48 protein-coding genes (1 of these 48 running past the window's edge) are annotated in these 57,671 nt (G+C 40.8%); 30 read left to right on the forward strand and 18 right to left on the reverse strand.

The window, feature by feature from the left end:
* The first annotated feature begins 418 nt into the window (after positions 1-418).
* Positions 419-814 carry a disulfide bond formation protein B gene (locus tag KO534_RS11305; protein ID WP_215929765.1) on the forward strand — a complete coding sequence of 132 codons (396 nt, stop codon included), beginning with the start codon at positions 419-421 and terminating at the stop codon, positions 812-814.
* A 118-nt stretch (positions 815-932) separates the two neighbouring features.
* Here KO534_RS11305 and KO534_RS11310 read toward each other — a convergent pair whose 3' ends face one another.
* On the reverse strand, positions 933-1,397 hold the full coding sequence (locus tag KO534_RS11310) for a nuclear transport factor 2 family protein (protein WP_215929766.1): 465 nt from the start codon (positions 1,395-1,397) through the stop codon (positions 933-935).
* A gap of 337 nt (positions 1,398-1,734) precedes the next feature.
* On the opposite strand from KO534_RS11310, the gene lepB reads away from it, so the two are divergent.
* Positions 1,735-2,385: a signal peptidase I gene (gene lepB / locus KO534_RS11315; protein ID WP_215929767.1), complete on the forward strand. Its 651-nt coding sequence runs from the start codon at positions 1,735-1,737 to the stop codon at positions 2,383-2,385.
* A gap of 38 nt (positions 2,386-2,423) precedes the next feature.
* Here lepB and KO534_RS11320 read toward each other — a convergent pair whose 3' ends face one another.
* The gene (locus tag KO534_RS11320; protein ID WP_215929768.1) at positions 2,424-2,843 is read right to left on the reverse strand and encodes a PACE efflux transporter; all 420 of its coding nucleotides are present in this window, start codon (positions 2,841-2,843) and stop codon (positions 2,424-2,426) included.
* Between the two features lie 86 nt (positions 2,844-2,929).
* Here KO534_RS11320 and KO534_RS11325 point away from each other — a divergent pair, with 86 nt between their 5' ends.
* Together KO534_RS11325 and KO534_RS11330 are read left to right on the forward strand one after the other, a co-directional pair.
* Positions 2,930-3,805 (forward strand): LysR family transcriptional regulator, encoded by an 876-nt coding sequence (locus tag KO534_RS11325; RefSeq protein ID WP_215929769.1) that lies wholly within the window; start codon positions 2,930-2,932, stop codon positions 3,803-3,805.
* 238 nt (positions 3,806-4,043) lie between these two features.
* Positions 4,044-5,024 carry an SDR family NAD(P)-dependent oxidoreductase gene (locus KO534_RS11330; RefSeq protein WP_215929770.1) on the forward strand — a complete coding sequence of 327 codons (981 nt, stop codon included), beginning with the start codon at positions 4,044-4,046 and terminating at the stop codon, positions 5,022-5,024.
* A 74-nt stretch (positions 5,025-5,098) separates the two neighbouring features.
* Here KO534_RS11330 and KO534_RS11335 read toward each other — a convergent pair whose 3' ends face one another.
* On the reverse strand, positions 5,099-5,935 hold the full coding sequence (locus KO534_RS11335; protein ID WP_215929771.1) for a DUF2797 domain-containing protein: 837 nt from the start codon (positions 5,933-5,935) through the stop codon (positions 5,099-5,101).
* A gap of 186 nt (positions 5,936-6,121) precedes the next feature.
* On the opposite strand from KO534_RS11335, the gene hpf reads away from it, so the two are divergent.
* The 4 genes from hpf to KO534_RS11355 all read left to right on the forward strand — a co-directional run bounded on the left by hpf (position 6,122) and on the right by KO534_RS11355 (position 8,878).
* Positions 6,122-6,478: a ribosome hibernation-promoting factor, HPF/YfiA family gene (gene hpf, locus KO534_RS11340; protein WP_215929772.1), complete on the forward strand. Its 357-nt coding sequence runs from the start codon at positions 6,122-6,124 to the stop codon at positions 6,476-6,478.
* A gap of 243 nt (positions 6,479-6,721) precedes the next feature.
* Entirely contained in the window at positions 6,722-7,036 is a 315-nt protein-coding gene (locus KO534_RS11345) for an EF-hand domain-containing protein (protein ID WP_215929773.1), read from the forward strand.
* A 188-nt stretch (positions 7,037-7,224) separates the two neighbouring features.
* Positions 7,225-8,145, forward strand: a complete 921-nt coding sequence (locus KO534_RS11350) for an ecdysteroid 22-kinase family protein (protein WP_252732098.1) — start codon at positions 7,225-7,227, stop codon at positions 8,143-8,145.
* Positions 8,146-8,197: 52 nt separating this feature from the next.
* Positions 8,198-8,878 carry a hypothetical protein gene (locus KO534_RS11355; RefSeq protein WP_215929774.1) on the forward strand — a complete coding sequence of 227 codons (681 nt, stop codon included), beginning with the start codon at positions 8,198-8,200 and terminating at the stop codon, positions 8,876-8,878.
* 30 nt (positions 8,879-8,908) lie between these two features.
* Here the strand turns inward: KO534_RS11355 and KO534_RS11360 are convergent, their stop codons facing one another.
* Positions 8,909-9,754, reverse strand: a complete 846-nt coding sequence (locus tag KO534_RS11360) for a DUF1353 domain-containing protein (RefSeq protein WP_215929775.1) — start codon at positions 9,752-9,754, stop codon at positions 8,909-8,911.
* 187 nt (positions 9,755-9,941) lie between these two features.
* On the opposite strand from KO534_RS11360, the gene KO534_RS11365 reads away from it, so the two are divergent.
* From KO534_RS11365 to KO534_RS11375, 3 genes are all read left to right on the forward strand, one after another.
* Positions 9,942-11,663 (forward strand): ABC transporter transmembrane domain-containing protein, encoded by a 1,722-nt coding sequence (locus KO534_RS11365; protein ID WP_436836584.1) that lies wholly within the window; start codon positions 9,942-9,944, stop codon positions 11,661-11,663.
* Positions 11,664-11,732: 69 nt separating this feature from the next.
* On the forward strand, positions 11,733-12,251 hold the full coding sequence (gene def / locus KO534_RS11370) for a peptide deformylase (RefSeq protein WP_215929777.1): 519 nt from the start codon (positions 11,733-11,735) through the stop codon (positions 12,249-12,251).
* A 70-nt stretch (positions 12,252-12,321) separates the two neighbouring features.
* Positions 12,322-13,569: a lytic murein transglycosylase gene (locus KO534_RS11375; RefSeq protein WP_215929778.1), complete on the forward strand. Its 1,248-nt coding sequence runs from the start codon at positions 12,322-12,324 to the stop codon at positions 13,567-13,569.
* Positions 13,570-13,939: 370 nt separating this feature from the next.
* Here the strand turns inward: KO534_RS11375 and KO534_RS11380 are convergent, their stop codons facing one another.
* The 5 genes from KO534_RS11380 to KO534_RS11400 all read right to left on the reverse strand — a co-directional run bounded on the left by KO534_RS11380 (position 13,940) and on the right by KO534_RS11400 (position 20,128).
* Positions 13,940-16,036: an ATP-dependent helicase gene (locus KO534_RS11380; RefSeq protein ID WP_215929779.1), complete on the reverse strand. Its 2,097-nt coding sequence runs from the start codon at positions 16,034-16,036 to the stop codon at positions 13,940-13,942.
* A 90-nt stretch (positions 16,037-16,126) separates the two neighbouring features.
* On the reverse strand, positions 16,127-17,068 hold the full coding sequence (locus tag KO534_RS11385) for an alpha/beta hydrolase (RefSeq protein ID WP_215929780.1): 942 nt from the start codon (positions 17,066-17,068) through the stop codon (positions 16,127-16,129).
* A 1-nt stretch (position 17,069) separates the two neighbouring features.
* Positions 17,070-18,050: a hypothetical protein gene (locus KO534_RS11390; protein ID WP_215929781.1), complete on the reverse strand. Its 981-nt coding sequence runs from the start codon at positions 18,048-18,050 to the stop codon at positions 17,070-17,072.
* Between the two features lie 100 nt (positions 18,051-18,150).
* Complete coding sequence (locus KO534_RS11395) at positions 18,151-19,731, reverse strand: M56 family metallopeptidase (protein WP_215929782.1); 1,581 nt, start codon at positions 19,729-19,731, stop codon at positions 18,151-18,153.
* A 7-nt stretch (positions 19,732-19,738) separates the two neighbouring features.
* Positions 19,739-20,128, reverse strand: a complete 390-nt coding sequence (locus KO534_RS11400; RefSeq protein WP_215929783.1) for a BlaI/MecI/CopY family transcriptional regulator — start codon at positions 20,126-20,128, stop codon at positions 19,739-19,741.
* Between the two features lie 409 nt (positions 20,129-20,537).
* On the opposite strand from KO534_RS11400, the gene KO534_RS11405 reads away from it, so the two are divergent.
* From KO534_RS11405 to KO534_RS11420, 4 genes are all read left to right on the forward strand, one after another.
* On the forward strand, positions 20,538-21,275 hold the full coding sequence (locus KO534_RS11405) for a hypothetical protein (protein WP_215929784.1): 738 nt from the start codon (positions 20,538-20,540) through the stop codon (positions 21,273-21,275).
* Positions 21,276-21,421: 146 nt separating this feature from the next.
* Positions 21,422-21,700 (forward strand): type II toxin-antitoxin system RelE/ParE family toxin, encoded by a 279-nt coding sequence (locus KO534_RS11410; RefSeq protein ID WP_215929785.1) that lies wholly within the window; start codon positions 21,422-21,424, stop codon positions 21,698-21,700.
* Entirely contained in the window at positions 21,700-21,993 is a 294-nt protein-coding gene (locus tag KO534_RS11415) for a HigA family addiction module antitoxin (protein WP_215929786.1), read from the forward strand. The genes KO534_RS11410 and KO534_RS11415 overlap by 1 nt, the downstream gene beginning before the upstream one ends.
* Before the next feature lie 520 nt (positions 21,994-22,513).
* The gene (locus KO534_RS11420; RefSeq protein WP_215929787.1) at positions 22,514-24,829 is read left to right on the forward strand and encodes a YgiQ family radical SAM protein; all 2,316 of its coding nucleotides are present in this window, start codon (positions 22,514-22,516) and stop codon (positions 24,827-24,829) included.
* 48 nt (positions 24,830-24,877) lie between these two features.
* Here the strand turns inward: KO534_RS11420 and KO534_RS11425 are convergent, their stop codons facing one another.
* Positions 24,878-25,789, reverse strand: a complete 912-nt coding sequence (locus tag KO534_RS11425) for a LysR family transcriptional regulator (protein ID WP_215929788.1) — start codon at positions 25,787-25,789, stop codon at positions 24,878-24,880.
* 107 nt (positions 25,790-25,896) lie between these two features.
* Between KO534_RS11425 and KO534_RS11430 the strand changes: the two genes are divergently transcribed.
* The 3 genes from KO534_RS11430 (at position 25,897) to KO534_RS11440 (ending at position 29,449) form a co-directional block, all read left to right on the forward strand.
* Positions 25,897-27,078 carry an MFS transporter gene (locus KO534_RS11430; RefSeq protein WP_252732099.1) on the forward strand — a complete coding sequence of 394 codons (1,182 nt, stop codon included), beginning with the start codon at positions 25,897-25,899 and terminating at the stop codon, positions 27,076-27,078.
* A gap of 31 nt (positions 27,079-27,109) precedes the next feature.
* Positions 27,110-28,261, forward strand: a complete 1,152-nt coding sequence (locus KO534_RS11435) for an MFS transporter (RefSeq protein WP_215929789.1) — start codon at positions 27,110-27,112, stop codon at positions 28,259-28,261.
* 126 nt (positions 28,262-28,387) lie between these two features.
* Complete coding sequence (locus KO534_RS11440) at positions 28,388-29,449, forward strand: ChaN family lipoprotein (protein WP_215929790.1); 1,062 nt, start codon at positions 28,388-28,390, stop codon at positions 29,447-29,449.
* A gap of 56 nt (positions 29,450-29,505) precedes the next feature.
* Here KO534_RS11440 and pckA read toward each other — a convergent pair whose 3' ends face one another.
* A complete protein-coding gene (gene pckA / locus KO534_RS11445; protein ID WP_215929791.1) occupies positions 29,506-31,146 on the reverse strand; it encodes a phosphoenolpyruvate carboxykinase (ATP) in 1,641 nt (546 codons plus the stop codon).
* Positions 31,147-31,495: 349 nt separating this feature from the next.
* Positions 31,496-31,888 carry a phasin-related domain-containing protein gene (locus tag KO534_RS11450; protein ID WP_215929792.1) on the reverse strand — a complete coding sequence of 131 codons (393 nt, stop codon included), beginning with the start codon at positions 31,886-31,888 and terminating at the stop codon, positions 31,496-31,498.
* 231 nt (positions 31,889-32,119) lie between these two features.
* On the opposite strand from KO534_RS11450, the gene KO534_RS11455 reads away from it, so the two are divergent.
* From KO534_RS11455 to KO534_RS11465, 3 genes are all read left to right on the forward strand, one after another.
* On the forward strand, positions 32,120-32,599 hold the full coding sequence (locus KO534_RS11455; protein WP_215929793.1) for a DUF2165 family protein: 480 nt from the start codon (positions 32,120-32,122) through the stop codon (positions 32,597-32,599).
* A 400-nt stretch (positions 32,600-32,999) separates the two neighbouring features.
* Complete coding sequence (locus KO534_RS11460; RefSeq protein WP_215929794.1) at positions 33,000-34,511, forward strand: DUF4397 domain-containing protein; 1,512 nt, start codon at positions 33,000-33,002, stop codon at positions 34,509-34,511.
* Positions 34,512-34,700: 189 nt separating this feature from the next.
* A complete protein-coding gene (locus KO534_RS11465) occupies positions 34,701-36,374 on the forward strand; it encodes a DUF3466 family protein (RefSeq protein ID WP_215929795.1) in 1,674 nt (557 codons plus the stop codon).
* A 128-nt stretch (positions 36,375-36,502) separates the two neighbouring features.
* Here KO534_RS11465 and KO534_RS11470 read toward each other — a convergent pair whose 3' ends face one another.
* Positions 36,503-37,267, reverse strand: a complete 765-nt coding sequence (locus KO534_RS11470) for a sterol desaturase family protein (protein WP_215929796.1) — start codon at positions 37,265-37,267, stop codon at positions 36,503-36,505.
* A gap of 160 nt (positions 37,268-37,427) precedes the next feature.
* Between KO534_RS11470 and KO534_RS11475 the strand changes: the two genes are divergently transcribed.
* The gene (locus KO534_RS11475; protein WP_215929797.1) at positions 37,428-39,296 is read left to right on the forward strand and encodes a winged helix-turn-helix domain-containing protein; all 1,869 of its coding nucleotides are present in this window, start codon (positions 37,428-37,430) and stop codon (positions 39,294-39,296) included.
* A gap of 56 nt (positions 39,297-39,352) precedes the next feature.
* On the opposite strand, the gene KO534_RS11480 is transcribed toward KO534_RS11475, so the two are convergent.
* Positions 39,353-39,811 (reverse strand): hypothetical protein, encoded by a 459-nt coding sequence (locus KO534_RS11480; RefSeq protein ID WP_215929798.1) that lies wholly within the window; start codon positions 39,809-39,811, stop codon positions 39,353-39,355.
* A gap of 128 nt (positions 39,812-39,939) precedes the next feature.
* Here KO534_RS11480 and KO534_RS11485 point away from each other — a divergent pair, with 128 nt between their 5' ends.
* The 5 genes from KO534_RS11485 (at position 39,940) to KO534_RS11505 (ending at position 47,897) form a co-directional block, all read left to right on the forward strand.
* Positions 39,940-41,061 (forward strand): PQQ-dependent sugar dehydrogenase, encoded by a 1,122-nt coding sequence (locus KO534_RS11485; RefSeq protein ID WP_215929799.1) that lies wholly within the window; start codon positions 39,940-39,942, stop codon positions 41,059-41,061.
* Positions 41,062-41,337: 276 nt separating this feature from the next.
* Entirely contained in the window at positions 41,338-44,145 is a 2,808-nt protein-coding gene (locus tag KO534_RS11490; RefSeq protein ID WP_215929800.1) for a bifunctional aconitate hydratase 2/2-methylisocitrate dehydratase, read from the forward strand.
* A 294-nt stretch (positions 44,146-44,439) separates the two neighbouring features.
* On the forward strand, positions 44,440-47,052 hold the full coding sequence (gene acnB, locus KO534_RS11495; RefSeq protein WP_215929801.1) for a bifunctional aconitate hydratase 2/2-methylisocitrate dehydratase: 2,613 nt from the start codon (positions 44,440-44,442) through the stop codon (positions 47,050-47,052).
* A 132-nt stretch (positions 47,053-47,184) separates the two neighbouring features.
* Positions 47,185-47,418 carry a hypothetical protein gene (locus tag KO534_RS11500; protein ID WP_215929802.1) on the forward strand — a complete coding sequence of 78 codons (234 nt, stop codon included), beginning with the start codon at positions 47,185-47,187 and terminating at the stop codon, positions 47,416-47,418.
* Positions 47,419-47,453: 35 nt separating this feature from the next.
* Positions 47,454-47,897, forward strand: a complete 444-nt coding sequence (locus KO534_RS11505; protein ID WP_215929803.1) for a DUF192 domain-containing protein — start codon at positions 47,454-47,456, stop codon at positions 47,895-47,897.
* A 10-nt stretch (positions 47,898-47,907) separates the two neighbouring features.
* Here KO534_RS11505 and KO534_RS11510 read toward each other — a convergent pair whose 3' ends face one another.
* Complete coding sequence (locus KO534_RS11510) at positions 47,908-49,440, reverse strand: amidase (protein WP_215929804.1); 1,533 nt, start codon at positions 49,438-49,440, stop codon at positions 47,908-47,910.
* A gap of 197 nt (positions 49,441-49,637) precedes the next feature.
* Here KO534_RS11510 and lysC point away from each other — a divergent pair, with 197 nt between their 5' ends.
* Positions 49,638-51,023 (forward strand): lysine-sensitive aspartokinase 3, encoded by a 1,386-nt coding sequence (lysC, locus tag KO534_RS11515; protein WP_252732100.1) that lies wholly within the window; start codon positions 49,638-49,640, stop codon positions 51,021-51,023.
* 363 nt (positions 51,024-51,386) lie between these two features.
* Here the strand turns inward: lysC and KO534_RS11520 are convergent, their stop codons facing one another.
* The gene (locus tag KO534_RS11520) at positions 51,387-52,094 is read right to left on the reverse strand and encodes a PEP-CTERM sorting domain-containing protein (protein ID WP_215929805.1); all 708 of its coding nucleotides are present in this window, start codon (positions 52,092-52,094) and stop codon (positions 51,387-51,389) included.
* 346 nt (positions 52,095-52,440) lie between these two features.
* A complete protein-coding gene (locus KO534_RS11525; RefSeq protein WP_215929806.1) occupies positions 52,441-52,806 on the reverse strand; it encodes a hypothetical protein in 366 nt (121 codons plus the stop codon).
* Positions 52,807-53,034: 228 nt separating this feature from the next.
* On the opposite strand from KO534_RS11525, the gene KO534_RS11530 reads away from it, so the two are divergent.
* Together KO534_RS11530 and KO534_RS11535 are read left to right on the forward strand one after the other, a co-directional pair.
* Positions 53,035-53,508: an HAD family hydrolase gene (locus KO534_RS11530; RefSeq protein ID WP_215929807.1), complete on the forward strand. Its 474-nt coding sequence runs from the start codon at positions 53,035-53,037 to the stop codon at positions 53,506-53,508.
* Positions 53,509-53,707: 199 nt separating this feature from the next.
* Positions 53,708-55,609 (forward strand): CocE/NonD family hydrolase, encoded by a 1,902-nt coding sequence (locus tag KO534_RS11535; RefSeq protein ID WP_215929808.1) that lies wholly within the window; start codon positions 53,708-53,710, stop codon positions 55,607-55,609.
* 244 nt (positions 55,610-55,853) lie between these two features.
* Here KO534_RS11535 and KO534_RS11540 read toward each other — a convergent pair whose 3' ends face one another.
* Positions 55,854-57,671, reverse strand: the 3' portion of a protein-coding gene (locus tag KO534_RS11540; protein ID WP_215929809.1) for a M16 family metallopeptidase. It continues 1,017 nt past the right edge of the window; only the last 1,818 of its 2,835 coding nucleotides appear in the window; its start codon lies off the right edge, out of view; its stop codon occupies positions 55,854-55,856.

The raw sequence follows: 57,671 nt of genomic DNA on the forward strand, positions 1-57,671 counted from the left end.
AAAAAAATCTGCTGCTCACTTTAAGTGAACAGCATTATAGCTATGCACTGTTTTTGTAACAAGTGCTCACCTTACTGGCTTTAGACCATATGCAATTGTTGTGATTAAAATTCACTCTGAATTTGATTTTAGTCATTAGTGTTGATATTGCGATTTTGCTAATGTTATCACGTTATTTGGATACGGTTTAGCGTTCGCATTCAGCATAATAAAAACAGTCTTGGGGCGTCGCAATGTACCTTTTGCTAACACTAGTTGTCACTTTCGTTTAAAACATGACTGAAATATCATTGCTAGATATCTAACAGTTTGAATAATTTAACGGATCCTATTATTAGCGTTACCTAGGCGTATTAGCATAATTGATCTCAAGCTACACACTACATCAAAATCGTTTTAAATTAGGAACTAAACACAGATGAAAGTTTTTCAGCTAAACACATATTCAACACACACTAAGATTGTGGGGATCATTGCTATTCTTATTTCAATAGTGGCGTGGACAACAGACCTTACCGGTATGGTTTACATTTGCCCATACTGCAGAGCACAGCGGACAGTCATTGGTATTTTAGGATTAATTCTAATTACCCCAGGTGCCAGCCATTGGATAGCAAAATACATAGGTTTAGTGATTGGTTTTTTCGGCGCGACCGTTGCTGCTAATCAACACTTTATGCACTGGAAAAAAATATCTGCTGGGACCTTTGAATTCAAAGAGAATATCATCATCGATCCCTTCCTCTTATCAGGTTTTGCACTGTTTGGTATTATAGGCCTGACCTACTTGTTGTTATTTTCAGATAAAAAATAACAACAGACTTTTAAATATCAAGTGAGAGAAACACCTATTCTAATTGTAATAAATGAATCTGCGTAATTGACTGGTTTACGGTGTTTTTTTCTTGATGAAACATTTACGAAGTGGAGGTTCAAGGTTTGTTGCTAGCTGAAACGCTTACAAGTTTCCAAGCTCCAGTTCGTTTTGACCACACTTGAGTACCACCTCCAGCACTGCTGAGTAGATGGCCATTGTTTAGTTCCATCGACTGAGTATATTCATTGACCAGGATGGCAGTATGTTGGTCAATGACAGATATTTTAACATTGGTGAATGTGAGCTGTGTTATTGCTTTAATTGAAGCAAATCCATTAATGATAAGAGGTGACAACTCATCGATTGAATTCCAGTTGCTGCCATCGCTGTTTAGGCCAACAAATTTTTCTGTGTCAAAGTGCTCAAAATAAGCTTCATGATTGAGCTCCTTTGAGGCTTGAACAAGACTTTCGAATGAAGCCATTACCTCTTTTTGCACCATAGAAGTGTTTGTCTCAGCATATGTTAGCCAAGAAAAGGCAACAGTGACGACGGCTATGGCGAATGTGAATTTAGACAAAAGTCATTTCCTTTTTTTAGTGACATTTAACGATCTAATCGAAAGTGTGCGGGCAGACAAAACAAGCTCAGACAAAAAGAACTGACACCCCTCGTATTATTGGAAAGTGTATCAGTTTATCTTTTTAAATAGCGATAGGATATCGCTATCCTTCCTGCTCAGTAGCGTCAGTAGGGGGTAAAGCTTTAAAATACTCCTATCCAGTGCCAAACAAAAGCAGCCAAAAAACACTCGAAATTTGAATGGGAGATTGTCGACACATAGAGTTACAAACTACTACTAAACTTCAGGCTGGTTTTAGGGTCTTATTTCAAGTCACATTCACAAGGATTAAACCATGAATATCAAACTTTCAATGCACAAACTCTTAAAAGAAAATTGGGCCTTTTTGCTGTTTGCGTTGGTGTTATTTGCTTCGCGAAGTAGTTTTGCTGACTGGTATTTGGTGCCAACAGGCTCTATGTTACCCACCATAGTTGAAGGCGACCGGATTTTTGTCAATAAGATGGCGTATCGTTTGGAAGTACCGTTTACTGATATAGAGATTATGCAAACAGGTCAGCCAAAGCGTGGCGACATAGTGGTGTTTAATTCTGAGAAAGCCGGTAATCGATTGGTAAAAAGACTCGTAGGTGAGCCAGGTGACAGAGTCGCCATGTTTGAGAATAAACTGATTATTAATGGCAAGCCGATTCAATATGAAGACCGCGACAATAGCCTCCAAAAAACTGAGCAACTCGATAATGTAGCGCATATCGTACAATTTATACCTGTAGCCGAGGCGCGCGATAACTTTACGGAAGTGATTGTGCCAGAAGGGCATTACTTGGTTTTGGGCGACAACAGAAACAACAGTGCCGATTCTAGATATTACGGTTTTGTTCCTGCCATCGAAATTCAAGGTAAGGCCAATAAAGTATTATTATCTCTAGATCCTGAAAACTACTATTTACCTCGAAAAGAAAGGTTCAACCAACCGCTTATCTAGCAGCGTTAAAATGGAAGCCTAGAGTTTAGGTTTCCATTTTAGATCCTAGCCACAAACCATTGATAAGGTTGATAATTATCGTATAACCAATTAAATATAAATGTATAAAAAAGGATGAATACCAAAAAGCTGGCTTCAAGAACAATGGCCGCTATCCAAGTAATTTCTAAGTACCAAGCCAACACAGGCAAGGTAATAACCACCATGCCAAGTTCAAAACAACAAGCGTGAATCATTCGTATAATTACGCCTCTTGTTAGCCGGTTTGCCCCTGCTATTTTGTCAAACAGAATGTTGTAGAGATAATTCCAAAGCATTGCAAAAGTAGACAGTGCAACTCCCACAATTGCCATTTTCCCCGTTGCAAACCCACCAATAATTGCGGAAGTGGGTACTACTATGGCTAAGGCAATAACTTCAAATAAAAAAGCCTGAAATACACGCTCAATGGTTTTCATAAAGTATTCACATAAAGGGTGACGATAGCGTCATAATCATCCATTATAATGATATGTGTTAGTTACTTAGTATCGGTAAAAGCGATATGTTTGGCATTGAACAACTTCAAGCTTTTGTGGCCACAGTTGAAACCGGCTCGTTTTCGGCTGCGGCACGGCGCTTAGGTAAGGTGCAATCAGTGGTGAGCCAACACATTATGAATTTAGAAATAGATTGTAATGCGACTCTATTTGAACGTAGCGGACGTTATCCTACATTAACAAATGCAGGTAGCCGTTTATTACCCCATGCACACGCTCTTCTTAATCAACATCAACGATTAAAAAATTCTGTCCAAGCTCTTAGTGATATCACACCAAGTGAAATAACCATTGCCTTGGACGAGGGGATCCCATTTAAGGCTGTTTCGAGCATTATCGGCGAATTACAGCAAATTTACCCCCAAGTTACCCTAGAATTTTTAAGCGCTTCGAGTCTTGATATTATTGACTTACTTAAAAAAGCATTACCCTTAACTGGGGTGATTTTTAGTGAACTTAATATTCCCACTTATTTAGACTATGAATGTATTGGCACTGTTTGTTTTGATTTATATGTGGCTAAGTCTCATTCGTTATCTGGGCAAACAAGTAAAAGCATCGATAGTTTGCGGTTGCATCGTCAATTGCTGATCCGCTCCAAAAACACCCAGACCAGTAGTTTTCAACTAAAAATCAGCCCAGATATTTTGTATGCAGATAATTATTTCCTGTTACTCGAGCTGACGTTACAAGGCCACGGATGGAGCTTTTTACCCGCGCACGTGGCCCACGAAGCGGTGCAAGCAGGGGAGTTAGTTAAACTTCCTATGGAGTTCGAAAAAATGCATTGGCAAGCTAATGTTGACGTGTTGCAACATCAAAAAAACAGTGACCTACCCATTTTCAAAACGTTACGACAATTACTGCGTAATATTCTGTAGCTGCTTAAATACCATGTTTTGAAAGGTTGCAGTTATCTACTGCTAGGTTACATTGCATAGAAACATTTGAATATGTTACCGCTCTAACACCCCGTAAATAGCCTAAATAGTTTTAGTAAATGTTTACCCATAGCAGATGTAAATATAGCAAGGTGTTCCTTTGCCATATACTGCAGTTAAGTACGACTGTGAACCTCAAATCATCCACCCTAATTATTAATTTAAAAAAGGCATCGCCATGACAAAACTTGGAATTATCCTATTTAGCGTTACTTTGCTCATTAATTTTAATGGATACAGCGCCCAAACTAGCACCCCAAAAACCCATCAAAAAGCGGTGTTAGTAACAGGCTCTAATTCAGGTCTTGGATTAAAGATGACCCAAGAGTTATCTAAAAATGGCTTTTACGTATACGCCGGCGTTTTGCATAAACACGAGATGCAAGTGATGAATGCCATGGACAATGTTACGGCAGTACAATTTGACGTGCGTAACGCCAAAGAGATAAACGCTGCGGTAGACTTTGTCAAAGCACAAGGCCGTGGATTGTATGGCTTAATTAACAATGCTGGAGTGGCGGTGTTTGGGCCCATGATTGAACTGCCAGCCGAACAACTAGAATATCAATTCGATGTGAATGTGCTGGGACCTTTTCGTGTGACTCAAGCGTTTGCTTCGATGATCATCGAAAGTAAGGGGCGTATCGCCACTACGGGATCAATTGCGGGTATTCTCTCTAGTTCAATGTTTGGCGCATACAGTATGAGCAAACATGCCATTGAAGCTTATACCGACGCTTTATCAAAGGAAATGACACGTTTCGGCGTGAGTGTGCATGTCATTGAGCCTGGTAACTATGCGTCTAACATAGGTAATGCCGCTTACAAATTGATGAAAGATACCAACTATTGGAAAGATGACAGTCAATACAAAAAAGAACGTGACGGTTTAGTTGCTGGCTTGCCTCTAGTAGAAAAAGGCAATGACCCTATAGACGTGGCAAAAGCCGCACTGCATATTATGCAAAGTAACACTCCTAAGTCGCGTTATATGGTCACCGCAACGGTGCAGCAGGCTGATGCGACTATTAGGCGCCAAATAAGTAAAATGTTAGAGCTCAACCATGGCCAAGTGCATCAGTTTGACCGAGCCAGATTGATTGAGATTTTGGATGAAGAAATTGCAAAGTCTGAAAAAGCGACCGCGTCAACAAACTAAAGTACTTAGGCTTAAATCTTTGTAAGATTTAAGCCTAAGTTTCGCCCTTAACAGTCTATCTCGTATCATTCTTCTTAAGCAGTAATTTGCAAATTATAACCAGAGTATTTACGCATGTTGATTACGCGGTCGCCATCTAACATCAGATACTGCCCCTTAATGCCTAACAAGGTGCCTTCAAAGCCTAAGTCTTTGTCTAGGTTAATAGACTTTACTTTTTCTGGATATTGCTCAACAGGGTAGTGGATATCAATGGCAGGAGTGTCTGAAATATCAATGGCCTGAAACCCATATTCATCAATTATTTCGTCGAGATCCTCTTCTACTTGTTCCAATAAGGATTCTTTTAAAGCGACTAAATCCACGTGTTCAGGCTGATTTTTGAGCATAGTGCGCCAATTGGTTTTATCTGCAATATGTTCTTTAAAAGCCATTTCAACTAAACCACTGGTTAACCTGTTTTGTACCCGCATGATCGCAATGGCTTGCGTGGCACCTTGGTCAATCCAGCGACTCGAGACTCCGTCTGTCACATGGCGTGTTATCCCGACTTTTATGGTGCCAGTGTTAGCTAGATACACAAAGTGACTCGACAAGCAGTTTGCCTCTCCCCAAGCTGGTTCGCGGCATGTGCCTTGTTCGTAATGGCATAGTTCGGGTTTAATGATACAAGTATCACATTGTGCCAACTTCATTAAACAGCGGTAGCAATAACCTTGGTTAAAACTCTTTTTGGTTTTTGTGGCGCAATGTACGCAATTGATTTCGCCCTGATAACTAACCGTTAACGTTTGCCCAATCAAGGCGTTCATGTTGATCGAGGTGTCGCCAATGGGCAGAGCATATTGCGCAACGTTGTCTGAATTTGTGCTCACTCGCATCTTACGAGTGTTGCCTTGGTATAAGGTCATAAAAAAAATATCCGAGAATTAATGTGGCAAATCTACCATAAAACTGGGATGGTTAACCTCTGGGTCACCGAAAAATATCTTCTAGTATGATTTTTTATATCGGTTGTTCCTTGTTTTCTTGGCAACTTGACCCAAGCTGTATAAGTAAGTTTGTAAAAACGTAAACCAGAGCAAAAAGGAAAATCTATGAAAATAAATGTTTCAGGTCACCATTGCGATATCTCAGAGTCAGTTAAAGAGGATATTAATTTAAAGTTTTCTAAAGTAGCCAGTCATTTCCCCACCCTTATCGCTTTAGACATTATTGTGACGAAAGAGCACGGTGAGTTTAGCGCAGAAGTTTCCACTAAATACGAAGGCACCAGTATTGCGGTTAAAGGTAAAGGAGCAGTAATGTATCCAGCTCTCGCTCAAGCAAGTAAAAAATTAGATGCAGCACTTAAACATCGTAAAGGACAATTAAAAGGGGATTTGCATCAAAAGCCTAGCGTTACCACCCCAGAAATAGCCCATGAAATTATTCAGGGTATGGATTTAACCTAGTTTCCAACAGTTTATTAAAATGCGCTCAGATTATTATTGGTAGTTTGAGCGCTACTCATAAGAACACCCATTTCCCCTTCTATCACTTTTAATCTGCAGCAAGCCAGTATTGAGATCTTTTGAGCATGCTCCTTGTTTCTTAGATTCTTTTTGTTTGCACATTGTTTACCCGTTTCTTGCACACTGTTTTCGGCAATGTTCGGTAAGCTTTATGTGAATTTAAACAAACAAGCAGGTCATATTATGAATTTATTAAAAACAGTAAAAAACAATAGCTCAGTAAAGTTATTAACACTTTGTTGTTTAATAGGAATCTCTTTAAGTTTGTCAGCTCACGCTCAAGAACGCGGTGGGCAAAACATGCCAAAACGTGAGCGACCCACGTTTTCATCTTTGGACTTAAATAGCGACGGTACCGTTAGTTATGCAGAGTTTGAACAAAGCGATGTACCAAACAACGAACACTCTACTATTTTTGGACATATTGATGCTGATGGTGATGGCGTATTAACTGAAGACGAATTTACCAGTCATAAGCCACCACGTCGCGAAAGATAACAGGTGTTAAGCAAAATGTTTAATCAATTTGCGACTCTACTAGAGTCGCTTTTTGCTAGCTATTTTTAGAGCTTTTTAGGTATGGCTGTTTAAGTTAAGATGTTGCAAATTTCAGAGTAAAGCAGCGACTAGCTATCAACGTCTTAGCGCAACTTCAATCCCATTTTTCAGATCCACAACTGAGTAAATTGCATCGGGTACAATCGCTGTGGAGTGGTTATGGTGAGATTTCTCGCTATGTTAGCCCTAGGCTCAATATTTCGATTATTGTAAAACATATTTCTCCGCCGCTTGAAGCGCATCATCCTAGAGGTTGGAATACTCAAGTCGGGCATCAACGTAAATTAAAATCATACCAAATAGAAGCGAATTTCTATCGACGCTATGGCCGTTTATGTGATGAGTTTTGTGTGTTACCTCAATTATTGACTGAATTTTCCGACGGTTTACAACAGGTATTGGTGCTACAAGATCTCGACCAACAAGGATTTAGGTTGCGCAAAAACCAAGCATCTATGTCTGATGTGAAGTCTGGCATTAAGTGGTTGGCGTATTTTCACGCTAGATTTTTGCAGCAAAACATTACAGACCTTTGGCCTATTGGTACTTACTGGTATTTAGCGACTCGCCAAGAAGAGTTTAAGGTGATGCAGGCTGGTCAATTGAAAGACTCAGCTCAAGCGATAGACTCGGTGTTAAATAACGCCCACTTTCAAACGCTGGTGCATGGAGATGCTAAACTGGCAAATTTCTGTTTTGCTGACGATGCCAATATTGACGGATTGGCAGCGGTAGATTTTCAATATGTCGGTAAAGGGGTAGGGGTTAAAGATCTGGTTTACTTTTTAGGTGGCTGCCTCAATCAAGATGAATTAGTCAAATATGAGCAAAGCCTAGTGCAAGAGTATTTTGCAGTGCTTAGTAAAGCACTGAGTCATTACCAAATAGACATTGATTTTACGGGCTTACAGCAAGAGTGGCGCGACTTATATGCCTTTGCTTGGGCCGACTTTTACCGATTTTTGTTAGGTTGGAGTCCTGAGCATTATAAAATTAATGCCCATATGCAAAAGCAAACCGATATCGCACTTAGCAGGTTACCAAAATAATGACGCAATTCACCGCAGCAAAAAGTAGACAGCTTACACAGGAAAATATTAAATGACATCTACGCTATCAAACGGGGCAAGGCTCATCGGTAATATAAAAGCGGCCATAGGTGTCAATTTGTTACCTGGCGTGTGTTTACAGTTGTTTGCTTTGACTATTGGTTTAAGTTATTTCTATTGGCCTGCTTCGCAGCCTATGTTTCAGTTTTTTGCCGATTTAAAAGTAGAATATGGGGCGTTATATGCGGTAATTTCAACTGCGCTATTTGGTGGCTTGTTACCTTTTTTATATATGTTTATGAGTGGAAAAATTCGCTTTTTGCCTTTTTCTCAATTGCTTTTTTATGTGCTGATTTGGGCTTTTCTAGGTGGGTTAATTAACGGGTTTTACGGGTTTCAAGTGGTGTTGTTTGGCGATGGTAACGACTGGCTTACCATAGTGAAGAAAACTGCTTTTGATCAATTTGTATTTTCTACCTTTTTGACCGGACCTATGATTGCCTTAGCTTTTTTATGGAAAGATCAGCAGTTTAATTGGCAGAAAACTAAAATGCACTTTGATGAACTTATCAAAGTACAAATACCCACCACAGTAGTGACCACTTGGATTATTTGGATCCCAGCGGTGAGTGTTATTTACATGATGCCGAGCAACTTACAAATACCCCTGTTTAATCTGGTGTTATGCTTTTTTGTATTGATCTTGGCTATCTTAAATGTAGATGAAAAATAATCGCTATCTACAAAACCTGTTTTTCGCAAATTACCTCGTTAGTTCTAATTGCTTAAAATCACTATTACTAAAATCGCTATTAGGCTGTGCTGTATCTGGGTATACATCGTTTGCGCCAAACTTATCTACTGCCCAATGATAAACCTTAGCCATAAAACTAGGCATTCCGGCTTCAATTAACATATCGTGAAACAGTTGGTCTACTTGTACTTTGGTGAGTGGGATAGTGTCTAAATATTGATAAAGTGCATCGTGTACTAAACTCGCGTGCATACATAACTGCCAAAATACCTTTTTTTCAACTAGTTGACCTTGTTGCGTGATGCTTTGAACTGTGTGCTCGCCGTGCCACCAATCGGGCGTGCCTATTAATGCCAACCAAAAAAATAAACGTTTTGGCGTGCAGCCATCCCAAGCGTATGCCTTAGGTTGGGTTAAATCATAACTGACGGTTTTAGATTCTAGATTGACTTCTGAGGTGCCGGGATTAACGATGATTTTACCGTCATCAATGACTAGCCAGTCACTATAAAAAAACTTGTCGTTGGCCGAAGATTCGTTGCGAACCAAAGGGTAATCTATGTAATTAATCCATGGTCCTTCTCTGTCCCGGCTCGCAAATCCCCATTTTTGCAATTCTGATTGTTTGGATTTTTTAGCGCGGCGATCGCGTATGTTCCATCCAGCTTGCCTAGGTAAAAACAAACCTAAACAGACAAAACATCCTGCATATAAACTCAGCCTTATTAGGTTAGGATAAAACCAAAATAAGAACAGCAATAAACCCGCACCGATTAACAGGGCCACTTTCATGGACATATCCATTTTAGTGACTTTAGGTTGGGTTTGGTTAGGCAAGTCGTTGCTAGTGTTCATAAATTTCCCTATCGTATATTGGCGCAAATAATCTCCAGTATAGAAGTGAAATTTAAATTGTCTGCAACAGTTTGATACTTTTTACTTTAACAGACGTATCGAAATCACTCGCTAGTGCCCCCATACTCAACCTACTTGATAAATTTAAGAGAACAATACTTTGCAATCCCCTAAAACAAGTACCGTTATGAAATGGCTGTTTGGTCAACTTCGTCCTTATAAATCTAAAGTGTTTTTTGCTATAACCGCATTAATTATTGGTGCCGGCGCATGGTTATTATTAGGCCAAGGTATTAAAGCTGTTGTTGATGATGGTTTCATCGCTAACAATGCGAATAAGCTAAATCAAACCATGTTTTTAGTGATGGGCATTGCTTTGGTAGGCAGTATTGCGGCTTACTTTCGATTTTATTGGATGATTTGGTTAGGCGAAAGAGTCAGCGCAGACATACGTCAAAAAGTGTATGGACATTTGTTAACCTTGTCCCCTGCGTTTTTTGCCAAAACTCGCACCGGTGAAGTCATTTCTCGTTTTACCGCAGATACCACATTACTGCAGTCTGTGGTGGGTATGGGGTTATCCATGGGATTACGGTCAAGTATTACCTTTATTGGTGCACTGCTGTTGATGCTTTTTTCAAGCCCTATGCTGACCTTATATGTACTGATTGCCGTGCCAATAGTCCTGCTACCCATAAGAATTTTTGGTGCTAAAGTCCGGTTGTACTCCAAAAATAGTCAAGATAAAGTGGCTGACGTGGGCGCCTACGTTGACGAAACCCTACATGAAATCCATACCGTTCAAGCCTATTCTCATGAAAAGATAGATAATAGCTTATTCAGGGAGCGGATCGAAAGTGTAATGGGAGCGGCACATTTTAGGATTAAATTCCGTGCATTGCTGGTGGCATGTATTATGGCGATTAGCATTATCGCTATTACCTTGGTGGCCTGGGTAGGGGCTCAGCAAGTATTGACTGGTGAACTTAGCGCCGGAGAACTCACTGCTTTTATGTTTTATGCGGTGATGGCAGGTGGTGCAGTAGCGACCATTAGCGAAGTAATAGGTGAAGTGCAAAAGGCTGCTGGAGCCAGCGAACGTTTGATGGAGTTACTTAACACTCAAACGAGTATTGAGTCACCGCCATCCCCCTTTGCGTTGCCTAGTAAAATTAGTGGTGAAATCGCGCTGCAGAATGTGAGCTTTCATTATCCACAAACTGATGCCGTGACTGTGATAAAGGCGTTAAACTTGCGGATAAAAAGTGGTGAACGAGTGGCATTGGTGGGGCCTAGTGGTGCCGGTAAATCAACTTTGTTCCAATTATTATTGCGCTTCTATGACACTACTAGTGGGCATATAACCTTAGAAAATAAAGATATCAAATCTTTAGATGTGTCAGCACTACGTGATCAATTTGCTTTGGTACCTCAAGAGTCAGTGATATTTGCTAGTAGTGTCAAAGACAACATTGCTTACGGCCGCACCAATGCCACTGAGTTGGAGATTGAAAACGCAGCTAAAGCGGCGCGGGCCCATGAGTTTATTAGCGAGTTACCAGAAGGTTACCAAACTAATTTAGGTGAACGGGGTGTGCGCTTATCTGGTGGCCAAAAACAACGCATTGCCATCGCCAGAGCGATATTGGCAGACCGCCCAATACTTCTGTTAGATGAAGCCACTAGTTCTTTAGATGCAGCCAATGAGCAACACGTAAAATTAGCTTTGGAAGAATTGATGAAAAACAAAACCACTTTGATCATTGCCCACAGACTGGCTACTGTTATCAACGCAGACAGAATAGTGGTGATGGACAAAGGAGAAATTGTCGCCATAGGCACACATCAAGAACTCGTTGACAGTAACGACTTGTACCGAGAGTTTGCGCAACTGCAGTTGGTGAGTTAGCAGCAATATCTCGCTGCTAACAACGAGATGCTGGCGAAAAAATAACAGTTAAGTGATAAGAGAAAGTATATGAAAATAGCACAGGTGGGTGAGGAAATACTTAGGACTCCCGCAACGCAGGTAGAGCAAGATGAATTTGCATCTGAGTCACTGAATACATTTATTGAAGAATTACTAGAGACTATGCTTGAGGCAAACGGCATTGGTATCGCAGCCCCTCAGGTATTTGATCCTCGAGCCATTATGATTATTGCTTCACGTGCAAATGTTCGTTATCCCGATGCGCCTGAGATGCAACCATTGGTTATGATAAATCCTTGCATCAAACGAATTAGTGATAACCAAGTGTGGGAGTGGGAAGGGTGTTTATCTGTGCCAGGATTGCGTGGTCGAATTGAACGTCCTAATTCAGTTGAAGTCACGTATTTAAATACAAGCGGTGATGTACAAACTATTCAATTAGAAGGTTTTGTGGCGCGCATTTTTTTACATGAATTTGATCATTTAATTGGTAAAACTTGGCTGGATCATATTACCAGTACACAAAATATTATGGCAAATGACGTTTGGGCCGCTAAATTCACTTAACGAACTTTACTAAGTCGGTTAGCATGAGGTCCCAAAACAACTTATTTCTTACACCTTTTGGATAGTAATATTGATTTCTTTTTCTTCATTTAAAACTTTAGTTTTCGCCACAGGTTTAACCTCGTTGTCTTTTGTGGCCCATGGACAGCAAAGTTCAACGCCTGAAGCAGATTCATTTGGACAGTGCATTGAACGGCTGCAACAAGAAGCCCGTGATGCAGGTGTATCTGAACGCACAACAGTAGACATTTTAGGGCAAGTAAAGCCCCTAGAGAGGATTCTAAGTTACGACCGCAATCAGCCCGAGTTTGTGCAAACCTTTACGGGGTATTTTTCAAAAAGAGTGACCGATTGGCGTATCAACAAAGGTCGCGAAAAATTACAGGAACACAAAGAGTTTTTGGCAGAATTAACCAAGCAATATGGAGTGCCAGCCCAATACCTCATTGCGTTTTGGGGCCTAGAAACTAACTTTGGTAGCTACAAAGGAAAAACCCCGATAATACCAGCGTTAACGACTCTGGCTTGTGATCAACGTAGAAGTGTTTATTTTTCTGGTGAGCTAGTTCAAGCTTTGTTGCTGCTTGAGCGAGAAGAGCTTGACCATAAGCAGATGGTTGGTTCATGGGCTGGCGCTATGGGCCACACTCAATTTATGCCTACCGCCTACATGAAATATGCCAAAGACGGTGACGGCGATGGCAAAATAGATTTGTGGAACAATGAACTAGACGCGCTGGCATCAGCGGCTCATTTTTTACAAAACCTAGGCTGGAAAACAGGTTATAGATGGGGCCGCGAAGTCATCATACCCGAAGGTTTTGACTATCAATTGGCCGGTAAATCCCAACCTCAACCCTTGTCATTTTGGTCACAACAAAACGTCACTCAAGTAGGTGGTAAACCACTAGGTGAAAGTGACTTAAAATCTGCACTACTTGTGCCTGCCGGGCATACCGGATCGGCGTTTATGGTGTACCCTAATTTTGATGTGATATTACGTTGGAACAACTCCGAGTACTACGGCATAGCAGTAGGCCATTTGGCAGACCGTATCAACGGCAAAGGTACTCTATCAAAACCACTACCCGAACTACCAAACTACACATTAGTTGAAATGCAGCAATTCCAAGAAAAACTCAATCAGTTGGGTTACGACGTAGGTGAAGCTGATGGCATATTAGGGCCAGCAACCCGCAAAGGTGTACGCGCATTTCAAGTGACTGTGGGTTTGATTGCTGATGGTTATCCCTCAAAAGAGACAGTTGAAGCGGTGAAGAATGCGCCTGTGGAAATCGATGACGCGAAAAATAGTTGATTGATTTAACTTATCGACATATTGATTAACTCGCGCTGATTTTTTATTACTTTGTTATGTATTGCTACCTTAGTAGCAATACATTGAATAGTAGCAATACATTGAAATGGGGAATGGTTGTGTTATCACTAGTCTCCCTTTGCTCTAGAACAATCGACAATTAACCCGACGACACCACACAAAAAATTTTGGCAACTGATTAAATGACTGCTGATCCGACATTGAAGCATTACGTTTATGGGGTAACTAAGTTTCAAATATACGAATAAATCGCGTCGCTTACAGGCGTTGGTTATCCCCAAGTTCAGGTTACCTAAATTAGCTTGTTCGCAGAGTTCATAACGGAAGTTATAGGCCGATTTTTGCCTTTTCAAACATCCCAAATACCCAAAACAGTTTTTTTAATATCGGTAATGGCAAGCTTGGCTGAATCCTTTTCTTGTTGGTTAAGTTGTATTCTAGGAAAGTGGGTGCTGTCTAATAATTTAAGCACTTGCTCTGTTAAGAATCGACTTTTGGCTCCGTAAACATGCCGGTCACCGTGGCGTTGTTGTTCTGGCACCCAATATTTCAACGGTTGCATTAAATGCAGTTCATCTTTAGCGCGGGTAATGGCCACATTTAGCAAACGTCTTTCTTCCTCTAAGCTGCGTTTGTTGCCCGCCGCATATTCGTTGGGGAAGTTGCCATCAGCCACATTCAGCACAAAAACATTGGTCCATTCTTGACCTTTGGCACTGTGCACTGTTGATAAAATTAGAAAGTCGTCATCGATTAAAGGCGGACCTGCAAGATCTCCTGAAGACTGAGGTGGATCTAAAGTCAGTTCTGTTAAAAAGCGTTGTCGTGATGGAAACTGCTGAGATATTTGCGCCAGTTGTTCAATGTCACCAAAACGAACAAAGTGATCATCGTAGTTAATCTCCAACAATTCTTTATAGATGTTAACCACAGCATTGACTTGCTCTGACCAAACAATGCTATTGGTATGGATAGCGCTCAGTACTTTTACTAATGCTTGAAATAACTCATTTGCTACTTGCGGCATAGGGTAATCAAGTAGTTCGCTAAATGTGTAGTGTTTTGCGGTAAGAGAATTAATGACTTTTTCGGCTATTTTTGGCCCAACACTGGGTAATAACTTTAACACCCTAAAGGCTGAAATTTTATGTTTTGGGTTATCGGCCCAGCGCAAAATCGACAGTAAATCTTTGACATGTGCGGCTTCTAAAAACTTAAGCCCACCATGTTTAACAAAAGGAATATTACGTCGGGTCAGTTCAAGTTCGAGGCGGTCACTGTGATAACTCGACCTAAACAATACCGCTTGTTTTTTTAATTCAATACCTTGCTCACGTGCGGCTAACACTGTTTCGACAATATATTCGGCTTGTTTAGTCTCATCTTCTACCGAGACTAATTTAGGTCTAGTTCCTGATTTTCTGTCACTGAATAATTCTACTTTGTAACCCTCAGTTCCTTCACTGAGTAAAACATTGGACACGTCCAAAATAGCTTGATGAGAACGATAATTTTGTTTGAGTGAAATGACTCTGGCAGGTGGGCTAAATTGCTGTGGAAAATTTAATATATTGTCCACATCAGCTGCCCTGAAAGAATAGATAGACTGGGCATCGTCTCCCACTACCGTTAAGCCTTTACCAGTCGGAAAAAATCCCATTAGAATACCGGCTTGTAACACATTGGTATCTTGGTATTCGTCTACCAATATATAGTCAAATTGTTCCCGAACCTGTTTGGCTATTTCTGGCACTTGGGCCATGTGGTAGCAGTACAAAAGCAAGTCATCATAGTCTAAGCACAATTGCTCAATTTTTGCTTTAGCGTAGGCAGCAAATAAGCGGGTTAACTCTTTGTCCCATTGGCGGCAGTAGGGAAAATGGGCATCTAGAATTTCTTCAATGGGTTGTTTGCTATTCACACAGCGTGAGTAAATATCCAAGCAGGTTTTCTTTTTAGGGAAGCGCTTTACCGTGGATGTAAAATCCAATTCATGGCGTATAACATCAATCATATCAGCGCTGTCATTGCGATCCATGATAGTAAAATCACTTTCAAGACCAATGGCGTTGGCGTGCTCTCTAAGTAAACGAGCCGCGATAGAATGGAAAGTGCCCATCCAAGAAATTTTGATTGATTGATAAGTTGGGGCTTTACCCTTACCCGTTTTTTTCATTAGTTGCTGTTCGACAATGCGATTGGCCCGAGACGATAATTCACTTGCCGCACGACGCGCGAAAGTCATCAGAAGAATACGATCAGGGGATTTGCCATTTAGAATTAACTGTGCGGTTTTATGTGCCAGAGTGTTGGTTTTACCCGTGCCTGCTCCGGCTATGATAAGCAGAGGTGCTTGATTGTTGTTGCTTATAGAGTCGGTACTCTCAAGGTCGGCACATTCAACAGCTTGTTGTTGTTCTTTGTTTAGCAGCATAGTATCAAGCATTATTTCTATCAAACCCAATGAATTCCAATGCTTAATATAATGGATTATCCTTTGGCTGTATATATATACAGTTTTCGCTAATCGCGAATTTCAAAAGCGTTGATTTTTATGCCGGTCTGTCTTGGCCCATTTTTCTATAAAATTTACGTAAGAAGTAAATACCATTTTGGCTTTTTCGGGAGTGGATTGATTAAAACTATGTGTGCCGCCTTTTACTTCGAGGTACTGATGAGGGTGGTTGGTTTTTTGAAGTTCCCGTACAAATTCCCGACTCATCTCTACAGGTACAATAGGGTCAGCATCACCGTGAGCTAAAAACATTGGCGGGTCATTTGGGTCTAAATAGGTCACGGCTGACATAGCTGCTAGGTGTTGTTGATGGTTGTCGGCGTTTTTTTCAAGCAATCGATCAACCAGTAAAAAATCTGAATATTTTGCCTGTCTATAATCTGCGATAGGCGCTGATTGGGCGGCGATGGCGTGCACAGAAGAATCAAATTCAGTGTATAAACCATGCTTAGAGAAGGCACTAGAATTACCTGATACTCCTGCCATGATTGCCAAAAAACCACCACTCGACGACCCGCTAACAATTATTCGATCTGGATTGATGTGATAGGTTTTAGCATGAGCTTTTAAAAAACGTATGGCTAATTTAACGTCATCAAGCGCCGCTGGAAATTTATGTTGTGGAGCCAATCGATACATCACACTGGCGGCTACAAAACCATTTTTGCTCAGTTTCTGAATACGGGCGTTGTTGTTATTTTTATTGCCCTTTAGGAAACCGCCACCATGGATCATCAATAGCACGGGGCGCGCTTGTTCGCTGAGTGTTTGTGGAAAAGCAATATTGATGGATAATTTCACCCCATCTAATTCACCTATCGGGATGTTTTCGTGAAGGCCTTTTAAATTCTGTGAGCCGTGACTTAAGAAGCTTACGAAAAGTAGTAAACACAGACCAAAGCAAGTTAAAAAATTTGCCAAAGCCATTTTCTTGGTTAAGGTCGTTTCCATTGATAAATACATTTTAATTTTCAACAGTACTTAAATTGAGTTTTATCTCGCTGTCGTTTACTTCTTTGTCTGCTTCAATTAGGTCATTGTCAGAGTTGCTAGTTGTTTGGTTCATGTTAGATGAACTTTCTAAGCCTCTGTCAGCAGCTAAATCATAATTGTGTTTACCTTTCTCAATCCCCGCTTTGAAGGCTTCTCTTTGATGGATGGGAATATTTAAATTTTCATCAATCTCTTTGAGCCTTTTAAAGGTTTCAAACCCGAGCTGAAATGCTTTGTCGTTTAAAGCCGCATATTGTTGCATAGACGCTTGTGCTTGCCTGAGCCTGGTCATTTGCAGAAATAGCTGCCTGTTTTCAAATTCTTTATCGTGTTTTTTTTGTTTCGCTAATGCAGCCTTATCTAACCTCTCCAAAGCGTTGTTATTAGACTTGTCCACTTCTTGTTGAATATCATTTTGAACATAGGCTAAAAGTATAGCCATCTTGTTAGAGGTTCCACTGTTGTGCAAGGCAATGATGATTGACACCAACTTTTGGACATTAATATGAGGATCGTTTCCCTGCTTTTCATTTCGCTCTGTTAACATCCATCGTATCAGCGCCATAACAACTGCTTTCGTATAACTGGGTTGTTCGTCATCGGATATATATCTGCTTCTAACATCATGAAAAACAGTATGAGTTAGATTGGAATTGAGTATTGATATGTAACTATTTTGAGTATCTTCATGCCGTAATGTACTTGATAGCCAAAACTGAGAACTAGGGCCTGTACTCGCTAACGAAGAACCTGCAATAGTGCTTGCGGTACAAACCAAAGCCGCAGTCGCAAATTTTGTCAGTGCTTTTTTCGAAAGCTTAACCAATTTTGAGTTCTGATTAAGATTTGTCTGCTGGTGAAGCTTAGTGATACCTGTGTTGGGTAAGTCAATGGTCTGAGTTGCACTACCTTTATCATTAGTGGCAATAAAGCCTGTTTTAAATTGCGTCATATGTCTTCCTTAACGTTACTCTGGATCCACTGTTAGTACTAAAATGCCAAAACACATAAGGAGTTTGCAACTCTTTATGTGTTTTGTATTTTAGTGTTATTTATAGATTGGACGATAGTTCATTCAACAGTCTTTGATTGGTTTCTGTTGGATATAACATGGTGATTTTTGCTTGCACCTTAGTTGCGATAGCTGAATCGCCGTTCTCGAAATGATTGGCCATTAGTAGCTTTAACCAGTTTTCTTGGGGTTGCTCCCCTTGTGTTTCACTAATTGACATTAAATCGTTCAACCTAGAGATAGCTTGGTTGTATTGTGCTAGTGAGTAGTGGGACACTGCGGTCATGTACAACAGGTTTTTCTGATTGCTGTTGTCACCAGCTTCAGCAGAAACTTTAAACCAATGGTCAGAATAGCTAAGCTGTTTGTCCCATCTCTGCTGACTTGCCGCTAACGCCTGCGCCATGTTGATAAGATCTAAAAGTTCATTAGTTGGCAACTCATCTTCCAATGCTATGGCGCTATCCATATAAGCTAATATTTGCGGGTTTTCGGGCTCTAATTCATACAAAACATGTGCCTGAAGTTTTAAAATTTTAGCTTGCTGTGGTGATTCAAAACTGTCAATTTGGGTTGTTAATTTATCTAGTTGTGATTGCGCCGCAGTAAATTTTTTGTCGTTAATGGTATGTAGTACATTAACGATACTCTGAGCCTTCTCTTCTTTAAATACAGCCTGCTGTGAATTAACAGTTGCATTAGAAAATCCAATCCAGCCTGTTAGTGATAACAATGACGCCATCACAATTGTATGTCGTTTTTTCATGTTATGTTCCTTATTAAGTTTATTGATCCGCTGTAGATTAAATGCCGGTGTGCCGCTCATTCGTAAAACAGCTGGCATTGGTAGCGGGTGTTGCGGTTTATTCGCCTGTAAAGTCAGTTTAATCAATTGCAATTGATAGCTGCCTTCGGGCAAATGCTTTTTACACTGCTCATCGCAGCTTAATTCTACTTGTTGCCTAGCGTATCTCGCGGTAAAGCCAATAAGCGGATTCCACCAGAACAAACGTTGTACAAAATTAATTGCCCATAACCAGTAGGGATCATGTTGGCGAATATGGGTAAGTTCGTGTAACACAATAGTGCGAATTTTTTCAGCATCATGTTGGTTGCAGTCTAGCCAAATTATAGGGTTAATGAGACCCGTCGCCATGCCAGGTGATTGTGAATTGATACGGCGAATATCACATTTTTGTTCGGGTATACCGGCCGTTTGCCAAGCTTGGTTGTCTAATTTAGAGTGTTTAAGCCAACGCCTATGTAGCTGCACATAACTCACCACATCTTTGCAAAATAAAGCGAGACCAATCACAAATACAGCCAGCCAGAATCCATAAAATGTCTGTATTGAAGCTGATGTTTGTTTTGTTATTGGCGCTATCACTTCTGTGTTTGTGTTATCTGCAGTAACGAGTTTGAATTCACTCAGAATATTCAGCGGTAAGGCAAAAGAGTTAGATTTCACCTCAAACTGTAAAAGCTGCCAGGGGGTAAGCCAAGATACTAATAGCATTAGGCAAATATAAAAACGTAAACGGGCTGGTGCGCCACCTAATAGAAGGATGGCCAAACCACATAATCCACTGATCAATAAGGTGATAGTTAGGTAAGTTACCATGGTTGCCTCACTTATTATTTTTAGCTTTTTGCGCAGCTAGCATGTTTTCGAGTTGTTCTATTTCGCTGTTATCAAGTTGTTCATTATCCAACAATTGCGCCACCATCTTGTGTGGATCGCCAGCAAACATTCGTTTCAGAAAACCTTTTAATAAGGGAGTGGAAAACGCTTCACGTTCAATTGCAGGGGCGTAATAGATAGTGCGACCTTGTTGCTCTGCTCGCATTAAACAGGCTTTTTGTTCGAGTCGGTCAATTATGGTTTTAACGGTGGAGTAGCTGACATCCTTGTCTAACTTTATTTTTTCGTGCACTTCAGGGGCAGACGCCTTACCGAGTTGCCAAAGGATATTCATTACATCTAATTCGAATTCACTGAGTTTAACGTCTGCTTTCATTTCTTCTCTACATTTGTCGAGGTTGTGTCTACAAATGTAGAGATATAAGATTGAGCTGTCAATAATTTAATGAAATAAATTTATTTTTTGTTTCTTTTGAGAAAATTATTCGTCGAGAAGCGAAAGTACTTTGTTGGCTAACCTGTCCTACCATCAGGTCTGGGGCGGGTGAGTATTGGTGCATAAGCAATAACAAACAGTCCAAAGGCTATTGCCCACAATGTCTAGCTAGACACCCAATTTTAAAAAAGTAGCGAAACAGCTCCCAGCTTCAAATCAGCGCTAATTCTAGATTTTAGAGCCACAAGTGAAAGTAACGCTCATATTTTATGCTTGTTGAATTCACTGTTTTTGCGTAATTTATAACAATGAGTGTCTTAGTTAGTTTTAGTGAATGGAGTCTATCTAAGTGAAAGTTAATACTTCAAATATATACTGTGGTGATACTAGATTTTTTTATTTGTTATCACTTTTTATTACATTCATTGTTTTTGGTGGATTTGCATTGAGCTGGTTTTCTAAACCTGACAGCTTAAGCCGAATAACTTTATGGATTGGATTACATGGTGCATTTAGTGCCGCGTGGTATGTATTGCTTTTAAATCAAATTAGGTTGTCTGCTAAAGGAAACTACAATGCACATAGCACCCTGGGTAAACTAAGCGTTTTTTTAGTCGTTGGGATCTTGATTTCAGGTTCGATAATGGCGTTTGAATTCTATCATAGGCTAGCTGGTTTTGGTGTGTTCGGCTCTGAAGACGCCCAAGCTAGAATTAGAGCAGGTGGATTCCTAGGAGGGACTTTCCTTCAATGGTTAATTTTCTTAACACTTTATGTTTTGGGTATTCTTAATATCAAAAGTTCGGCTAATCATAAACGATTCATGATTGCTGCGGCTATCCAAATGATGCCAGAGGGGCTTAATCGCATTATTCATTTACTTGCGATTCCAGGTTATTCTATGGTTGGTTTTATGTTTTTAATTTACGCTGTACTAATGGTTTATGACTGGAGGGCTAAAGGCCGCATTTACATGAGTACATTATTATCGTTTGGCTTGTTTTGTGCTCTAGCCATAGCTATGAATACAGTTTTTCGTACACAGTTTTGGGGAGATTGGGCAGTAAAGGTCATAAATTGGATATAGAACTTGGCGCATAACAAGTGGTTTAATATGGTCTCGTAATAGCTTGCTCGAGCCTTTGGCAAACATTTTAGCAAGCTAAACTCGCCTCTTAACCAGGTGTTAGGCGTTTAATTGCACAGCGTTGCGCAACGCGCTACACTCCATCTATGATAAAGTCATTTAAACATAAGGGTCTGAAGCTGTTTTTCGAAAAAGGAAAAACTGCAGGCATACAGACTAAGCACGCGAAAAAACTTCGCATGCAATTAGCTGCTATCCACACCGCACAAGATATTGATGACATTAATTTGCCCGGCTTCTCTCTTCACCAACTCAAAGGAGAAAGATCTAATATTTGGTCGATATCAGTCAACGGCAATTGGAGAGTAACTTTCGAGTTCACGGATGGTAATGCTTACATCTTAAATTACGAGGATTATCACTAATGAATATGCATAACCCACCACATCCTGGTGAATTTGTTAAGTCCATTTACATGGAACCACACGGCATAAGTTGCAGAACACTTGCGACTCACCTTGGTGTTGCCGCTTCTACACTAAATCGTGTCGTTAAGGGGAAAAGTGCAGTAACGCCAGAAATGGCATTAAGGCTATCAAAGGTATTAGGGCGAAGCCCTGAAAGCTGGCTTAGCATGCAAGACAATTACGAGCTATGGCAGGCGAAGCAGAACATCAACTTGGATAACGTGCAGCCAATAGATCTGCATGCCGCCTAACAAAAAAATTAAGCTCGCCCGCTGCGCGGGCTGGGACGCAAACACGCATGGCGGCTTCGCCATTTTGCCCTACATGCCTGCGGCCCTTATTTAAAAGTTAATATCCATTATACTCCGATAGATTACTCAAAAATTGTATTTCACGACTTTCTGCTATGCTGGGCAAAGCAGACGTTTGGCTAGGTTAGGTCCTACTGCTGCAATTGGCTCATTGCCCCCATCAAGTTTAGTTTGTATCAATTGACCATAAGTGACAGATATCTATCTTTTCAGCGAAGCTATAGTTTTTTTCTTTGTATTCTGCTGCCTCTGCGGTGAGAAGTTTTAGTTTTTTGTTTTTTGCGGGTTTCTATTTACCAGTTAGTACTTTAATTAAGACGGAGTCAATTTAGTAAATGCATTATGTATTCGTAGTAACTTGTTCTTAGTACAGAAGTTTTAACTCAACAGCCTCTCAAGTATTCTGTTATAATCCCGCCGATTTTTTGAACAGCTTTTTAGATATTTTTTGAGACCATTCATGCCAACTATTCAACCTGCCTCTCGTTCCAAACCTGTTGCCCGTATGAAAGCGGAGCGTGGTTTGTTTTCTTTCCCTAAATATTGGGCGGAATGTTTTGGGCCTGCGCCGTTTTTACCTATGTCGCGCAAAGAGATGGATCAACTGGGTTGGGATAGTTGCGACATTATTTTGGTGACGGGGGATGCTTATGTGGATCACCCGAGTTTTGGTATGGCGGTAATTGGCCGTACCCTAGAAGCCCAAGGCTTTAGAGTCGGGATTATCTCTCAGCCTGATTGGCACAGTAAAGATGCCTTTATGCAACTTGGTGAGCCTAATTTATTTTTTGGTGTGACTGCAGGCAACATGGACTCGATGATTAATCGATATACCGCCGAGCGTAAATTACGTCACGACGATGCCTATACCCCGAATAATGAGGGGGGTAAGCGCCCCGACCGAGCGGTCACCGTATACACCCAGCGTTGTAAAGAAGCCTACAAGAAACCTGTGGTGATTGGTGGTATTGAAGCCAGTCTAAGACGTATCGCCCATTACGATTATTGGTCAGACAAAGTACGCCGCAGTGTGCTGTTTGACTCAAAAGCCGATATGTTGATGTTTGGTAATGCTGAACGTCCGCTACTTGAGATGGCGCATCGCTTTGCTGCGGGTGAAACTATTGAGCAAATGCAAGATATTCGCGGTACTGCGGTTATTCGTAAAGAGCCGCTTCCCGGTTGGCAAGGAGTCGATTCAACTCACCTTGATAGCATTGGTAAAATCGATCCCATTATCAGTCCTTATGAGATCATCGAAGATAAATGTGCGGTGTCGTCTGAAGCGGAAAAAGCAGCCGCTATCGAAGAGCAAAAAGCTCAGCCGATAGTTGTCCAGCCGTTTACCTCGAAAACCCAAAGGGTAAAACCATGGGATAAAACCTATGTGATGTTACCTGCATATGATGTGGTACGCGCTGAAAAAACTCATTACGCCCATACCTCGCGTATCCTACACAAAGAAACCAACCCTGGTTGTGCCCGCGCTTTGGTGCAACGCCACGGTGATCGTATTATTTGGATCAACCCACCTGCTTATCCATTAGAAACCGAAGAAATGGATGCGGTATTTGATTTACCCTATGCACGCGTGCCTCACCCAAGTTATGGTAAAGCAAAAATTCCGGCGTATGACATGATCAAAACTTCGGTGAATATCATGCGCGGTTGTTTTGGTGGTTGTACTTTTTGTTCGATAACTGAGCATGAAGGTAGGGTGATCCAAAGCCGTTCTGAAGAGTCTATTATTCGCGAGATAGAAGAAATTCGCGACAAAGTACCAGGTTTTACTGGTGTTATCTCCGATCTTGGTGGACCCACCGCCAATATGTACAAGTTACGTTGCAAAAGCCCTAAGGCCGAACAAGCTTGTAGAAGATTGTCTTGTGTTTGGCCTGAAATTTGTGGTCACTTAGATACTGACCAAACGCCTACGGTAGAGCTGTATCGAAAAGCCCGTGATGTTGAAGGAGTGAAAAAAGTCTTGATCGCTTCGGGCGTGCGTTACGATTTAGCCATTGAAGACCCAAATTATGTACGCGAATTAGTGACCCATCATGTAGGTGGTTACTTAAAAATTGCGCCTGAACATACCGAAAAAGCACCGCTAGATAAAATGATGAAGCCTGGCATGGGGACCTACGATAAGTTCAAAGAATTGTTCGACAAATACACCAAAGAAGCGGGCAAAGACCAATACCTCATCCCGTATTTTATTTCGGCGCATCCGGGTACTGAAGACGAAGATATGCTGAATTTGGCGTTATGGCTTAAAGAACGCAACTTTAAGTTAGATCAAGTACAAAACTTTTATCCATCGCCAATGGCCAACGCCACTACTATGTATCACACCAACAAAAACCCAATACATAAAGTGAACCACAAAAGTGAAATGGTTGAAGTGCCAAAAGGTGAAATTCATAGACGTTTGCACCGCGCGTTTTTACGCTATCACGATCCAGCTAACTGGCCAATCTTGCGCAAAACGCTCAAAGAAATGGGCAAAGCACATTTGATCGGTAACAGCCCAAATTGTTTAGTGCCAGCTGAAAGTCGCAATGAACTGAAAGGGCGAGATCAAAAAGAGTTTGCTAAACGTTCAGGCAATAAAGCGTTTGCTAAAGGCAAATCTGCAAATAAAACAAAAACGCAACGGGGTTTAACACGTTTTAGCGATAACCAACCTCATAATGATGCGACAAAATCAGGGCAAGAGACTCGCGGCAAGACAGGGTCTAAAACAGGGGCTAAAAATAAAAGGCGTAAACCGCACTAAAAGGCATTGCTAACTGCTAAGTCTCGAGTGCAGGCGATTAAGTCAATTTTAAATTGACATACTTTGTTGTATTTCGGCTTTAGCGCTAAGAGAGATATCAACAAAAGCTTGCACTGTGGCACTGCTGTTAATTTGTTTGTATTGAATTTGCAGTGGAATGTGTGCATTCGCTTTTTTTAAAGCAATAAAGTGACAACCTTCGGTGTAAAGTTTGCGCACACAAAACGGGGCAATAGCGACGCCTAAACCTGCGGATACCTCGGTGACTAATGTTTGCATATGTCGAGGTTGGCTGATGATATTGGGGGAAAAGCCGGCTCGTTTGCAAAGCGAGATAGTTTCATCAAAAAGCCCTTGAGCCTCATCGCGATTGAATAGAATAAATTTGTCGTTTTGCAACTGCGCCCAGTCTATGTGCTGTTTTTTAGCTAGTGAGTGATCTTGGTTAACGACGGCAATGAGCTTATCAATGTATATGTCATGGCTTATAAATTCATCTTCGATTGAGCTGGGCAGTGGCCTAGAAAACCCAATATCTATTTGTTCATTCTTAAACGCTTCAATTTGTTCTGTAGCTGTCATTTCAAATAATGACACGTGCACCTTGGGAAATTGAGACTTATAAACACGTACTAGTTTTGCCATAAAGGTTAAACATGCCGAACTCAAATGGGCGATGTTAAGTGTACCTACTTGTCCATTGTGGGCGCGTTTAACCTGTATTTTAGCATGTTCGGCAAGAGCCAAAATTCCCTTGGCGTCTTTAAGTAATTGCTCTCCCGCCTCGGTAATAGCCACTTCTCGAGAGTTTCTTTTAAATAAACTTACCCCTAGTTCGGTTTCAAGTGCTGAAATATGTCGACTAATAGCAGGTTGCACTGTGTGGAGTTCGTTTGCCGCTTCTGAAAAATTTTTATGCTTGGCGACGGTAATAAAACTTTTTAGTCTTTTGATATCCATAATTTCCTTGTATGCAAAAAGTGTATAGATTCAATTAAATAATAACATTTTTGTTATGCAAACATTGGGTTTATTCTGCTCCGGTATTTTACTTACCTGAGATTGAAATGACTAAGCCACAGCCACAGCAAAACCAGTCACTGAGTCGATTTATTTTATTATTGATGACTACGGCTATTGCCGCCACCGCTGCAAACCTCTATTACAATCAACCCATTTTGCCTCTTATTGCTAGAGAGTTTGCTCTAAACGATTCACAAATTGGCAGTATTCCCGCGTTAACACAATTCGGTTATGCCTTCGCCTTGCTATTTATTTCTCCCCTTGGAGATTCAATTGCCCGCAGGCGTTTGATAAGTGTTTTGTCTTGTCTATTAGTCATTGCATGCAGTATGGCAGTGGTTGCAACAAACCTAGCGTTGTTGCTGGTCGCAGTATTCCTTATTGGTGTAAGCGCCAATATTACTCAACAGTTAATTCCTTTTGCTGCATCAATGGTGTCTAAGGAAAACAAGGGCGCGACCTTAGGCACACTAATGATGGGTTTAACTTTAGGTATTTTGCTTTCACGAACCTTAAGTGGGCTAGTGGCAGAGCACTTTGGTTGGCGAAGCGTATTTGTAATGTCTGCCGTATTAGCTTCGTTTTTCGGGATATTACTGCAGCTATTTTTACCCTCTAATAAACCGCAAAGTAACTTAGGTTATTGGGCTCTGATAAAAAGTACTTTAGGTTTGTTTGCACAACACAAATCGCTACAAATTTTCACGCTTTCTGGTGCTTGTTGGTTCGCAGCTTTCAATGTGCTTTGGGCCACACTAGCTCTGTACGTTTACGAACAACCTTTTAATTACAGCACGCAGCAAGCTGGATTATTTGGTGTGATTGCCTTAGCCGGTGTTATTGGCGCTAAGGCTTCTGGTAAATGGGTCAACATTCTAGGCTCTAAAGCGTTAATCATGTATGCGCTAATTCTTGGTGCTATAGGTTTTGCAGTAAGCGGTTTATTTACCGGTAATTTATTGGCATTAATTGTGGGGATCATACTCATCGACTTCGCAATATTTAGCGCACAAGTAGCTAATCAAGTGCGAGTATTTAGCATTGACCCCGCAGCACAAAGCAGAATCAACGGCATTTATATGCTCGGCTATTACTTAGGCGGAGCGCTTGGCTCTATAGCCGGGGTCAAGGCGTTTTCTTTATATCAATGGCCGGGTGTTGTGGTTGTAGGCATCACCTTTATTTTGCTCAGTGTCATTTTTAACGCTTACGCCAAAAAAGCCTAAGCCTTTTCTTTTATTCATACTCGGAGTTTATATGAACCAACTAAAAATCACTGGTGGCTTTACCTTACTGTGTATTGCTTGTTTAACAATCATGGTTGGTGCACTTGTTGCACCAGGGATAATGAGTATTTCTAACGCTCTTGGAGTCACTGATAACCCTATTTTACTCGTTACACTGCCTGCACTAGGAGCCGTTATTTTTGCTCCAATTGCGGGTAAATTGATTGATAAATATGGTGCCTACTCATCGCTAATTGTCGGTTTGTTTTTATATGGACTTATTGGAGGGAGTGTTTTTTGGTTGTATGGACCGACTACTGTATTTATAAATCGTTTATTACTTGGTGGTGTTACTTCGGTGGTTATGGCCAGTAGTACCGTATTAATTTCACAATGGTATTTTGGCAAGGCTCGCTTAGCCATGATAGCCAAACAAGGAATGGCAATTGAGTTGGGAGGGGTATTGTTTTTGTTTTTAGGAGGCTTACTTGCTGCACGCTATTGGGCATTACCTTTATCTTTATATCTGACGGCATGGGTGTTTCTAGCCATGCTTTTATTGTTTGTGCCAACTAAACACCCTGCAGGAGACAAAAGCCAAATATCGGAAGGTGAATCGCTGCAGGATTCAGGTTTGTCGCTAAAAAGTGTTTACCTAGTGGCTGTAATATCTATGGCTACGTTTTTTACAGCGATAGTGTTACTGCCCGGCAGTATGCAAACACAAGACTACAACGAACAACAAGTAGGCTTGTTGCTTGCATTTATCTCTTTTGTTGCCGTTGTCGCGGCGCACTTTATGCCTAAATTAACTAAAGTACTGGGAGAACAAATGGTGTTGGCATTCGCTTTTATTGGATACGGATTATCTTATGTTCAATATTTGCAAGCAGGTACTTTAGCTTTAGTAATAGGTGCGGTTTTTAGTGGTATTGGCTTCGGCTTAAGTATTCCTCTTTTGAATCACATGACAGTCGAACGCAGTGCAACAGAGGTTCGCGGCCGAAACTTATCTTATTTCACCATGGCGGTTTTCTCGGGGCAGTTTTTAACGTCTTTTTCTGAATATATTCCTGGAGGATTCACGAATGTATTTATCATCAATGTATTTTGTTGCGTGTTAGTTGCGCTTTATTTAGTAGTAAACCGCTGTAAAGCCAGGGGCAAATCTTTACGAGTCTGAAGATAAAGACTACAGCTAAGTTATCCTAAGATTATTACAGTACCTATTTTCTTAGAGACCTCTGTTGCTTGGTAATTACGTTCGTTCAATTTATAGTGACTTATGATATCGAAAATCGGAATATATATGACTATAAAAATACTCGCTTCAGCTGTTTTGTTGTTAAGCCTAACCGCATGTACAAGTACGCAGCAAAAACTTGCGCCTTTACCTCCAATTGCACCTTCATCACCACAGGGCGATCACGTCGCTGCTATCGCGCCGTTAACATCCATGTATAGTTTTCAAGTGATTAATACGCTTAATAAAATTCCTGAATCCGTTACGCAATTGGCTGAGAACCTAAAAGACACTGACGTGGTATTCATCGGTGAGTTTCATTCTCATCAAGGCTCCCACTTATTGCAATTACAATTATTGGAGGCCCTATTTAAACGCAACCCTAATTTGATTTTGTCGATGGAGCAATTTACTCGTGACAGTCAAGTAGTGTTAGATAAATACCTAGCAGGAGAGTATGGAGAATCAACCTTAATAGAGGATGCTAATGCTTGGCCAGATTACAAAGGGTCTTATCGGGCGATTGTTGAGTTTGCAAAAGAGCATCAGATTCCTGTTGTAGCAGCCAATTCACCGGCCATGCATGTTAGGTGCGTGGGCAAAAAAGGACCTGAAGTGATTGCGCGTTTTCCCGCTGAGCAAGCGGATTGGTCTGCTAAAGAATTGGACTTAGAGAACGAAAATTATAAAGATAAATTTATGTCTTTTATTCAGTCCTCAGGACGTAGTCATGGGCAAACCCCAGAGCAACAGCAAAAAAGCCAAATGAAAACTTATGCTGCGCAATTATTGCGGGACACTACTATGGCGCAGTCGATCATTCGTGCCTTAGAAACACATCCCGATGCAAAGGTCATACACCTAAATGGCGCGTTTCATAGTGATAATCGCCTAGGGACTGTTGCCGTGTTGGAAGACATGCGCCCCAATCTAAACGTTAAGGTGCTAAGTCCAGTGATGGTGGAGGATAATATGCATCCTATGGCTAGCGCCGCGCAATATGAACAAGGTGACTATGTTTATTTATTGCGCCCTATGCCTGAGCGTTTTCATAATGACGACAAGCGAAATGCTTCTATTCGTAAATTAATTAAACAACGCATGACAGAAACCTGCGATATGCCTTAGTTTGTGGCTAGTAGAGGTTCAGGCACATCATGACACGTACCTGAAACCAATTATTTTTATAAATGTGGACCAGCTTTAGTTAAGGCTTTACCTTCTTCATTGTCGGTGAACTTAGCAAAGTTATCGATAAAACGTGTGGCTAAGTCTCGGGCTTTTTTATCCCAATCGTCGTTATTGGAGTAGGTACTTCGCGGATCTAACAACTGACTATCAACCCCTGTAATGCTGGTGGGGAAAGCCAAATTAAAGTAAGGCAGGGTGGTACATTGTGCTTCTTCTACCTCGCCGCTTAAGATTGCATCTATGATGGCTCGGGTGTCGGCTAAACTTATACGTTTACCAGTGCCGTTCCAACCGGTATTGACCAAATAGGCACTCGCACCTGCATCGGCCATACGTTGTTCGAGAACTTGAGCATATTGAGTAGGATGCAAGCTTAAAAAAGCCTGTCCAAAACAAGACGAAAAAGTGGGAGTGGGTTCGGTAACGCCGCGCTCTGTACCTGCTAATTTAGCTGTGAAACCCGACAGATAATGGTATTTGGCTTGCTCACTAGTTAAACGTGATACCGGGGGAAACACCCCAAAGGCATCGGCAGTCAAAAATATCACTTTTTTAGCATGCCCAGCTTTACTAATGCCCAACACACGGTTTTCGATATGTTCGATGGGGTAGGACACCCGAGTATTTTCGGTTTTGCTGTTATCGGAATAATCAGGGGTGTTGCCATTTATCACAACATTTTCTAATAAAGCGTTACGTTTAATGGCGTGATAAATTTCAGGTTCTTTTTGGGGATCTAAATCAATGGTTTTGGCATAACAACCGCCTTCAAAATTGAAAACTCCGTCGTCGTCCCAGCCGTGTTCGTCATCACCTATCAAGGCGCGATTTGGATCGGCGGATAAAGTAGTTTTACCTGTGCCCGACAAACCAAAGAATATCGCGGTTTCATCGTTCTTACAGACATTGGCTGAACAGTGCATAGAAGCAATTCCCTGTAACGGCAAAAAGTAGTTCATCATAGAGAACATACCTTTTTTCATTTCACCGCCATACCAAGTGCCACCAATTAATTGCATTTTTTCAGTTAAGTTAAAGGCAACAAAAGTTTCTGAGTTGGTTTGATGCTTTTTGAATTCTGGGTCCGAAGTTTTTGATGCATTCATTACTACAAAGTCAGGTTCAAAGTTATCTAATTGTTGTTCTGTGGGGCGTATAAACATATTTTTCACAAAGTGAGCTTGCCATGCTACTTGCATAACAAAACGTACTTTTAGGGCGGTATTTGGATTCGCGCCACATATCGCATCCACAACATATAAATCGCTATTCGATAATTGTTTTTGACTTATCTGTTTGAGTGCTTGCCATGTGTCTTTTGAAATGGGTTTATTGTCGTTGCCATTTTCTGGCGTTCGCCACCATACAGTATCTTGGGTGGTAGCGTCTTTGACAATAAATTTATCTTTAGGAGAACGGCCTGTGTAAATCCCGGTATCCACATTTACGGCTCCAGATTCTATTATTGTGCCTTTTTCATAACCTGTCAGGGCAGCATCTGTTTCAGCGTCGAATAATGTTTCATAACTGGGGTTATGGATGATGTTTGTAATATTTTCCAACCCAATTGCTTCTAAATGGGTACGCACTTTTTCAAGTCTTGTGGCGGTTTTTTGCGAAGTAGTTAAGGTCATACTCAATCCATTATTCTTTGTGTGAATTATTTAGCCATTTTTTTAGCCATAATAGTGATAAAAAAACACCAGTGCTAGGTCCAGTGACCTATGAACATAAGGTGTAATTGGCACTATTTTTATACACCTAAAAAAAACTCAGATCTTAAAAATGAACTTATCTTTATCATTCATGAGGTGAATGTGACTTTGTTGAATAATAGATAAAGGTAATCGAGGTGTTGCTTTAGGTGTTTGTTGAGAGTGGAAATGCTGAGAGTTAGGGCTGGGTTGATTTTTAATTTACAGCATTCACAAAAAAGGGAGCTAGAAAGCTCCCTTGTGCTGATTATTTGAGGCTTAACAAAAATTAAGCTTTTTTAGCCGCCGGTTTAGCTGCTAATTTAGCAACCGCGTCGGTTAACGCGTCAATTTTTGCACTTAACTCTTCAATTTTTTGATCGGTATCAGTGTTGTTAAAGCCAAGTTTTGAACGAACTGTTTCGATACGTGAATCGATTTCAGCTTTTTCAGCTACTTTAGTTTTAACTTCTTCAACTTTGCCTTTGCCTTCAGTTTCAAGTTTTTCACCTTTAGCAACAAGTTCGGTAAACAATTTGTTTGAATCAGTTGAAAGGGCTTCAAAGCGACCTTTCACTTCTTCATAACCTTTACCGTAGGCACCAAGACCTGCTAACCAAACTTTACGAGCCATATCTTCTGCAGATGCGGCTTTCTCTTTAATCATGTCGATGTTGTTCATAATATTTACTCCGTAGCTATTTAAAATTAAACCTATTGCTTCGATGGAATGAATGTTACGGATTAAAATTAGAAATCGCATACTAATCAAACAATATTTTTAAAACTATTTGTAAATACTTCTATTGAATAATCATTTAGAGGTTGATATCGAAAAGTTGCAGGGAATTGAAGCAAAATTTTAGATGTGCCACTAATATCAATTATTTATACAGAGATAAAGGACATTTCGATGCTTAAACGAGTCAAATCAATCATGGTGTTAACTGTGGCGTTGTGGGGTTTCATTGGTGCTATTCATAACTTAGTTGATTGGAATGGCACCATAGCGGCGGTAACTGCGGTGACTTCTATGGTCACTATTGACGGTGGTCCTGATGGTTGGCAAGCGACATCAAATTTGTTTGTCATTTGGGCGGGTGCACTGTTTATCTTGCTGTCTAAAATTCTTGCCGGTATTTTGTGCAGTGTCGGAGGCGTCAAAATGTGGCACGCAAATGTTTCTGATAATGCTTATCATAAGGCTAGAAATATCGCCTTAGCAGGGTGTGGAGTTGCACTTATCATGTTGTTTGCTGGTTTTATCGTTGTAGCTGAAAGTTGGTTTGAACTGTGGCGCTCTGAATCGATGCTAGGCCCTGTACTGCAATCTGCTTTTAGGTATGGCGGTATGATAGGTATTATTGCGTTGTTTGTTGCAACCAATGATTAAACTTCTCTATATTGGTTTGTGGTTGAGACCAAAATATTCATTCGGTTTATAAAAGTTAAGATCTAAGCGGATAGCAAAATCTATTTAATTTAAAACACCTTAAATTCTTACGATAAATCAACAGCAACAGTTCGAAATACCTTGAACGCAGTGTTGCTGGTGCTCTTCTTTCTGAGTTTCAGAATCGTTGCCTTTAATCAGTCGTTTCATATCATCGAAACTCAGCAGTTGCTTTAGTTCAAAAGGTTTTGGTGAAATTCTGTCTGCAAATGTGCAAACAATGTGTAAGCCGCTTCTAGATAAGAACTAATATTTCAGCTTTGTGTCCCATCAGTAATTATTTAATTGACCATTTTAATTATCGAACTCGATAAAAAAAATAATAGTAACTGGAGATACAATGAAGTTTAGCAAAGTGGGCCATCCTTTTTACCAATCGTTAATGTTATGCATTAGCCTTTCAATTTTTGTGTTAGCGGGATGTTCAAGCAGTGATGATGACGGTACGGGTTATGTGAAGTTTTATAATGCATCACCCAATGCTCCAGGAATTTTTTTAACGGTAGACGAAAACCTAGACGACGATGACGACGACGAAATTGAAGTCACCTACAGTTCAGTAGATTTTACTGAAGTGAGTGGTAATAACGCCTTAGATACTGATACCTATTTCATCGAATTAGCATGGCAGGACGAAGAAAGCAGTGATAGAAGTGATCTAGAAATTATCTATGAAGACAGCGTTAAGATAAAGTCTGACACTATTAGTTTTGTTGCGCTCACAGGTGATGTTCGCGAGCCGGAAGTGCTTAGATTTGATATCGATGTGGTCGATGATGATGATGACGACGATGATGATCTATTCAATGTTCGCTTACTCAATATTCATGCAGATATTCAAGAAGTTGATGTTTATGTTTCTAAAGACAATGAAACCTTCAATGAAGCTGAGTTTTTAGCCACAGCAAGTTATCAAGACTTGTCAGACAATATGAAACTTGAACAAGACCAATATATTTTTTACATCACTTTGCCAGGCAGCACTGATGTTATTTACACTTCGGTTGATCAGTCTTATTCGGTAGTCAGTCAGTACATCATTGTGTTGCGTGACAATACCGGTGTTGGGTCTTCCGATTTCACTATAGACAGTATCGGAATCAATGGCATAACAGAGTTGCAAGATGTTGATTCTGAAGCTGAATTTGGTTTTTATAATGCGATATCTAGTAACGATTATTTGCCTGATTACCAAGGTAAGATTGATATAGACGTGAGAATCGGCAGCACCATTAAAGTCGAAATAGATGATTTGGTTAAAGGTGAGTTTAGCGAATCGACTATTACCTCTAATGGTGATTATGCCTTCGATGTACTCAATTCCGATACCTCTGAGTTATACATTAAAGATGCCTTGCTTAGCCTTCAAGAAAACGCCGATAACACTATTTTCTTATATGGTCGAAAAGATGCAATTGATGACGATGAAGATGGTGATATTGACGAAAATGGTGATGGTATCGTTGATGACTACGAAATTGTGATCAAGTCTTTGACCCTTACTAAAAGTAGTAGCTCAAGCATTTATAGTCATGGTGTGAAGGTAGTGAATTTGGCAAATTCCGAAGACTTTAGCCGCGTGACTTTTTACTTTGTTTTAAATGACGAAATTATATCTACCGCAGACAACTTGTTATCAGTATTACAAGAAAACTCGGGCTCGTTGACATTGCTAAATAATACTTACGATATTTACGCAATCGCTGCCATAGACGGTACTGATATTGTTTTGGATAGCATGCAAATGGTTTTGAATGAAACGAGCCAAGAGCAATACTTGATATTTGAACAGGATGAGAATGCTTCGTCTGGATACAAAATGTTATTGGTTGATCAGACGAGTGTCGATTAAACCTTTCTAATTATTGCCGAAGTGAAGGCGCGTGTCTTGTCATTCACTTCGGTCATTCTATTTTCCTATTTATTACTTATGCAACTTACGAAGGGCGAACGAATGTTTGCGTCATCAACAAATGCGCCCGTTAAAACGCTACTCACTTGTGGTGAACTTAAGCAAAAATAGAAATCAGCAGGATTTCCAATGAAAAAACCAATAATTACTACCAGTTTTACCCTTTCTCTTTTCGCTGTATCACTGGCTCAGGCTGCGCAATATACCGTTGTTGAATTGCCTGTTGCAGAATTGGGCGAGAGCACTTTCCCAGTAGCAATTAATAATGTAGGCGAAACAGTTGTGAATATGGAATTGCAATATAATCCTCCAATAGATACAAGTTTAATCGACTTTGACTCGGCAGAGGTGATCGCGGGTTTAGATAACCTAGATGGTGTTCGAGGTGGGGATTTAAGTGACATTGATTATAACTGGTTGTATAGCTATGTATCGTCCTATACACAAGATCAACAATTTCAACAAATCGCCAGTTTAAATAGTTATATCGCAACCGAAACATACAGCGATCTAATACGCGGTTTCGATACCATCGACCCCAACACCGATGACTACAGAAACAGCGCAACCACCCAAGTTAGGTCTATCAATAATTTTGGATATGCGGTGGGTAATAGTCAGGATGGTTTTTACACTCTAACCTATCTTAATGAAAATTTTTATGATGTGACCTATGTATTGAATGATTTCTACTCACGAGCCTTTGCTCAGGTAGATGGGGACATAACAGAACTGCCGCCACCCGACGCAACTGCCGGTGGAATAAGCGATGCTTACGATATCAATTCCAGCAATCAAGTGGTGGGTTATGGCACAACCGAATTTGTTTCTGATACCTACACAACAGGAGTTGAGGACTGTGCTGATCCAACTGAAAGAGGCGATGTACCAGAGGAGTCTTGTTTACGATCCTTGAGTATTAGTTTGTTTAACAATGTCACTTCGGTAGCGCAACAAAGAGGGTTAATTTGGCAATTAGATGAAGATGGAGATTTAATCGATACCTACACTTTAGGCATGCTAATTGAGCTAGATGATTCTAATAGCACTGCATACAAAAGCACAGCAGTGGCAATAAACGACTACGGCGTCGCTGTGGGAGAATCCCCTAATTATTATCTTGATACAGACTCTTTGACTACTGCAGCTGCAATTTATATTGGCGATCAGGTGACGACCATTAATCAAGATGAAGAGGTATTTACGAGTACTGCCTACGATATCAACAACGATAATATTGTAGTCGGGCACGTCACCAAAAGTGTCAATGGCACCACCCGTTCTAAGTTTTTTATACATGATATCGAAGCTGATCTCACTCTGTATCCAGATGACTTTTTTGTAGGCTCATCTAGTGTGGCCAATTCGATTAATAACGAAAACTTTGTGGTAGGTTATGGCGAGTCTGAAGCCACACTTACAGAGCGCAGAACCGAAGGTTTTTTATACGACTACAAAAACGATATATTTCAAGGGCTTAATTCACTGACTGAATGTAACTCTGACTACGATATTGTGCAGGCAAATGCTATTAACGATAGCAATGAAATAATCGCAACCGCGTTGGTATCTAAACCACAGAGAAATATTCGCGGAGAAATCATTCTAGACGATCTTGGTGGTCAAACCTTAGTAGATACGGTAGTTGCAGTAAAACTCATTCCAATTGCTGGTGGCTCTATTGATAACTGTGATGTTTATGTGGAAGAGCAAGTACGCCAAGGCGCGAGTATGCCTTTGTTACTGAACTTAGGGTTATTTCTATTATGTCTTTTTAGACTAAGGACCAAACAAGGGGAGTAGTCTTTTTGATTGGGCATCAATATAGATGCCCAGCCTAATTAGCCAATCAGAACTTCAAATGGATGTAAGTTAAAAGTACACTGTGTCAAGAGTGCAATCAGCCTAATCATCCGTAATTTAGTGAAAGTTCACAGCGCTTTATTTTGTTGAGATGTTATATCTTTGCAAAGTAACATGTCAGGGATTTTTGCCGAAGCACCGCTGTAAAAACCAATTTCTTTCTCAAACTGAGCTGGGTTTTTGAAGGTACCAAACAAGATGTCGAAGATTGGTAAATCTGAATAATTGTATGCGTGTATACCTTTAGAATGGTGCACTGAGTGACTCTCTGGGCGCTGCACAAGGTAGCCTAACCATTGTGGGGTTTTTATATTGGTATGTTGGAATATTACCAAAAACATAGTGATGAATAAAAAGTACGTGGTTGTTTGTGGGCTAACGCCAACAATCAGCGCTAAACTTAAACTGCCCATCATTGTAAAACCAATCATATCTAGCGGACTAAAATAAAACGCACCAAGAGTATCAACTCTTTCTGCGCTATGATGCATTTGATGGAAGGAACGCCATAACCAATTCGTTTTATGTAAACTGCGGTGCCAAACATAAATGAGTAGTTCAAAAACCAATACCGCGATAAGTGTACTCAAGTAAACGTTCATTTCTGTAAGGTCGAAAAGTTGGTATTCGATTAGATATTTGTCCCAAAAAAGCGGCAAATAAGTAGAAAGGTAGAAGTAACCGACAAAGAATATTAACGCTCGGGGTACCCATCCTTTTACTGATGTTTGTTTGCGTCCAGGCGCTATGACTTCCAGTATCATTAGCGTACAGAAAAGAGCAATAACACCGAGAGATATTGGGTCGAGTAAGATTTCAAGTGGGGTTGGCATGGTTAAATTATCCTTAAAATAAATAGTGGTTGTTGCCAGTGTGAGTATCGATTGCCGCTGTTTTTTTACCTGAATTTTATGTAACAATTGGCTAATCAATGGGTAACCTTATGGGCCAATCGATTGCCATGCTGTGTTGTTTGTGCAAAATGAGACATGTATGAAATATCTAATAGCAGACTTCGAAATTGACACCACACAGTTCCAAATTACTTTGGGTACAACTGCGGTTTCTGTTGAACCCAAAGTGTTCGACTTACTGGTTTATTTAATCGAAAATCGCGGCCGCTTGATAACCAGAGATGAGTTATTTGACAAAATTTGGGCTGGCCGTGAAGTTTCAGACACCACCTTAAGTAACCATGTTAAAAGTGCCAGAAAGGCGCTGGGTGATAATGGTGATTTGCAGCAAGTCATAAAAACGGTGCGAGGGCGAGGCTACCAGTTTATAGCTGAAGTGCTGGAGTTGCCTTTAGTTAATCAACCTCAAAGTCAACCGGCCACTGTATTAAACAAACTGCAGAGTATGCCAAAACTCGTATTTGCTATTACTTGTTTGATTCTGCTAATCATCGCTTATTGGTGGCCAACAGGAACGACTCAGCTAGATGTTGAATCAGACACGCGGCCTTATATTTTGGTCGTGCCCTTTAGTGTTTCTGGAGGTGACAGCGAAAAGTGGCAACCCTTCGCTGATCAAATCACCCGTGAAGTCATCTTAAAGCTCCGGCAAATTTCTGGATTACGGGTGATACCTGCTTCTTCCGCTTTTACGTTTAAAGACAATAAATCAACTGAGAATATTAGTAAGAAACTTCCCGAAGTTGACTACTTGTTGGATGCGATGGTGAGTGTTGATGTTAACCAAAGTATTCAGATTAGCACCGAACTAGAGAGTTTAACTAAAGACAATTTAATATGGAATGACCACTATAATAGCCGCATTGATGACACCAATTTCTTTTCGGTTCAGACTGATATTGCCGCTTCTGTTTCAGACGCGCTAAAAGTTGTCATATTAGCAAAAGAACAAAGCGCCCTAGCAGAATTACCCACCACCAACTTAAAGGCATATGAACTTTATGTGGCGGGACAAAAGCAATTAAATTTGTTGACTTATGATTCCTTAAAACGCTCGGTGGTGTTGTTTTCTCAAGCTATCAAACTAGATCCTCATTTCGAGGCGGCGTATGTAGCTAAGGCAGATGCGTTTCGTATAATCATGTCCTATTTTGAGAAACCTGTAGAGGTTTTACCCGATGTTGTTGATTCTGTTCTAGCGGCACTTGAAATTAGACCGGATTCAGCTGAAGCGTTATCATCTTTGGGCTTGGCTTATGTATTTGCATGGCGCTGGGAAGATGCGTGGAAAGTGCTCAATGCGGCTCGAAAAGAAGACCCAAATCTGGCGCTAACTGAGGTGGGTTTTGCGCTTTATTATTCAGGTATTGGTGATGTAGAAGGGGTGTATCGATCTCTTGAAAAAGCCAACGAACTTGACCCATTAAACATCGAACTCGCCGATTGGGGACACTGGGCGTTAGCAATGATAGGAGAAAACACAGCTGCTATACAATGGGCTAAAAATCAAATTCAATTACACCCTGAAGTTGGGTTGATTTATAGTGGTGCCAGTGTTTCTGCGTCACTATCTGGAGACCACGAACGAGCCATCGCCTTAGCCACCAAAGGAGTCTCATTGGACTCTGGTTCACCTTACGCGATACTGGCTTTGGCACAAAGTTATGGGCACGCTGGAATGCTTGATAAAATCCCACTTTTACTAGAAGAAGCTAAGCAAACTGACGGCTTTTTATGTCCCTATGAAACCGCCATCACTCATTTACTGCTTAATCAGACTGACAAAGCATTTGAGTTGTTCAATGAAGCCATTGCTTACCGATCTAACTGTCTGGTTTTTACGCGTTTTGACCCGAGATTAAGCCACATAAAAAGTGACCCTCGTTATTTAGCATTGCTAACAAGAGTCGGGCTAGATGACGGCGCTATCCGCCAATACCCGCGTTAGTTTACTTAATGCTAGAATAAGTGTTTGATTCTTTGAATCAGTTTTTGAAAAAGTGATTATTGACTAATATTGTGATTTTGTTTCCTTAGGTAAGCGAATACACCTCCACCAATAGCGCCACACAAACTTTGGCATATAAAGCCAAAAGTGCTTCTAGTACTGGCTAATAAACTAATGTCTAAAATGGGATGCATTGCTAAAAGTGCCACAGAGATACTCACACCTCCAGCCAAACCATAGATTAGATTAGGGGACAGTTTAAAGCGTTTAATCAACTGTTTTGCCACCACAAACGCAATAAGAAAACTCGCGGCTATGACTACCCCGTAAGTTGGATAAAGACCTAATAGATCGTCCAGACTCATACTGAGTCTGTCTTTGAATAAAATCTTAACTCCTAATTGACTCAACTCAGCCATCACTAATTGACTATGAATTAGGCTGGCTAGAACAAATGCAAAAATCACAGCTACAAGAAAATGAGTGCAAAGCCTAAGGTAAAAATTTAGTTTCATACAATACTACTTATTTTATTGTTAACGTGGAACAAGGAATTGGGGGGATAATGAGGGAACTGGATGCTAATATCAATCAACTATGGCTCGGATTGCGAGTCTAATTCTATCCTAGAGACGACACATTTATGCAATACCGAGGTTTTATTTTTGCGATGACTTTGTTTTTTGTCGCGACTTCTAATGGTTTGGCAACGCCGAAACTTCAATTCCCTAATTATCAAATACAGCAGATTGCAAACGACCTCAACTTTCCTTGGTCCCTAGCATTTATGCCCGATCAGAGTGTTTTGGTAACTGAGCGAAGCGGTAAATTGTCAAGAATCCGCGAAGGGCATTCTCCAGAGCTAATTAATGGTTTACCCAACAATATATATGTACAAGGGCAGGGGGGATTATTAGATGTGGTTTTGCATCCTAATTTCGCATCTAACAATTGGTTGTATCTTTCTTATTCTATGGGGGAGCCTAGCAAAAACGCTTTACAGGTCATGCGAGCAAAACTCAGGGGGAATCAGCTAACTGAACAGCAAGTTGTGCTTAGGGTTTCGCCCTATAAATCTACACCAGTGCATTTTGCGGGTCGTATGACTTTTTTGCCTGATCATACCTTATTAATAACAAGTGGCGATGGATTTGACTATCGAGAAGACGCACAAAAACTCAATAGTTTAATGGGTAAAGTGATACGAATTCATGACGATGGTAGTGTTCCCGCAAACAACCCTTATGTTGTTGAGGATACTGATTCGTTAATGAACTACATTTTTAGTTATGGACACAGAAACGCTCAGGCAATTGTATTTGATCCTGTGCGCCAAGTGATTTTTTCCAATGAGCATGGGCCAGACGGAGGCGATGAACTTAATATAATTCAAGCTGGGGTAAATTACGGTTGGCCGGTGATTACCCATGGCAAAGATTATATAGGTGGACGTATTAGCCCGTTCACAGAATATCCTAATATGCAGCAGCCTTTTATCGATTGGACTCCTTCAATTGCGCCTTCTGGAATGGCAGTTCACGGCGGCGAACAATTCAAATCATTGAACGGAGACTTGTTAATCAGTGTCCTTAAATTCAAAGAGGTGCGATGGGTGCAAATGGATGGTTTGAAAGTGACAGGGCAACTCTCTTTATTCAAAGAGCTTGACCAAAGAATTCGTGATGTGCGTGTTCATCCTGATGGTTCTATCTATATTTTAACCGATAGCGCACAAGGCAAGGTGCTGAGAGTTGTGCCAGATTAGCGCTAGATTTACTCAAAATAAGCATTTTTGTTAAAAAACTGTAAAATTCAGTAACTTATAACTTAAATGAATACTGATTATAGGTAAACAAAGCGAGTTCACAATTCCACTTTTTGATAATAACCCTTATAATAGTTGGGTTTTATTCCTGCTTATGTAATTAATGTTTATTTTTACAAATGATGCTTAGTTGCTAATAAATTAAGTAGTCAGTCGCAAAATTTCACCCTGCTAATTACCCTACTATTAGCACGTTATAACCCTTGGGAGTTGTATATGAGTTTGTTTTTAGAATACCTTGAAGAAATCGAAAATCGTAAAAAAGATCTAGGATTGGCACCCAAGCCAATTGATAGTGCTGAATTATTAGCTGAGATTATCGAGCAAATAAAAGACTCGGCCCATGAGCACAGAGACGTATCGCTTAATTTCTTCATCTATAACACCTTGCCAGGAACCACTAGTGCGGCAAGTGAAAAGGCAAAATTCTTAAAAGAAATTATCCTTGGCGAAACCGTTGTCGCTGAAATCTCAGTTGAATTTGCCTTTGAATTGTTATCTCACATGAAAGGCGGCCCTTCTATCGAAGTGTTACTCGACCTTGCATTAGGTGACGACACCGCGTTAGCTGCTAAAGCTGCAGATGTATTAAAAACACAGGTATTTTTATACGACGCTGATACAGCTCGCCTTGAAGCTGCTTTTAAAGCAGGCAATGGGGTAGCTAAGGATTTGTTAGAAAGTTACGCGCAAGCAGAATTTTTTACTAAGTTACCTGATGTAGCTGAAAAAATTGAAGTGGTTACTTATATAGCGGGTGAAGGTGATATTTCTACCGATTTATTATCTCCAGGTCATCAAGCTCATTCTCGTGCAGACCGTGAATTACACGGCCAATGTATGATCACTCCTGAAGCGCAACAAGAAATACAAGCATTACAAGCTAAACATCCAAACGCTAAGGTGATGTTAATCGCCGAAAAAGGCACTATGGGTGTAGGTTCATCTCGTATGTCAGGTGTGAACAACGTTGCACTTTGGGCCGGTAAACAAGCTAGTCCTTATGTACCATTCATAAACATTGCGCCTGTCGTTGCCGGTACTAATGGTATCTCTCCCATTTTCCTAACTACAGTTGATGTAACCGGTGGTATTGGTCTTGATCTTAAAAACTGGGTTAAGAAAGTCGATGCTAATGGCAAAACAGTAGTTGATGATAATGGCGATGCAGTATTAGAAGAAGCCTACTCAGTTGCGACTGGCACGATATTAACTATCGATACAAAAGCCAAAAAGTTATTTAACGGCGACAAAGAATTGGTAGATATCTCTTCTGCCTTTACCCCGCAAAAAGTTGAATTCATGAAAGCCGGTGGTTCTTACGCTGTAGTATTTGGTAAAAAATTACAAACATTTGCAGCCGAAACCTTAGGTATTGAAGCGCCAGCTGTATTTGCACTTTCAAAAGAAACCTCAATTGAAGGTCAAGGTTTAACTGCAGTTGAAAAAATATTCAATAGAAATGCGGTAGGTGTGACTTCTAAAAATGCCTTACATGCAGGTTCTGACGTGCGAGTTAAAGTGAACATTGTGGGTTCACAAGACACCACTGGCCCTATGACTTGCCAAGAACTCGAAGCCATGGCTGCGTCAACTATTTCTCCCATTGTTGATGGTGCTTATCAATCAGGTTGTCACACCGCTTCAGTGTGGGATAGCAAGGCAAAAGCTAACATTCCTAAACTGATGAGTTTTATGAACGCATTTGGCCTTATCACTGCACGTGATCCTAAGGGCGTTTATCCTGCAATGACTGACGTTATTCATAAAGTATTGAATGATATTACAGTGGACGACCGCGCGATTATCATAGGTGGTGACTCTCATACTCGTATGTCTAAAGGTGTCGCATTTGGTGCTGACTCTGGCACAGTAGCCTTAGCACTAGCGACTGGTGAAGCTGCCATGCCAATCCCTGAGTCTGTAAAAGTCACCTTTAAAGGTAAAATGAAAGGCTACATGGATTTTCGTGATGTGGTGCATTCAACCCAAGCGCAAATGCTTAAACAATTTGGTGGCGAAAACGTGTTCCAAGGTCGCGTAATCGAAGTGCACATTGGTACTTTGTTAGCCGACCAAGCATTCACCTTTACTGACTGGTCAGCAGAGATGAAAGCCAAAGCGTCTATCTGTATTTCTGAAGATGAAACCTTAATTGGTTCCTTAGAAATCGCTAAGAGCCGTATCCAAATCATGATCGATAAAGGTATGGAAAACCCAGCGAAAACGCTACAAGGCCTTATCGATATTGCTAATAAGCGTATTGAAGAAATTAAGTCAGGTTCAGCTCCAGCACTCACTCCAGATAATAATGCTAAATATTACGCTGAAGTAGTAGTTGATTTAGACCAAATTGACGAGCCAATGATCGCCGATCCAGATGTCAATAACGACGACGTATCAAAACGTTATACCCATGACGTTATTCGCCCTGTTTCGTACTATAAAGGTAAACCTGTTGATCTAGGTTTTGTTGGTTCTTGTATGGTGCATAAAGGTGATATGCAAATCATTGCACAAATGTTCCGTAACATTGAAAAACAAAACGGCAATATTGAGTTTAAAGCACCGTTGGTTGTTGCTCCACCTACATACAATATTGTTGATGAGCTTAAAGCAGAAGGTGACTGGGAAATTCTACAGAAGTACTCAGGTTTCGAATTTAACGATGCCTCCCCTAAAGATGCAGCTCGTACTAAATACGACAACATCATGTATTTAGAGCGCCCAGGTTGTAACTTGTGTATGGGTAACCAAGAAAAAGCCGAACCAGGTGATACTGTTATCGCTACTTCAACTCGTTTGTTCCAAGGTCGTGTAGTGGCAGATAGCGCGGAGAAAAAAGGTGAGTCATTGCTAGGCTCTACGCCGTTAGTTGTGCTTTCTACTATGTTGGGACGTTTCCCTACAATGGACGAATATACCGCAGCGGTTGAAGGTATTAACCTGACTGATTTTGCTCCACCGACACATGCATTAACGTCAGCACCTGCGGTTGCAGTGAGAATTGCTGATCCTGTTTAGGAAATACATTTCGTAAACCGAAAATCATCAGGGTTACTGTTTTAGCTAATTGAGAATTTATCCTCAATTAGCTAAAACACTCAGGTAACCCTTTTTTCAGTAACAAGATTACCGCTCAACATTTCCCTCTTACTTTTACACTAGCTTAATTCCCAATTAAGCAGATATTGATCGAACGCAATCTCAAGGCGTGTCTAATTTCACTTTGTAGCAATAACCCTTATACTTGTGCGGTTACTTTCCCATACTCCACTATAAGTCGTTGTTTTAGGAGTTAACTTAGAGGACAAAATTGTGCTAGAAGCTTATCGTAAACACGTTGCAGAACGTGCCGCAGAAAATATTCCACCTAAACCACTTAATGCAGAACAAGTCGCCGGCTTAGTTGAGTTGTTGAAAGCGCCGCCTACTGGCGAAGAAGAAACACTATTAGAGTTATTGTCTGAACGGGTGCCTCCCGGAGTAGATGAGGCCGCTTACGTCAAAGCAGGATTTCTGACCGCAATTATTGAAGATGAGGCCTCTTCACCTCTGATTTCCAAAGATGCCGCCATTCAATTATTAGGCAATATGCACGGTGGTTATAACATCGTCACTTTGGTTGCGGCCCTTGATGATCCAGACTTAGCAGAATTAGCCGCCGAAGAATTGAAACATACTTTGTTAATGTTTGATGCGTTTCATGATGTTGAAGAGAAGTCCAAAGCCGGTAACGCTTTCGCAAAAGACATAATAGAGTCTTGGGCTGATGCAGAGTGGTTTACGTCGCGCCCGGAAATGCCTGAAAAAATCACCGCGACTGTGTTTAAAGTTACGGGTGAAACCAATACCGACGACCTGTCTCCGGCTCCAGACGCATGGTCACGCCCAGATATTCCGCTACATGCGCGAGCCGCATTTAAAATGACCCGCGATGGACTTGAGCCTGAAAAACATGGTGAAGTAGGACCCTTAAAACAAATTGAAGACATGAAAGCCAAAGGTTATCCGGTGGCTTTTGTGGGTGACGTAGTCGGTACGGGCTCGTCTCGTAAGTCCGCCACCAACTCGGTGTTGTGGTTTTTTGGTGAAGATTTGCCTGGCGTGCCTAACAAACGCGGCGGTGGCATCTGTATTGGCAGTAAAGTGGCCCCAATCTTTTACAATACAATGGAAGATGCGGGAGCTTTAGTATTTGAAGCCAATGTTGAAAAAATGAACATGGGTGATGTGATTGATATCTTGCCACTTGAAGGTAAAATTACCGACTCCACAACAGGTGAAGTATTGGCTGAATATCAATACAAGTCAGAGGTTTTGTTAGATGAAGTTCGCGCAGGTGGTCGAATAAACCTCATTATAGGACGTGGTTTAACTGATAAAGCGCGGGAGTCTTTAGGACTTGGCCCTTCCGAATTGTTCCGTAAACCTGAGCAACCCGCTGATACTGGAAAAGGATATACCTTAGCTCAGAAAATGGTTGGGCGTGCATGTGGTGTCCAAGGTATTCGCCCTGGTACTTATTGCGAGCCTAAAATGACCACAGTTGGTTCACAAGATACCACTGGCCCTATGACCCGCGACGAGCTAAAAGACTTAGCCTGTTTAGGGTTTACGGCCGATTTAACTATGCAGTCTTTCTGTCATACCGCTGCCTATCCAAAGCCGATTGATATCGAAACTCAGCATACCTTGCCAGATTTTATTATGAACCGTGGCGGTGTTTCATTACGTGCTGGCGACGGTATTATTCACTCATGGTTAAATCGCATGTTGTTACCGGATACGGTAGGCACAGGTGGAGATTCTCATACCCGTTTTCCACTAGGAATTTCGTTTCCTGCAGGCTCGGGTTTAGTGGCGTTTGCCGCCGCCACAGGTGTGATGCCGCTGGATATGCCTGAGTCAATATTGGTGCGCTTTAAAGGTGAAATGCAGCCAGGCATCACCTTACGTGATTTAGTCCATGCCATACCTTTATACGGGATTAAGCAAGGCTTATTAACTGTTGCTAAAAAAGGCAAAGTGAATGCATTCTCGGGGCGAATTTTAGAAATCGAGGGGTTGAGTAACTTAACGGTAGAGCAGGCGTTTGAATTATCTGATGCGTCAGCCGAGCGTTCGGCTGCGGGTTGTACTATCAAACTTTCACAAGAGTCTATCGCCGAGTACCTTAACTCTAACATCACTATGTTACGTTGGATGATCAATGAAGGTTACGGTGATGCACGTACTATAGAGCGTCGTGCGCGTAAGATGGAAGAGTGGTTGGCTAAACCTGAGTTGATGCAAGCCGACGCCGACGCTGAATATGTCGAAACCATTGAAATCGATTTAGCAGAAATTAAAGAGCCAATTTTATGTTGTCCTAACGATCCAGATGACGCTAAGACTTTATCTGACGTTGCTGGTAACAATATTGATGAAGTCTTTATTGGTTCATGTATGACAAACATTGGTCATTTCCGAGCGGCGGGTAAACTGTTGCAACAATTTGAAGGTACCTTACCCACACGATTATGGATGTCGCCTCCTACTAAAATGGATCAGGCACAGTTAACCGAAGAAGGTTACTACGATATTTACGCCAAATCTGGGGTGCGTCTTGAAATGTCCGGTTGTTCACTTTGCATGGGGAATCAGGCAAGGGTTGAGCCTAATTCAACTGTGTTATCTACATCTACACGTAACTTCCCGAATCGATTAGGTGATGGTGCAAATGTATATTTGTGTTCAGCTGAACTGGCGGCAGTAGGAGCTATTATGGGAAAAATACCTTCTACTGACGAGTATATGTCTTATGCTAGCAAAATTGAGTCAATGTCGGCTGAGGTCTTTAGGTACTTAAACTTCGACCGTATGGATGCGTTCCAAAAAGCGTCAGACGCCGCTAAGGCGAATATTATTCCTACTCTAAATATTGCCTAGTGAGTTAGTCGGTATAGAAAGCCGGTATTGCCCTTTGTGGTGTACCGGTTTTTTTATAGGTTGAGTGTTTTGCGTCTGAACTTTTCGTAGATTTACCATTCAGATGATTAACTATTTGGACGAGGAAAAATAATGCAACTTCTTTTAAAAAGCCTATTAATGATGACAGTAGTAACCATTTTTGCGGGCTGTACCAAAAATCACGTGAGACAATTTGTAGGTGGGGCCGTTGCTCATGGTGCAGATACTGAAGTTAAATATAGCGCAATTGAATGTAAAACTTTGCAACAGCGATGTGTGCAAGGTGACTTTCAGGAATGGGAAACCAGCAATAAAGATATGGGCTGTTCTTGTAAAAAGCTGTAATCTAGCACTCACTTTATTTTTGTTCAGACTTTTCTATGCGTAATCTTTTTTATTCCTTAGTACTGTTTATTTCTTTTCCCGTGTTTGCCGTTGCAGATGCTAACAGTGATGTTGACTTTTTTAGCGAAATTAGCCTGAAAATCAAGGGAAATGTCTACACTTTAGAGTATGCACGAACATTCGAACAGCGAGCCCAAGGATTAATGCATCGTTCCTCTTTATGTGAAAATTGCGGAATGTTGTTTCAGTTTGATGAGTCTAGAATGGCGGGCTTCTGGATGAAAAATACTCTTATTCCTTTAGATATCGCTTTTGTTCGGGCCGATGGAATGATTACGGATATTAAGTCAATGACCCCCCATGATTTGAAAACCACAAGGTCATCACAGCGGGTGCAATATGCGTGGGAAATGAATCAAGGATGGTTTGCAGAAAACGGTATCCGGGTAGGGGATACCGTTATGATCCCTGCTAAATAAACGCCTTAACTTATAGTTTGGGGGTTAATCTAGCTTGGGTAAGTTGTTCAAATTCATACGCCGCTTGCACCAGTACCGCTTCTGATAATTTGGCACCCACAAAACTAATGTTGACTGGCATATGTTTAACTCTACCCATAGGCACAGTGATATGCGGGTAACCACTGACAGCCGAAGCTGAACCTGCCGACCCCATATAATTGTCGCCATTAATATGGTCTATTTTCCAACCAGGTGCAGTGGTTGGGGCAATCAGAAAGTCCACATCATGTTTAGCTAAAGTCGCATCAATACCTTGCACACCAGTAAGTAGTTTACTGTTGGCAAGCGCATCTAAATATTGTTTTTCGTTCAGGTTAGGGGCGGCTTGTGCTGCGATGAATATTTCTTGGGAAAATACAGGCATAGTGCGCGGTGAAAATTCGATGTTTTTGGCAATGGCGTCTTCAAGGCTTTTTAATGGTGCCTTAGATTGCGTCAAATACTGATTAAGATCCGCTTTAAATTCTGCTAACAAAACTGTGTATTCATCCTCGCCCCATTTGCCTTTGGTTTCGATATTGGCATTGTCAACTATGATGGCGCCGGCTTTTTCAAATACCACTAACTGTTGGTCAAATACCTGATCTAACTCTGGGTGATAACCCATCATATTGCGCATCACGCCAATTCGTTTACCTTTGAGTTCACCTAATTTTAGGTACTGGCTCAAACTAATTGGTGACAAAGCGGCTTTATCCATGGGGTCTTTACCCATCATGGCTTCTAACATAATAACTGAATCGGTTACTGTACGAGTCATGGGACCGGCAGTATCTTGAGAATGGGCAATAGGAATAATTCCGCTACGACTTAACAAACCTAAAGTTGGTTTAATACCCACAATACCGTTTACGGCAGCGGGACAGGTGACAGAACCATCGGTTTCGGTTCCTACGGCCAACAAAGCAAAATCGGCAGCAATGGCCGCGCCAGAGCCTGCGCTAGATCCACAGGGAGAACGAGTGGGATCGTGTGGATTTAGCGTTTGCCCATGTAAACTACTCCACCCACTCGATGACTTTGATGAACGAAAGTTGGCCCATTCCGACAAATTCGCTTTGCCTAAAATCAGTGCGTCTTCTGCAATTAATCGCGCTACCACAAAAGCATCTTGTTTGGGGTGATGTTCACGCATTAACCAAGAGCCCGCACTATTGACCATACCATTGGCATCGATATTGTCCTTTAACAATACTATGGCACCAAACAAGTTACCCAGAGGTTGTTGAGTGTCTAGTTTGTTTTGCAAAATGGATATTTGTTGCTTGAGGGCAGGGTTAATCTGAGCCACAGAATTGATTTTGTTGCCATTGGTGTCGTATTTGTCAATGCGACCCAGATAGTAGTCAACTAACTGGGCTAAAGTGGCGTCGCCACTTTTCAACAGCATTTGAGTTTTGGCTAATGTTAAGTTAGAAAAATCTGCCTTATCGGCAGAATAAATTGAAGGCGCGACACACCAAAGGGATACCGCGAGTAGTAAAGACAAATAACAACGCATTGCAAGTACTCAGTGAATTAACTAAAGGGTTATATTGCCGAAAGTACTCACAAATAGGTAGTCTTGATAGCGCTGTTTTCTGAAGATCACCCAAATAGCTGAGATAACTCGAATATACTATTCCAAAAAAGCTGTTACATACCCTGATTTTTACTTTTTAATTATAAGTGAAAACTGTTATTTTGTGAGCAACAAGAATGAGTTTAACGAGTGAAAAACCAGTGAGTAACAGCGTGATCAATAACCTGAATGTAGCCAAGTTTGGTGGTACTAGCGTGGCAAATTTTGCAGCTATGCAAAACTGCGCGAAAATCATTCAAAACAACCCGAATACAAAAGTAGTAGTGGTTAGTGCCTCGGCCGGTGTCACCAATTTGTTGGTGGACATTGCGCATACTGCTATGTCTAAAGAACAAATAAAACAAAAACTCACCGAAATCGAAAATATTCAACAGGCTATTTTGCACGCCCTTGAAACCGTTGAAGAAGTTGCGCCAAAATTACAACAGTTATTAGACTCGTTATCTGATTTAGCTTTACATGAAGAAATAATCCATCGCGCTGATTTAAAAGATGCATTGTTATCCCACGGCGAAAGAATGTCGTCACTGTTGTTCACAGCTGTTTTGAACCAATTACAGGTAAAGGCAGAAAACTTTGATGTACGTAACGTACTGAAAACCGACAGTGAATTTGGACAAGCCGTACCAGACCTAGAGCAAATCGCTACTGCCGCTAAACAATTAATGTTGCCTACATTAGTGGATACAGTGTTAGTTACCCAAGGTTTTGTGGGTAGCGACCAGCAAGGCAATACAACTACCCTTGGTCGCGGAGGTTCAGATTTTACTGCCGCTCTTTTAGCTGAAGGCCTAGGCGCACAAACCTGTGAAATATGGACAGATGTGATTGGGGTATACACCACTGATCCTAGGATCACCGCTGCGGCGCGTCCTCTTCCAGAATTAAGCTTTGAAGAAGCCGCAGAAATGGCCACTTTTGGCGCCAAGGTTTTACACCCAGCAACAATGGAGCCGGCGCTTAGACAAGACATCAAAGTGTTTGTGGGTTCCAGTCGCGAGCCAGAAAAAGGTGGCACATGGATAGTGCGTGATTGTGCAGTTGAACCATCATACCGCGCGATTACTCGCCGCAAAGAACAAGTGATGGTAACCGTTAAAACCCCAAAAATGATGTATGCTCAGGGGTTCTTACAAAAAGTGTTTACCATTATTGCTGAACATAAACTCAGTGTTGATTTAATCACTACATCCGAAATATCAGTAGCTTTTACTCTAGACAATCCTGCTAACTCTGTGTTGAAACGACTAAATCAAGAAACCATAGAAGAACTCGCAGAATTTTGTGATGTGCTAGTAGAAGAAAACTACGATTTGGTTACTGTGGTGGGCAATAATATGCACAGTGGCGCCGGGGTTTCTAGCAAAATATTTGCTGCCGTTGCCGACTACAACTTACGTATGATTTGTTATGGAGCCAACCCTCATAACTTGTCCTTGTTGGTCAGTGATGCTGACAGTAAAGATGTTGTATGTGCGTTGCATAAGGCTTTATTTGAGTAGGTTGCTAGTCACTCTATCTAAAGGTATTTGCTAGTCGTTTGGCAATCCCATCGGTTGCAACTGTTGATGAGATTCACTCCTTATAACTTTGAACGAGAAAACTGTCTACGCCACTCAATGGCAAGCGCCGTACACAGCAAGAAACATTGATGTAAACTATACTCGATAAACTGATTTAAAATTTTGTTGGCGGGTGCAGGAGTTGTTTTTTTCGATTGTATTATTAATCAGCGTTGAGAATTAACGTGATTTTGAATTGTTAATGCCATGACGTGAAATATAAAATCGTAAGTTTTATTCTAAAAAGCACTTATTAAAGATAAGTGCTTTTTACTAACATTTAAGAAGTACGCGGTTTACTTTTTATCTAAAGCGGCGAGTACCCATACCAACAAGAGCTAGGGCAAAAAATGCCAATGTCGATGGTTCTGGCACCGGCACCCCAACTCTATTACTTGTGATGCTTGTCATTTGTTGTAACTGAGTCATTCTCGCCGTAAATACCCAACTTTCATCTGCCTGACCCCAGGTAGCAATATCACTTGCAAGAGCTTCTGGAGTGTTAATACCGTTTGCTCCCCAATAGGCCATACCTGCTGTGCCAATGACACCACCATTTATTTCGATCCAAGAACTTGGAGTAAGCCAACTACTACCATAGTATGTTTGATAAAAATCATCGTAAACGCCATCCCAAGTGTTTTCTAGTCTCACCTCGAATCCGTACCCTTCTAATGCGGAAATAGTTGTTTGTGGGATCCAGTAAATCCAAGTTAGTCTAGATCCCAAGTCACCAAAACTGTATACAACTTCATCTTCAATTGTGAATCCAGTGGTACCAATGTTATTTGGATCTGAGCTACTATTCATATTGATAAATGTATTATTACTAATACTAGCAAAAGCATCACTTTCCCATTGTGCATAATTAGGTGAACCATATTTATTTGGAGCTGCATCAACATAAAGATGAATGTTCGTTCCAATGGTAATTGCCTTTGATGTGAATGAAATTGTACATAAAGTTAATGCTATTATGGGTAATATTGAGGTTATAAGATTTGATTTCATTATAATTTTCCTTATTTATATTATTAGAATTCAATATTTAATTTTTACAACTAAACTCAAACAAAAGTTAAAGCTAATAATATGCCATTATTTTTAATTTTAATAAGTTCAATATGTTACGTAGTTAGGATAAACAAATAAGTATAATCAATGTAAAAATTGTTGACAAATGGGGTGTTGTTTTTAACGGTTTGTTTACAGGTTGCGCGGGGAAGGAGAGGACCAAAAGATATACGAAATATTTACCAAGCCACCATTATAAAATATTTAGTTAAACAGCGCTTATATTTCCATTCTTATTATGGCTGTCTTCATAAAAACGGGAATGGTGGGTAGTTTTTCTGATTTAGTCGGGTTCTCCGGTGCCGACGAAACCGTACATGCGTGAAATTAAGTCGTTGTGTTTTTCAATGAAATATTGACCGTGTTGGACGGTTTTCGAACCATCTGGTCCTAAGCCACTAAAGGCAACGGTGGTGCGTGTCATTTCACCTATGGTATCGCTCTTTACTACATTCGCTGACCAACCTGGGGCATTTGCGCTAAATATGCCTACATATTCGCTCAACGCGTCTATACCCACTAATGTATTTGGCGTGCGAGGATCCTTGTACTGTATATCTTCTGCCGAAGATTGGGTTATTTTTTCAAGACGTTTTTTGGCATCTTCGATTTGCCATGCTTCAAAAAATATAGAGATTGGGTCTGACATATTTACATCCAATTTGAGTTGCGTGTATCTGGAGTTTAGAACGTTAATCATCATGTAAAAATGAGTGTATCTTAGTTTTGTTGCTGGTGGTAATTTAGTCGAGTCATAGTAAAAAAGCTCATGTGAATAAGCGCGCCTGAACAAACTCAAACAAGCTTGTGTTGATAGTCGCAGCGTCGTTCTAATGATGCAAAGTGTTTAATGATGCAAAGTGTTTAATGAGGCAAGATGTCTAAAATATACTTATTTGATTGGGGCGATACCTTGATGGTTGATTTCCCCGAGCAACACGGAAAAATGTGTAGTTGGCCTAAGGTTCAAGCTGTAGAAGGAGCCTTAGCTACACTTAAAGCATTATCGAAAGAGCATCTAATTTATGTCGCTACCAACGCCGCGGACTCTTGTGAACAAGATATTCAACTTGCACTTGAACGAGTAGGGCTATCTCCCTTTATAAATGGTTATTTCTGCAAAGCTAATTTAGGCATAGGCAAGGGCACACCTGAGTTCTTCCATAAAATAACGGAGCGTCTAGGTGTCAAACCCCAATCCATTATTATGGTTGGTGATAGCTACGATAAAGATATTGAACCAGCATTCTCCGCCGGTATTCAAGCCATTTGGTTTAACCCTTCGATAACCAATAGCGATGTTACAAAAGACATAAAACAAATTCATCATTTGTCTGGGCTTTACACATAAAGCTAGGTTTTTGAGCATTGAAATTGGTCCCCGTTAGCTTGCTAGTTGTGGCGATTTTTGAACAATAACATCGAACACACTCGATAATTAATTTTCAAGCTCTCGAAATTTTTCCCTTAGATTACCATCCCAAGCCATAGTAGTATTGAGTCCATAGCGAAACGTCTCGCTACTTTAATAATCATGAAAGGATGATTTAATGAATAAGAAAACCTTAACCGGGTTCATTGTAATTTGTTATAGCCTGATTTTTGCTACATTTGCGCAAGCTGCCGATACTAAAGATGCAGATAAAAGAGCTGAATATATTCGTTCACATTACGCTAAATATGAATATCAAATTCCAATGCGTGATGGAGTGAAATTATTCACTTCGGTTTATATTCCTTACGACAAATCCACTCAATATCCCATGATGATGCAACGTACGCCTTATCGTGTTGCCCCTTATGGCGTCGATAAATATAAAACTAGATTAGGGCCAAGTGAAATATTCGAAAAAGAAGGCTTTATCTTTGTTTTTCAAGACGTACGAGGCAAATTTATGTCTGAAGGAGAGTACGTCAATATGCGCCCTCAAGACGCCCACGACAGAGGGGGCAATGCCACTGATGATGCCACAGACACTTATGACACTATTGACTGGTTGGTGAAACATGTGCCAAACAATAACGGCAAAGTGGGAATGTGGGGCACGTCTTACCCTGGGTATTATACTTCTGTTGCGGCGATTAATAGCCATAAAGCGTTAAAAGCTATTTCACCTCAAGCTCCGATCGCGAACTGGTTTTATGATGATTTTCATCGCAATGGCGCATTTTCTACTCCAATGGCGTTTATTTTCTTCGATACTTTTGACAAACAGCGTGAAGGGCAATTTGCCTATTGGCCAAAAGGAATGGATTCAATCACCCCTGACGGTTATGAATTTTTCCGAAATCTAGGTCCATTAAGTAATGTCAATAAAAACTACTTTAAAGGTGAACGACCTTTTTGGAACGAATTAACTGAGCACCCTAATTATGATGAGTATTGGCAAGCGCGAAATGTATTACCCCATCTTGATAATGTGAAACCCGCTACATTAGTAGTAGGTGGTTGGTATGACACTGAAGATCTCTATGGACCTTTGGCCACTTATCAAAGCATGTCAAAAGCGAATAAAAAGGATAACGTCCACCTTATTATGGGGCCTTGGTATCACGGTCAATGGAATGCCAAAGACGGTAGCAAAATGGGGGAAGCAGAGTTTGGCTTTAATACCAGTGAATGGTTCCAAGAACGTATTCTATTGCCGTTTTTTAAACAAAACCTAAAAGATGCTAAAAAGGACAAAGACACTAAAGCTGAGTCTTTGGCGCAAGCCACAATGTTCGAAACGGGTGCTAATCGCTGGAGAGAGTTCGATACCTGGCCTCCGAAACAAGGCAAAGATGTAGTGCTGTATATGGGCGCAAACGAAAAACTGCTTGCGAACAAAGAGTCTAAAGGTGGTTCAAGTGACTATATAAGTGATCCAAATAAACCCGTTCCTCACTCAGATAAAGTGAGTCGCGGTTGGGATCGTCCTTATATGGCAGAAGACCAACGCTTTACTGCTAGACGAACTGATGTATTAGTTTTTAATGGTGAAGTAGCCACAGAAGACCAAACCATAGCCGGTGCCATTGATATTAACCTTTGGGTATCCACGGACCAAAGTGCCGGTGACTTTGTGGTGAAACTGGTAGATGTATTTCCAGGTATGGATGAAACTTCTAATAAAGTTGACAAAAAAACCGGCAACCGTCATGAGTTAGTCCGCTGGGGCATTATTCGAGGACGCTTCAGAAACAGCATGAGTACGCCTGAGCCATTTGAACCCAATAAACCAACCTTGGTTAAGTTTGAATTGTACGACGTGTTACATACCATCAAACGAGGGCATAAGTTACAAATTCAGGTTCAAAGCAGTATGTTTCCATTTATGGACATGAACCCTCAAAAATATGTCGATAATATCTTCAATGCTACAGAAGAAGATTACGTGAAGGCGCAACATAAGTTGTACCACAGCGAACAATATCCAAGTTCGATATCGTTTAAAGTGATAGACCAGTAGGCATAGTCACTATCGATATAACATAAAAACAAAAAACGCCTGAAAAGGCGTTTTTTGTATTAAGGGCTAGAGCAGAATCAAATTTAATCTAGGCTCTGCTTAAAAACAGACAAATCGTCCATTCTTTTTCATTTGTAAATATTCAAACTCTCTAATGTTCAATTATTCTATTAAGAGTGATGGAGAAACAACCCCAACACTCAACTAGGTAAGAGGTCAACTAGTCAAATAGCCCAAATTAACCTTAGTGACTTCTAGCGGGGTTTAATAATACTGGCTCACCAAACCCAAGCGTTTTCATCCGAGCTAATTGTGTATTGGCATCACCAACAAACAACCACACCATTTGATTGGGTAGCAAATACTTGTTAGCCAGCGCTTTGATATCTTTTACTTTGATGTTGTTGACTGTTTTTTCTCGTTGTTTAACGTAATCCTGTGGCCAGTTGTATTTGCTGATGTTGTCTAATAATCCTAATTTCGCATTAGCTGTTTCGAATGCTCTGGCGTTGCTTTTTATTAAAAAACTTTTACTGGTGGCTAGGTCTTGCTGTGAGTAATTTTTACCGTAGTTCTCAAGTATTGTTTTGATTAACTGCGCAGACTCTAACGTAACGTTTGAACGTACTTGGCTAAATATTCTAAAAGTGCCTGGATCTTTGGTGCCAGAGAAACCAGAGAAAATCCCATAGGTATAACCTTTGCCTTCTCGTAACTCTTGTGTGAGTTGCGAGGCAAAACTGCCGCCGCCAAGAATGTAATTCATAATAGTAGCGGGGTAGTAGTCTTTGTTTGTCGCTGCCAATGCTGGATAGCCAATGTTTACTACGGTTTGTTTAGCGCCAGGTACATCATAAAAATATACTTTAGATTCTGTAGGGCGATTCGCTGTGGCAAGTTTTGGTATGGTGACGTTAGTCGCGGGCCACTTGGCTTTTAATGTCGACATAGATGCTAACACCGCTTTTTTATCAATTGCCCCTACTACATGAATTCTAGTTAAATTAGGTGATAAATTGTTGCGGTAAAAATCTTGGATATCCTCTAAAGAAATTGCCTCGACTGAACTTTTGTTCCCCAAGATGTTTTTTGCACGGATGTTATTTTCGCCATAGATCAATTCGTTAAAGGTATTGTTTGCAATGCTTCTAGGATCCGCTTGTTGCTGGCGAATTTGCGATAATGTTTGTTGCTTAATTAAGGTAAATTCTTTTTTATCCCAACGTGGCTCTAATAGGATTTCTGTCACTAAATCCATGGTTTGTTCATAATTTTTGGCTAAGGTATTAACCCTAATGCGAATGTCTTCCTTATTGGCAGATACTGAGATGGATGCACCTAGCAGTTTAATGGCATTTTCCAGGGCTTCTGGAGACTTATTTTTGGTACCACTTGTCAACATCTGAGCAAGTATGTTTGCCATGCCCACTTTGTTTATTGGCTCGAATAATTGCCCGCCGTCTATTACCAATTCAACGTCAACTAAAGGTACTTCATGTACTTCAATGCCAAGTACTTGGATCTTATCAAGTTGTGCTTGCCATATATTTGGCACAATTGCTTCGGCTGACTGCCCATATTTGGGCTCTTTTGAACGGTCAAACGTTGAAGGCGTTTTACTGTAAGAGGCCACTACATTTGGGTCGACCTGTTTTTCTGCCCCCTGAACCACTTGTTCTTCTGTTACTTTAGCTTTAGTAGAGCCTTGCACTGCAAGTTCTAGCTTGCCTTTAGGAACAAAGCTGGTGACTACATAATGCTTGTTTTTGATGTACTGGTTGTAGACCCGTTTTACATCGTCAGTGGTGACACTGAGAATAGCTTCAATTTCTTTGGCAGCATAGCCAGGATCGCCAGTGTAAATGTTGTAGTAAGCTAACTGCGCGCCTTTACCTAACACACTCGATAGCTGATTATAAAAATCAGTTTCTTGAGTGGCGAGAATACGTTGCAAATCTTGCTCAGAAATCCCGTCTTTTTCGAATTGTTTAAAAGCTTGACCAATGCCGCTGTTGACTTGGTCTAAATCAATATCACCATAAGCTCTGGCAATTAAATACGC

Source organism: Paraglaciecola arctica, assembly GCF_018861065.1.
Classification (GTDB): Bacteria; Pseudomonadota; Gammaproteobacteria; order Enterobacterales; family Alteromonadaceae; genus Paraglaciecola; species Paraglaciecola arctica_B.

Bases quoted from the DNA above. Each gene is read 5' to 3' on its own strand.
- KO534_RS11305 (WP_215929765.1), top strand. From the start codon at position 419: ATGAAAGTTTTTCAGCTAAACACATATTCAACACACACTAAGATTGTG.
- lepB (WP_215929767.1), top strand. From the start codon at position 1,735: ATGAATATCAAACTTTCAATGCACAAACTCTTAAAAGAAAATTGGGCC.
- KO534_RS11320 (WP_215929768.1), bottom strand. From the start codon at position 2,843: ATGAAAACCATTGAGCGTGTATTTCAGGCTTTTTTATTTGAAGTTATT.
- KO534_RS11325 (WP_215929769.1), top strand. From the start codon at position 2,930: ATGTTTGGCATTGAACAACTTCAAGCTTTTGTGGCCACAGTTGAAACC.
- KO534_RS11330 (WP_215929770.1), top strand. From the start codon at position 4,044: ATGACAAAACTTGGAATTATCCTATTTAGCGTTACTTTGCTCATTAAT.
- KO534_RS11335 (WP_215929771.1), bottom strand. From the start codon at position 5,935: ATGACCTTATACCAAGGCAACACTCGTAAGATGCGAGTGAGCACAAAT.
- hpf (WP_215929772.1), top strand. From the start codon at position 6,122: ATGAAAATAAATGTTTCAGGTCACCATTGCGATATCTCAGAGTCAGTT.
- KO534_RS11345 (WP_215929773.1), top strand. From the start codon at position 6,722: ATGAATTTATTAAAAACAGTAAAAAACAATAGCTCAGTAAAGTTATTA.
- KO534_RS11355 (WP_215929774.1), top strand. From the start codon at position 8,198: ATGACATCTACGCTATCAAACGGGGCAAGGCTCATCGGTAATATAAAA.
- KO534_RS11360 (WP_215929775.1), bottom strand. From the start codon at position 9,754: ATGAACACTAGCAACGACTTGCCTAACCAAACCCAACCTAAAGTCACT.
- KO534_RS11365 (WP_436836584.1), top strand. From the start codon at position 9,942: ATGAAATGGCTGTTTGGTCAACTTCGTCCTTATAAATCTAAAGTGTTT.
- def (WP_215929777.1), top strand. From the start codon at position 11,733: ATGAAAATAGCACAGGTGGGTGAGGAAATACTTAGGACTCCCGCAACG.
- KO534_RS11380 (WP_215929779.1), bottom strand. From the start codon at position 16,036: ATGCTTGATACTATGCTGCTAAACAAAGAACAACAACAAGCTGTTGAA.
- KO534_RS11385 (WP_215929780.1), bottom strand. From the start codon at position 17,068: ATGTATTTATCAATGGAAACGACCTTAACCAAGAAAATGGCTTTGGCA.
- KO534_RS11390 (WP_215929781.1), bottom strand. From the start codon at position 18,050: ATGACGCAATTTAAAACAGGCTTTATTGCCACTAATGATAAAGGTAGT.
- KO534_RS11395 (WP_215929782.1), bottom strand. From the start codon at position 19,731: ATGGTAACTTACCTAACTATCACCTTATTGATCAGTGGATTATGTGGT.
- KO534_RS11400 (WP_215929783.1), bottom strand. From the start codon at position 20,128: ATGAAAGCAGACGTTAAACTCAGTGAATTCGAATTAGATGTAATGAAT.
- KO534_RS11410 (WP_215929785.1), top strand. From the start codon at position 21,422: ATGATAAAGTCATTTAAACATAAGGGTCTGAAGCTGTTTTTCGAAAAA.
- KO534_RS11415 (WP_215929786.1), top strand. From the start codon at position 21,700: ATGAATATGCATAACCCACCACATCCTGGTGAATTTGTTAAGTCCATT.
- KO534_RS11420 (WP_215929787.1), top strand. From the start codon at position 22,514: ATGCCAACTATTCAACCTGCCTCTCGTTCCAAACCTGTTGCCCGTATG.
- KO534_RS11425 (WP_215929788.1), bottom strand. From the start codon at position 25,789: ATGGATATCAAAAGACTAAAAAGTTTTATTACCGTCGCCAAGCATAAA.
- KO534_RS11430 (WP_252732099.1), top strand. From the start codon at position 25,897: ATGACTAAGCCACAGCCACAGCAAAACCAGTCACTGAGTCGATTTATT.
- KO534_RS11435 (WP_215929789.1), top strand. From the start codon at position 27,110: ATGAACCAACTAAAAATCACTGGTGGCTTTACCTTACTGTGTATTGCT.
- KO534_RS11440 (WP_215929790.1), top strand. From the start codon at position 28,388: ATGACTATAAAAATACTCGCTTCAGCTGTTTTGTTGTTAAGCCTAACC.
- pckA (WP_215929791.1), bottom strand. From the start codon at position 31,146: ATGACCTTAACTACTTCGCAAAAAACCGCCACAAGACTTGAAAAAGTG.
- KO534_RS11450 (WP_215929792.1), bottom strand. From the start codon at position 31,888: ATGAACAACATCGACATGATTAAAGAGAAAGCCGCATCTGCAGAAGAT.
- KO534_RS11455 (WP_215929793.1), top strand. From the start codon at position 32,120: ATGCTTAAACGAGTCAAATCAATCATGGTGTTAACTGTGGCGTTGTGG.
- KO534_RS11460 (WP_215929794.1), top strand. From the start codon at position 33,000: ATGAAGTTTAGCAAAGTGGGCCATCCTTTTTACCAATCGTTAATGTTA.
- KO534_RS11465 (WP_215929795.1), top strand. From the start codon at position 34,701: ATGAAAAAACCAATAATTACTACCAGTTTTACCCTTTCTCTTTTCGCT.
- KO534_RS11470 (WP_215929796.1), bottom strand. From the start codon at position 37,267: ATGCCAACCCCACTTGAAATCTTACTCGACCCAATATCTCTCGGTGTT.
- KO534_RS11475 (WP_215929797.1), top strand. From the start codon at position 37,428: ATGAAATATCTAATAGCAGACTTCGAAATTGACACCACACAGTTCCAA.
- KO534_RS11480 (WP_215929798.1), bottom strand. From the start codon at position 39,811: ATGAAACTAAATTTTTACCTTAGGCTTTGCACTCATTTTCTTGTAGCT.
- KO534_RS11485 (WP_215929799.1), top strand. From the start codon at position 39,940: ATGCAATACCGAGGTTTTATTTTTGCGATGACTTTGTTTTTTGTCGCG.
- KO534_RS11490 (WP_215929800.1), top strand. From the start codon at position 41,338: ATGAGTTTGTTTTTAGAATACCTTGAAGAAATCGAAAATCGTAAAAAA.
- KO534_RS11500 (WP_215929802.1), top strand. From the start codon at position 47,185: ATGCAACTTCTTTTAAAAAGCCTATTAATGATGACAGTAGTAACCATT.
- KO534_RS11505 (WP_215929803.1), top strand. From the start codon at position 47,454: ATGCGTAATCTTTTTTATTCCTTAGTACTGTTTATTTCTTTTCCCGTG.
- KO534_RS11510 (WP_215929804.1), bottom strand. From the start codon at position 49,440: ATGCGTTGTTATTTGTCTTTACTACTCGCGGTATCCCTTTGGTGTGTC.
- lysC (WP_252732100.1), top strand. From the start codon at position 49,638: ATGAGTTTAACGAGTGAAAAACCAGTGAGTAACAGCGTGATCAATAAC.
- KO534_RS11520 (WP_215929805.1), bottom strand. From the start codon at position 52,094: ATGAAATCAAATCTTATAACCTCAATATTACCCATAATAGCATTAACT.
- KO534_RS11525 (WP_215929806.1), bottom strand. From the start codon at position 52,806: ATGTCAGACCCAATCTCTATATTTTTTGAAGCATGGCAAATCGAAGAT.
- KO534_RS11530 (WP_215929807.1), top strand. From the start codon at position 53,035: ATGTCTAAAATATACTTATTTGATTGGGGCGATACCTTGATGGTTGAT.
- KO534_RS11535 (WP_215929808.1), top strand. From the start codon at position 53,708: ATGAATAAGAAAACCTTAACCGGGTTCATTGTAATTTGTTATAGCCTG.